This window comes from Streptomyces sp. NPDC048275 (assembly GCF_040652275.1).
Classification (GTDB): Bacteria; Actinomycetota; Actinomycetes; order Streptomycetales; family Streptomycetaceae; genus Streptomyces.
In genome coordinates this window covers 1-57,671 of record NZ_JBEZLR010000049.1, presented here as the reverse complement: position 1 = coordinate 57,671, position 57,671 = coordinate 1, and the positions used below count along the sequence as shown (strand labels likewise).

The 57,671-nt window shown below is 70.6% G+C and carries 48 protein-coding genes (1 of these 48 running past the window's edge); 15 read left to right on the top strand and 33 right to left on the bottom strand.

All coding sequences use genetic code 11. The features are described from left to right. Positions 1-1,095, bottom strand: partial view of a UPF0182 family protein gene (locus AB0D57_RS26555; RefSeq protein ID WP_362077909.1) — the start only. The gene continues 1,887 nt to the left of window position 1, outside the view; only the first 1,095 of its 2,982 coding nucleotides appear in the window; the start codon lies at positions 1,093-1,095; its stop codon lies off the left edge, out of view. A gap of 164 nt (positions 1,096-1,259) precedes the next feature. Here AB0D57_RS26555 and AB0D57_RS26550 point away from each other — a divergent pair, with 164 nt between their 5' ends. Beyond that, a complete protein-coding gene (locus AB0D57_RS26550; RefSeq protein ID WP_362077877.1) occupies positions 1,260-1,802 on the top strand; it encodes a PPA1309 family protein in 543 nt (180 codons plus the stop codon). 41 nt (positions 1,803-1,843) lie between these two features. Here AB0D57_RS26550 and AB0D57_RS26545 read toward each other — a convergent pair whose 3' ends face one another. The 4 genes from AB0D57_RS26545 to AB0D57_RS26530 all read right to left on the bottom strand — a co-directional run bounded on the left by AB0D57_RS26545 (position 1,844) and on the right by AB0D57_RS26530 (position 5,050). Further along, positions 1,844-2,938 (bottom strand): PDZ domain-containing protein, encoded by a 1,095-nt coding sequence (locus tag AB0D57_RS26545; RefSeq protein WP_362077874.1) that lies wholly within the window; start codon positions 2,936-2,938, stop codon positions 1,844-1,846. Positions 2,939-3,022: 84 nt separating this feature from the next. Further along, positions 3,023-3,262, bottom strand: coding sequence for a hypothetical protein (locus AB0D57_RS26540; protein ID WP_362077871.1), 240 nt, complete (start codon positions 3,260-3,262; stop codon positions 3,023-3,025). Between the two features lie 66 nt (positions 3,263-3,328). Continuing rightward, positions 3,329-3,790 (bottom strand): molybdenum cofactor biosynthesis protein MoaE, encoded by a 462-nt coding sequence (locus tag AB0D57_RS26535; RefSeq protein WP_362077868.1) that lies wholly within the window; start codon positions 3,788-3,790, stop codon positions 3,329-3,331. A gap of 144 nt (positions 3,791-3,934) precedes the next feature. Further along, complete coding sequence (locus tag AB0D57_RS26530; protein ID WP_362077865.1) at positions 3,935-5,050, bottom strand: SDR family oxidoreductase; 1,116 nt, start codon at positions 5,048-5,050, stop codon at positions 3,935-3,937. 191 nt (positions 5,051-5,241) lie between these two features. On the opposite strand from AB0D57_RS26530, the gene AB0D57_RS26525 reads away from it, so the two are divergent. Both AB0D57_RS26525 and AB0D57_RS26520 read left to right on the top strand, forming a co-directional pair. Then, positions 5,242-6,693, top strand: coding sequence for a zinc-dependent metalloprotease (locus AB0D57_RS26525; protein ID WP_362077862.1), 1,452 nt, complete (start codon positions 5,242-5,244; stop codon positions 6,691-6,693). Further along, complete coding sequence (locus AB0D57_RS26520) at positions 6,690-7,211, top strand: NUDIX hydrolase (protein WP_362077859.1); 522 nt, start codon at positions 6,690-6,692, stop codon at positions 7,209-7,211. The genes AB0D57_RS26525 and AB0D57_RS26520 overlap by 4 nt, the downstream gene beginning before the upstream one ends. Before the next feature lie 77 nt (positions 7,212-7,288). On the opposite strand, the gene AB0D57_RS26515 is transcribed toward AB0D57_RS26520, so the two are convergent. The 4 genes from AB0D57_RS26515 to AB0D57_RS26500 form a co-directional block, all read right to left on the bottom strand. Continuing rightward, positions 7,289-8,044: an AIM24 family protein gene (locus tag AB0D57_RS26515; protein WP_362077856.1), complete on the bottom strand. Its 756-nt coding sequence runs from the start codon at positions 8,042-8,044 to the stop codon at positions 7,289-7,291. Between the two features lie 16 nt (positions 8,045-8,060). Further along, positions 8,061-8,741 (bottom strand): AIM24 family protein, encoded by a 681-nt coding sequence (locus AB0D57_RS26510; RefSeq protein WP_362077853.1) that lies wholly within the window; start codon positions 8,739-8,741, stop codon positions 8,061-8,063. 11 nt (positions 8,742-8,752) lie between these two features. Beyond that, on the bottom strand, positions 8,753-10,480 hold the full coding sequence (locus AB0D57_RS26505; RefSeq protein WP_362077850.1) for a TerD family protein: 1,728 nt from the start codon (positions 10,478-10,480) through the stop codon (positions 8,753-8,755). A gap of 150 nt (positions 10,481-10,630) precedes the next feature. Then, a complete protein-coding gene (locus tag AB0D57_RS26500) occupies positions 10,631-11,227 on the bottom strand; it encodes a M48 family metallopeptidase (protein ID WP_362077847.1) in 597 nt (198 codons plus the stop codon). A gap of 219 nt (positions 11,228-11,446) precedes the next feature. Between AB0D57_RS26500 and AB0D57_RS26495 the strand changes: the two genes are divergently transcribed. Both AB0D57_RS26495 and AB0D57_RS26490 read left to right on the top strand, forming a co-directional pair. Next, positions 11,447-12,628, top strand: a complete 1,182-nt coding sequence (locus tag AB0D57_RS26495; protein WP_362077844.1) for a ThiF family adenylyltransferase — start codon at positions 11,447-11,449, stop codon at positions 12,626-12,628. Next, complete coding sequence (locus AB0D57_RS26490; RefSeq protein ID WP_362077841.1) at positions 12,621-13,997, top strand: AarF/ABC1/UbiB kinase family protein; 1,377 nt, start codon at positions 12,621-12,623, stop codon at positions 13,995-13,997. Before AB0D57_RS26495 ends, AB0D57_RS26490 begins: the two co-directional genes overlap by 8 nt. Before the next feature lie 13 nt (positions 13,998-14,010). On the opposite strand, the gene AB0D57_RS26485 is transcribed toward AB0D57_RS26490, so the two are convergent. From AB0D57_RS26485 to AB0D57_RS26465, 5 genes are all read right to left on the bottom strand, one after another. After that, positions 14,011-14,196, bottom strand: a complete 186-nt coding sequence (locus AB0D57_RS26485; RefSeq protein WP_362077906.1) for a hypothetical protein — start codon at positions 14,194-14,196, stop codon at positions 14,011-14,013. Between the two features lie 148 nt (positions 14,197-14,344). Then, the gene (locus AB0D57_RS26480) at positions 14,345-14,668 is read right to left on the bottom strand and encodes a hypothetical protein (RefSeq protein ID WP_362077838.1); all 324 of its coding nucleotides are present in this window, start codon (positions 14,666-14,668) and stop codon (positions 14,345-14,347) included. Then, positions 14,665-15,033, bottom strand: coding sequence for a WhiB family transcriptional regulator (locus AB0D57_RS26475; RefSeq protein ID WP_099499760.1), 369 nt, complete (start codon positions 15,031-15,033; stop codon positions 14,665-14,667). Before AB0D57_RS26475 ends, AB0D57_RS26480 begins: the two co-directional genes overlap by 4 nt. Positions 15,034-15,209: 176 nt before the next feature. Next, entirely contained in the window at positions 15,210-15,542 is a 333-nt protein-coding gene (locus AB0D57_RS26470) for a hypothetical protein (protein WP_362077833.1), read from the bottom strand. 163 nt (positions 15,543-15,705) lie between these two features. Next, a complete protein-coding gene (locus AB0D57_RS26465; RefSeq protein WP_362077829.1) occupies positions 15,706-17,901 on the bottom strand; it encodes an ATP-dependent DNA helicase UvrD2 in 2,196 nt (731 codons plus the stop codon). Positions 17,902-18,080: 179 nt separating this feature from the next. Between AB0D57_RS26465 and AB0D57_RS26460 the strand changes: the two genes are divergently transcribed. Next, on the top strand, positions 18,081-18,338 hold the full coding sequence (locus AB0D57_RS26460) for a mycoredoxin (RefSeq protein WP_362077826.1): 258 nt from the start codon (positions 18,081-18,083) through the stop codon (positions 18,336-18,338). Positions 18,339-18,712: 374 nt separating this feature from the next. Then, positions 18,713-19,270, top strand: coding sequence for a GNAT family N-acetyltransferase (locus AB0D57_RS26455; protein WP_362077823.1), 558 nt, complete (start codon positions 18,713-18,715; stop codon positions 19,268-19,270). Between the two features lie 195 nt (positions 19,271-19,465). Here the strand turns inward: AB0D57_RS26455 and nudC are convergent, their stop codons facing one another. The 6 genes from nudC to AB0D57_RS26425 all read right to left on the bottom strand — a co-directional run bounded on the left by nudC (position 19,466) and on the right by AB0D57_RS26425 (position 29,709). Beyond that, entirely contained in the window at positions 19,466-20,413 is a 948-nt protein-coding gene (gene nudC / locus AB0D57_RS26450; RefSeq protein ID WP_362077820.1) for an NAD(+) diphosphatase, read from the bottom strand. 110 nt (positions 20,414-20,523) lie between these two features. Next, a complete protein-coding gene (locus AB0D57_RS26445) occupies positions 20,524-21,936 on the bottom strand; it encodes a dipeptidase (protein WP_362077817.1) in 1,413 nt (470 codons plus the stop codon). Between the two features lie 10 nt (positions 21,937-21,946). Then, positions 21,947-25,567, bottom strand: a complete 3,621-nt coding sequence (locus AB0D57_RS26440; protein ID WP_362077814.1) for an ATP-dependent DNA helicase — start codon at positions 25,565-25,567, stop codon at positions 21,947-21,949. A 159-nt stretch (positions 25,568-25,726) separates the two neighbouring features. Next, positions 25,727-29,095, bottom strand: a complete 3,369-nt coding sequence (locus AB0D57_RS26435; RefSeq protein ID WP_362077811.1) for an ATP-dependent DNA helicase — start codon at positions 29,093-29,095, stop codon at positions 25,727-25,729. After that, complete coding sequence (locus AB0D57_RS26430) at positions 29,092-29,277, bottom strand: hypothetical protein (RefSeq protein ID WP_362077808.1); 186 nt, start codon at positions 29,275-29,277, stop codon at positions 29,092-29,094. The genes AB0D57_RS26435 and AB0D57_RS26430 overlap by 4 nt, the downstream gene beginning before the upstream one ends. A 66-nt stretch (positions 29,278-29,343) precedes the next feature. Next, positions 29,344-29,709: an MGMT family protein gene (locus tag AB0D57_RS26425; protein WP_362077805.1), complete on the bottom strand. Its 366-nt coding sequence runs from the start codon at positions 29,707-29,709 to the stop codon at positions 29,344-29,346. Positions 29,710-29,896: 187 nt separating this feature from the next. Here AB0D57_RS26425 and AB0D57_RS26420 point away from each other — a divergent pair, with 187 nt between their 5' ends. From AB0D57_RS26420 to AB0D57_RS26410, 3 genes are all read left to right on the top strand, one after another. After that, a complete protein-coding gene (locus AB0D57_RS26420; protein ID WP_362077802.1) occupies positions 29,897-32,710 on the top strand; it encodes a lysylphosphatidylglycerol synthase domain-containing protein in 2,814 nt (937 codons plus the stop codon). A 270-nt stretch (positions 32,711-32,980) separates the two neighbouring features. Next, a complete protein-coding gene (locus AB0D57_RS26415) occupies positions 32,981-34,525 on the top strand; it encodes an alpha/beta hydrolase (RefSeq protein ID WP_362077799.1) in 1,545 nt (514 codons plus the stop codon). A 114-nt stretch (positions 34,526-34,639) separates the two neighbouring features. Beyond that, entirely contained in the window at positions 34,640-36,193 is a 1,554-nt protein-coding gene (locus AB0D57_RS26410; protein WP_362077796.1) for an alpha/beta hydrolase, read from the top strand. Positions 36,194-36,264: 71 nt separating this feature from the next. Here the strand turns inward: AB0D57_RS26410 and moeZ are convergent, their stop codons facing one another. The 12 genes from moeZ to AB0D57_RS26350 form a co-directional block, all read right to left on the bottom strand. After that, entirely contained in the window at positions 36,265-37,443 is a 1,179-nt protein-coding gene (gene moeZ, locus AB0D57_RS26405) for an adenylyltransferase/sulfurtransferase MoeZ (RefSeq protein WP_362077793.1), read from the bottom strand. A gap of 63 nt (positions 37,444-37,506) precedes the next feature. Beyond that, a complete protein-coding gene (locus tag AB0D57_RS26400) occupies positions 37,507-38,256 on the bottom strand; it encodes a spherulation-specific family 4 protein (RefSeq protein ID WP_362077790.1) in 750 nt (249 codons plus the stop codon). Continuing rightward, on the bottom strand, positions 38,244-39,203 hold the full coding sequence (locus tag AB0D57_RS26395; RefSeq protein ID WP_362077787.1) for an NAD-dependent epimerase/dehydratase family protein: 960 nt from the start codon (positions 39,201-39,203) through the stop codon (positions 38,244-38,246). Before AB0D57_RS26395 ends, AB0D57_RS26400 begins: the two co-directional genes overlap by 13 nt. A gap of 507 nt (positions 39,204-39,710) precedes the next feature. Then, the gene (locus AB0D57_RS26390) at positions 39,711-40,988 is read right to left on the bottom strand and encodes a hypothetical protein (protein ID WP_362077902.1); all 1,278 of its coding nucleotides are present in this window, start codon (positions 40,986-40,988) and stop codon (positions 39,711-39,713) included. 26 nt (positions 40,989-41,014) lie between these two features. Beyond that, positions 41,015-42,751 (bottom strand): DUF3492 domain-containing protein, encoded by a 1,737-nt coding sequence (locus AB0D57_RS26385; RefSeq protein ID WP_362077784.1) that lies wholly within the window; start codon positions 42,749-42,751, stop codon positions 41,015-41,017. Positions 42,752-42,941: 190 nt separating this feature from the next. Beyond that, positions 42,942-44,663 carry an ABC transporter ATP-binding protein gene (locus AB0D57_RS26380; protein WP_362077781.1) on the bottom strand — a complete coding sequence of 574 codons (1,722 nt, stop codon included), beginning with the start codon at positions 44,661-44,663 and terminating at the stop codon, positions 42,942-42,944. After that, positions 44,660-45,658 (bottom strand): ABC transporter permease, encoded by a 999-nt coding sequence (locus AB0D57_RS26375; protein WP_362077899.1) that lies wholly within the window; start codon positions 45,656-45,658, stop codon positions 44,660-44,662. The genes AB0D57_RS26380 and AB0D57_RS26375 overlap by 4 nt, the downstream gene beginning before the upstream one ends. A gap of 86 nt (positions 45,659-45,744) precedes the next feature. Further along, positions 45,745-46,737 carry an ABC transporter permease gene (locus tag AB0D57_RS26370; RefSeq protein WP_362077778.1) on the bottom strand — a complete coding sequence of 331 codons (993 nt, stop codon included), beginning with the start codon at positions 46,735-46,737 and terminating at the stop codon, positions 45,745-45,747. Between the two features lie 4 nt (positions 46,738-46,741). Then, positions 46,742-48,460, bottom strand: coding sequence for an ABC transporter substrate-binding protein (locus tag AB0D57_RS26365; protein WP_362077775.1), 1,719 nt, complete (start codon positions 48,458-48,460; stop codon positions 46,742-46,744). Between the two features lie 325 nt (positions 48,461-48,785). Next, entirely contained in the window at positions 48,786-48,878 is a 93-nt protein-coding gene (locus AB0D57_RS26360) for an Ms4533A family Cys-rich leader peptide (RefSeq protein WP_362077772.1), read from the bottom strand. Between the two features lie 56 nt (positions 48,879-48,934). Beyond that, positions 48,935-50,599 carry a DUF3152 domain-containing protein gene (locus AB0D57_RS26355; RefSeq protein ID WP_362077769.1) on the bottom strand — a complete coding sequence of 555 codons (1,665 nt, stop codon included), beginning with the start codon at positions 50,597-50,599 and terminating at the stop codon, positions 48,935-48,937. 8 nt (positions 50,600-50,607) lie between these two features. Then, positions 50,608-51,609, bottom strand: coding sequence for an alpha/beta hydrolase (locus tag AB0D57_RS26350; RefSeq protein ID WP_362077766.1), 1,002 nt, complete (start codon positions 51,607-51,609; stop codon positions 50,608-50,610). Between the two features lie 158 nt (positions 51,610-51,767). Here AB0D57_RS26350 and AB0D57_RS26345 point away from each other — a divergent pair, with 158 nt between their 5' ends. The 4 genes from AB0D57_RS26345 to AB0D57_RS26330 all read left to right on the top strand — a co-directional run bounded on the left by AB0D57_RS26345 (position 51,768) and on the right by AB0D57_RS26330 (position 53,727). Then, a complete protein-coding gene (locus AB0D57_RS26345; RefSeq protein ID WP_362077763.1) occupies positions 51,768-51,986 on the top strand; it encodes a hypothetical protein in 219 nt (72 codons plus the stop codon). A gap of 235 nt (positions 51,987-52,221) precedes the next feature. After that, positions 52,222-52,863, top strand: a complete 642-nt coding sequence (locus AB0D57_RS26340; RefSeq protein WP_362077760.1) for a TetR/AcrR family transcriptional regulator — start codon at positions 52,222-52,224, stop codon at positions 52,861-52,863. Between the two features lie 156 nt (positions 52,864-53,019). Further along, on the top strand, positions 53,020-53,247 hold the full coding sequence (locus tag AB0D57_RS26335) for a DUF3107 domain-containing protein (protein ID WP_028801993.1): 228 nt from the start codon (positions 53,020-53,022) through the stop codon (positions 53,245-53,247). Between the two features lie 210 nt (positions 53,248-53,457). Then, complete coding sequence (locus AB0D57_RS26330) at positions 53,458-53,727, top strand: hypothetical protein (RefSeq protein ID WP_362077757.1); 270 nt, start codon at positions 53,458-53,460, stop codon at positions 53,725-53,727. A 155-nt stretch (positions 53,728-53,882) separates the two neighbouring features. On the opposite strand, the gene AB0D57_RS26325 is transcribed toward AB0D57_RS26330, so the two are convergent. Then, positions 53,883-54,632, bottom strand: coding sequence for a ferritin-like fold-containing protein (locus tag AB0D57_RS26325; RefSeq protein ID WP_362077754.1), 750 nt, complete (start codon positions 54,630-54,632; stop codon positions 53,883-53,885). Between the two features lie 472 nt (positions 54,633-55,104). Between AB0D57_RS26325 and AB0D57_RS26320 the strand changes: the two genes are divergently transcribed. Beyond that, positions 55,105-57,501 (top strand): DEAD/DEAH box helicase, encoded by a 2,397-nt coding sequence (locus AB0D57_RS26320; RefSeq protein ID WP_362077751.1) that lies wholly within the window; start codon positions 55,105-55,107, stop codon positions 57,499-57,501. Positions 57,502-57,671: the final 170 nt, after the last annotated feature.

Here is a 57,671-nt window from a genome sequence, read left to right as displayed (position 1 = left end):
GGTGTTGTCCTTGGTGCTGCTCGTGCCCGCATAGTCGGAGACCTGGGTGCCGTCGATGCCGTAGGCCTCGCGGGTCGCCTTCAGGTTCTTCTCGACGTACGGCGCTTCCTTCGCCTGCTCGTTCGGCTGAACCTGGAACTTCTGGACGATCGCCGGGTACAGGCCGCCGATGAGGATCGCGGAGAGCACCATCAGGCCGAAGCCGATGACGGGCAGCTGCCAGGTGCGCCGCCACAGGGTGGCGAAGAACAGCAGGGCGCAGATGACGGCGATGCAGAACAGGATCGTCTTGGCGGGCAGATACGCGTTGGCGTCGACGTACCTCAGACCCGTCCAGTTTCCGGTCGCCTTGAATTCACTGGACTTCACCGCGAGCCCGTACCGGTCGAGCCAGTAGGCGATCGCCTTCAGCGCGACGAAGAGGCCGAGGAGCACGGAGAGGTGACCGGTGGCCGCGGCCGTGGCGCGCGCCCCTGGGCTGGTGATCCGCAGTCCGCCGTAGAGGTAGTGCGTGAGCGCGGCGGCGATCAGCGAGAGCACGGCCGCGGCGAAGCCGAAGCCGAGCAGGAAGCGGTACCAGGGCAGGTCGAAGGTGTAGAAGGAGATGTCGAGGTGGAACTGAGGGTCCTTCTGGTTGAAGGAAACTCCGTTCACCCACATCAGCCACGTACGCCACTGTCCGGACGCCGAGGCGCCGGCGATCAGCCCGACCAGGGAGGTGATGCCGAGCAGCAGCCACTTCTTGTAGGGCGCGATGCCCATGCGGTACCGGTCGAGGCTCTGCTGCTCCATGGACATGGCGCTCAGCGGCGGGCGCAGCCGGTGTGCCAGCCAGATGTTGAAGCCGACCGAGGCCGCCATCAGCAGGCCGAAGACGAAGAAGAGCCCGATCTTGGTCCACAGGGTCGTCGTGAAGACGGACGAGTAGTGAACCGACCGATACCAGAGCCAGTCCGTCCAGAACCCCGCGAACATGACAAAGGCCATGGCCAGTACGGCCAGTACGCCCAGTGTCATGAGCAGTGTCCGGACACGCCGGGACGGTCGGCCCACTCTGATCCGTGGCCCCGTCGGGCCTCCGCCGCGGTCCGGCATCTGGAAAGCCAAGGTGCGCACCTCGAAGTTCGCTGTTGATCCGTCAGGCCCCCGTGAACGCGGACCATCCGTCAGGCCCCGAGATCGTGGGGCCTCACCTATGCAACTTACTCACGCTTTACTCGGTTCCCGGTTCCGGGGACTAACGAGGCAGGATTGTGACCATGTCCAACACTCCCATGGCATCGAGCCCGCTCACCCGGGCCGTACTCGAGATCGACGAGTACGCCTCCGGCCTCGGCTGGGACCAGCCTGCCCGCCTCTTCGCCCTCGTAGACACCGCGCGCCTGCGGGCCCAGGAACCCGGCCTCGCGGCCCAGCTCGGCCTGCAGGACGAGCCCGAGACCACCGGTCTCACCCCGATCGAGCAGGACGAGATCCCTGCCGGAAAGCCGCTGGACGAGTTCCTCGGCACCATCGCCTGGCCGGACGCCGTGGTCGGCTGCGCGCTCACCGTGGAGCGTCTGATGCTGCCGCCGTCCGCGGAGGCCTCCGTCCCGGAGGGCCTGAGTGAGAAGAATCTCGCGAAGTGGGTCGCCGAGCACCCGGACCGCCAGGAGGTGCGCATGACGGTGGGCGTCCTGCGTGACGGGACCCGCGACTCGGCGCTGCGGCTGCGCGAGAAGGACGCGCCGACGGAGGTCCTGACGGGGGCGGGCCTGGTGCCGGGCCTGGCGGAGGCGCTGTCGGCGACGTTCGCGGAGTAGTCCTGCGGAGTGGTCCCAAGGACCACTCGGTGGTGCACCGACTACTTGGTGGTGCACTTCGGCAGGTCGGCCGTCTTGCCGGAACTGATGTCCTTGAGGGCGCTCATCGCGTCGTCGATGGTGTTGACCTTGACGAGCGTGAGCCCCTCGGGGGTGTCCTTGGCGGCGGCCGCGCAGTTGTCCTTGGGCGTCAGGAAGTACTGGGCGCCCTTCTCGCGTGCGCCGACCGTCTTCATCTCGATGCCGCCGATCGGTCCGACGGTTCCCTCGTCGTCGATGGTTCCGGTGCCCGCCACGAACTTGCCGCCGGTGAGGTTGCCCGGGGTGAGCTTGTCCACGATGCCGAGCGCGAACATCAGTCCGGCGCTGGGTCCGCCGACGTCGGCGAGCTTGATGTCGATGCTGAACGGGAACGTGTGGTCGGTGCCGGCCGAGATACCGACGATGGCGCGGGCCTCGCCGCTGTCGGTGGACTTCGCCGTGGTGATCGTGACGTCCTTGGTCTCGGTCGCGGTCTTGTTCGCCTTCTCGGCCGCGGCCTGCTCCTTGGCGGGCACGATCGTGAAGACGACCTTGTCGCCGGGCTTGTGCTTGGTGACGAGCTTCGCGACGTCGTCGGGCGCCTTCACCGTCGTACCGTCGACGGCCTTGATCACATCTCCGGCGTGCAGCCTGCCCTCGGCCGGGGAGTCCTTGAGGACGGTGGAGACGATCACCCAGGACTTCACCGGGATGTCCAGCTCCTCGAGGGCCGCGACCTTGGCGCTCTCCTGGGACTGGCTGAACTCCTCCGCGTTCTCCTGCGTCGACTGCTCCTCGGTCTTGCCGTCGGGGTAGAGCGTGTCGTGCGGGACGACCTTGTTGTCGTGCGCCAGCCACCCGTAGACGGCCTCGACGAGGTTCATCTTGTAGTCGGCACTGGTGACCCGGACGGTGGTCATGTTCAGGTGCCCGGTGGTCGGATACGTCTTGCGCCCGGAAATCTGCAGCACCGGCTCGCCGTCGTGGTCACCCAGCGTGTTCACCGTCGGCCCCGGTGACATCTCCGAGTACGGCACTTTGATGAACACTCCCGCGCACAGGAGCGCGATCAGGATCAGGGTGGAGGCGAGCATCGTCGCGGTGCGGCGTGGCATGCCACGACAGTACGGGACAGTGCTGTCAGAGCACTGTCGGGGCCGTCCGTACGAGGCCTCGGCCCGGTACGGAGCGACGCCGCCTCAGACCGCGTCGGAGGGGGACTTCTCCCTGGCCTCGGACCGCTCCATCGCCTCGCGGAAGCGCGCGTAGCCCTCGAGCTCGATGCCGTCTCCCGCCGCCTTGCGGTTCCGGCCGGCCCAACTGCCCCACAGTCCAGCACCGATCGCGGCCAAAAGCGGAATCAGCAACCAGGCGAGCGACGCCATGCCGACCTCCCAACCCATGAGCGACCGCAACTGACTGATCAGCAGATTAACCATCCACGTCGTTAACGCTCACGCCAGGGGGTCGGTTACGCAACCGGAAGGCAGGCGATCGGTAGGTGATCAGCAGGCGCCGACCCACTCCTCCGTGCCGTCGGAGAACTTCTGGTGCTTCCAGATGGGCACTTCGTGCTTCAGATCGTCGATCAGCTTGCGGCACGCCTCGAAGGCCTCACCGCGGTGCGGACACGACACGGCGACGACGACCGCGAGATCACCCACGGCGAGATCACCGATACGGTGCACGGCAGCCAGCGCCCGTACCGGATACTCGGCGACCACCTTCTCGGCGATCCGCCTCATCTCGGCCTCGGCACTGGGGTGGCACGAATACCCGAGCTTGTCGACATCGGCACCCCCGTCGTGATTGCGCACAGTGCCCACGAACAGCGCGGTCCCTCCGGCGGCGTCGTCACCGACGGCCCGGAAGACCTCGTCCACGGAAAGCGCCTCGTCCCGAATCGCCAGCAACCGAATCGGATCCTGCGCGCCCTGCTCACCGGGATGATCAAAAGTAGGTGCCATACGTCCATCGTGCCCCAGCCCACTGACATCGCGGAACACGGTCAGCATTCCCCTCGGGCGAAGCCGAGAGCTGGGGGGAGGGAAGGTAGGGGCGGCGGGGCGAAAACCTGGACGCCCACCACAACGCACCCGCACCCACCCGCCTCAGATCCGCCGCCGAGCCTTCCGCGCCCGCCGCACAACCGCCGCCGCACCCAGCAGAGCGACCGTCGCCCCCGCGGCCCCCGCCGCCGTCGCGTCCTTCCGCCCGAGCCGCCGCCCCGCCACCGTATGCCGCCCGGCAACCTCCTCGAGCAGCTCCGCGAGAACCTCCTCATTGGTCCACTGCGCCCGCCACCCGGCGTCATGGAGCCGACTCCCGCTCACCACCCAGGGGTACATCGTGTACGCCAGGTCCCCGGCCGGGGACGGGGTGAGCCCGATCCGGTGAAGCCGCGCGGCCGCCCCCAGCGCGACGGCGGACGGCAGCTCCATCCGCCGAATCCCGCTCAGCTCCTCGACCTCCTCCTGTTCCAGCCACCCGTCGCATCCGACAGTCAGCTCTCCGTCCACCTTCTCCAGAACGGCGTACTCCAGAGCACTGCACAGATCCTCGACATGGCAGAACTGCCAAGCCGGGCGCGACCCGGCCACCACAAGCAGCCGCGGCGACTCGAAGTACCTGGTCAGCGCGGTGTCGGTACCGCCTCCGACCAACACCCCCGGCCGTACGACCGTGACATTGAGCCCGGGATGCGCGCGCGGCGCCCGCCGGGCGAGCCGCTCGATCTCGAGCAGGTCCCCGACTCCCGTGGCCTCCGCCGTCGCCCGCAGTTCGGCGTCTTCGGAGAGGGGCAGTTCGTTGTCGGGCAGCGCGCCGTAGACCATCGCGGAGGTGCACAGGACCACACGGTGCACCCCAGCCGCGGCGGCGGCCGTGAGCACGGTCTGCGTCCCCCGGACGTTGTACGCCGTACGCGCCGCCGCGTCCGTCTCCAGATCGAGGTCGAGCGCGAGATGCACCACGACGTCCGCCCCGCGGAGCTTCTCGGCGATCGCCGGGTCCCGGACGTCCAGGATCTGCCACTGGGCGCCCGCGCACTCGCCGCGCCGCTCGTCGATGGCGATGACCTGCTTGATCTCCTCGGACGCGGCAAGCCGCTCGGTGAGCAGCGCGCCCACTCCGGACGCGGCGCCGGTGACCGCGACGACGGGCCCGCGCAGGGCCGGGCTGGTTGAGTGGTTTCGCGCTGCGCGAACCTGTGGATCTGGGGAACTCACCGGGCGTCTCCAGCGGTTGTCTTCAGTAACGGACGCGCGTGACGCGTGCGTACCAGGTGGCATCCATCCTGCCGCAGGCTGAGAGTCGGCGAAGCACCGAGGCCCGATCGGGCTCTGGTGTCTACCCTGGGTGGTGTTGTCGGGCAGTCGCCGCCGGAATGAACCGGCGGCCTTACCAGCCGAGGAATCCCGTGAGTGACACCCCATTCGGATTCGGCCTTCCGCCGGAGGAGCCGGAGAACGGCGACGAGGGCAAGAAGAAGGACCAGCAGAGCGGCGGTGGTCAGGGCCCGGCCAACCCGTTCGGTTTCGGGTTTCCCGGAGCCGGCGGCCCCGGCGCCGACAATCCGCTCGCAGCCATGTTCGGTTCCATGAACCCCAACGACCTGGGCGCCGCGTTCCAGCAGCTGGGCCAGATGCTCTCGTACGAGGGCGGCCCGGTGAACTGGGAAATGGCCAAGCAGATCGCCCGCCAGACGGTCTCCCAGGGCACCTCTGACGGCACCAAGGACGCGAGCGTCGGCCCCGCCGAGCGCACCGCGGTCGAGGAGGCCGTGCGCCTGGCCGATCTGTGGCTGGACGACGCGACGTCCCTGCCGTCCGGCGCCGGCTCCGCCGTGGCCTGGAGCCGCGCGGAGTGGGTCGAGGCGACCCTGCCGGTGTGGAAGGAGCTCGTCGACCCGGTCGCCGAGCGTGTCGGCGCGGCCATGGGTGACGTCCTGCCGGAGGAGATGCAGGCCATGGCGGGCCCGCTCATCGGCATGATGCGCTCCATGGGCGGTGCCATGTTCGGTACGCAGATCGGGCAGGCCGTGGGCGTGCTCGCGGGCGAGGTCGTCGGCTCGACCGACATCGGCCTGCCGCTCGGCCCGGCCGGCAGGGCCGCGCTGCTGCCGCTGAACATCGCGTCGTTCGGCAAGGACCTGGGCGTCCCCCAGGAAGAGGTGCGGCTCTACCTCGCCCTGCGCGAGGCCGCCCACCAGCGCCTCTTCGCCCACGTGCCATGGCTGCGCTCGCATCTCTTCGGTGCGGTCGAGGGCTACGCGCGCGGGATCAAGGTCGACACCGCCAAGCTGGAGGACGTGGTCGGCCAGCTCGACCCGCAGAACCCGGAGCAGTTGCAGGACGCCCTCCAGCAGGGCATGTTCCAGCCGGAGGACACGCCGGAGCAGAAGGCCGCGCTGGCCCGTCTGGAGACGGCGCTCGCGCTCGTCGAGGGCTGGGTGGACGCGGTCGTGCACTCCGCCGCAAAGCCTCGTCTGTCGTCCGCGGACGCGCTCCGCGAGACGCTGCGCCGCCGTCGTGCCACGGGTGGTCCCGCCGAGCAGACCTTCGCCACACTCATCGGCCTCGAGCTGCGCCCGCGCCGGCTGCGGGATGCCTCGCGCCTGTGGGCCTCGCTCACCGACGCGCGCGGTGTCGACGGCCGGGACGGCCTGTGGGCCCACCCGGACATGCTGCCGACGGCGTCCGACCTGGACGACCCGGACGGCTTCGTGCACCGCGAGCAGCTGGACTTCTCCGAGCTCGACAAGATGCTCGGCGAGGCGGCGAGCGGCTCCACCGAGAAGCCGAACCTGAAGAAGGAAGACGCCCCGAAGGACGCCCCCGAGGACGACAGCAAGGGCGACGGCACCAAGTGACCCTCCACGACGACGCGGTCCTCGTACTGAAGAGCTACGAGGACCAGCAAGAGCTGCGCCAGGCATATCTGGACCACCTGGAGGCGCACCCGGACGGCATGTGGAAGTCGTGCCACGCCGGGCACATCACGGCGAGCGCCCTGGTGATCGACCCCGAGCACGACCGGGTGCTGCTCACCCTCCACAAGAAGCTGCGTATGTGGCTCCAGATGGGCGGCCACTGCGAGCCGGGGGACGCCACCCTGGCGGACGCGGCTCTGCGCGAGGCCACGGAGGAGTCCGGCATCGCCGGGCTGACGCTGCTGCCGGGCGGACCCGTGCGGCTCGACAGGCATCCGATTCCGCCGCCGTGCCACTGGCACTTCGACGTCCAGTACGCCGTCGTGGCCGCGCCTGGAGCCGTTCAGGAGATCAGCGACGAGTCACTGGACTTGCGCTGGTTCGACTACGACGAGGTCGCGGACGTGGCCGACGAGTCGGTCGTACGGCTGCTGGAGGGCACTCGCGCCAGGCTGTGAGCGTAAAGCGGTAAGGGGCGGCCGCCCTTGCGGTCGCCCCTTACGTTTGCTCCCTGGACCGTCGGCCGGTCAGTCCGTCAGCTCCAGGCGTTGCCCTGGTTCTGCCCCTGCGCGCCTTGCTGCCCCATGCCGTACTGGGCGCGCACCCCCTGGCCGATCACCGCGTTCTGCGGCGGCAGCAGCTCGCTCGGCTGGACGAGGGCGTAGCCCTGGCCCAGGAAGCTGAGCTCCCAGCCTTCACCGGTGTTGCCGCGACGCCGCCACACTCCGGAGGAATGCGTCTGGGCCTGCATCTGCACGCGCAGGCCGGTGGACCAGGCGACGGTGGCGTCGGCGTCACAGTTGACGTACTTGTCCGGCGTGACCTGCATCATCAGCGGCATCCCCGAGGTCATCAGGGCGACCTTGCCGCGACCGGTGATGTTGAGCTGGTACTTGCCGGAGCCGGAGATGCCGTACTGGCTGTCCACGGCGATGACCTCATGGTGCAGTGAGGAGTCCATCGCCAGGACGTAGCTGCTGTCGACGGTGAGACCGTCCTGGTCCACATCGACCATGTGCACGTGCTGGGCAAGATTCGCGAGGTAGACCGTTCCCTGACCGTGGCAGCGCATCAGGTCGAGGCCCTCACCGGTGTGGGCACGCGCGCGGCGCTGGCCGTTGTTCTGGTATTCGGCGTCGAACTCGACAAGCCCCTGGTAGGCGACCATGGTGCCCTTGCGGGCGAGGATGTCGTCGTGGCCCTCCAGGACGACGCGCAACATCTGCGAGTTCTGCAGGCTGTAGCGCTCCTGGGTCTGCTGCTCGTTGTAGCCGAAAATCGGGCTCTGCATGGTGTCCTGCTCCCCCTCAGCCCCGGATCCGGAGGCGGTCGGTGCTGTCCTCGCTGGGCTGGACGACGACGATGCCCTGCCCGGAGAACGCCATCTGGTACGCCTCGCCGCTGCCGCGCCCGATCAGCGACTGTGCCTTGAAGCTGCGCTTGCCCTTCACCTTGAGGTTCGGGGACCAGGCGACGAGCGCGTCCGGGTCGACGTACGTCTCGTCCTCACCGCCGCCGCAGTCGACGACGATCGGCGTGCCGCGGGAGGTCAGCGCGACCCAGCCCTGCCCGGAGATCTTGGTGTTCCACAGGCCCTGCCCGGCGAACTTGGCGAGCCCCTTGACGCGCTCGACGCCCCAGGTGAGGTGTGCGTCGAAGGCGAGCAGGTTGGTGGCGTTGACGGAGATGGCGTCCCCGTTGAGGTTGATGACGACGACGTTCGCCCCGTAGTCGGCGAGATAGAGCAGGCCGTCGCCCGTGCACTTCATGAGGGGCGCGCCCTCACCGGTCATCCAGTCCTTGGCGATCTGGCGTACGGCGGGCGGGTTGGGCTCGTACTGGACGAACCCTTCGTAGGCGACCATCGAGCCCACGCGCGCGAAGAGGTCGTTTCCGGTCTGCATGGCGACCTTCAGCATGTGGTTGCCGTGGTTCTCCATGCGGGCGGTGACGGGTGCCGGGGCGAAGCCCGCGAGTGGCTGGTTCATGACGGGCTCCCTCAGACCTCGTACGGCTGGACGACGATGAAATTGCCGGGCGCGCCGCGGAACTGGAGGTTCACGCTCTCTCCGGTGTCGCCGGGGTAGGCGTTGCGGCGCATCCGCACCTGGCTGGACACGATCACCTGGGAGGCCGCGGACCACGCGACGACGGCGTTGCAGTCGGCGAACGTCGTCGGCGTCACGGGCAGTACGACGGGGGCGCCATGCGTCTTGACGACGACCGTGCCGGTTCCCTGGAACTGCATCGTGAACAGCGCGCCTCCGGGAATGCCGTGCCCCTCGATCCTGCGCACCTCGTACTGGAGGGTCTCGTCGAAGGCGAGGACGTTCTCGGCGGACACGCAGATGGCGTCGCCCTGGAGTTCGATGGGGTGCAAGTGGGCGGCGCTGTCCGCGAGGAACACCTGGCCGCGGCCCGAGCAGCGCATCAGCTGCATCTCCTGGCCGGTCGCGTTGCCAACGATCCGTCCGGCGAACCCGGCACCCTTGTAGCCGAACTCGACCTTGCCCTGGTAGAGCACCATGCTGCCCTGGCGGGCCAGTACGGGCTGGTCACCGATGCCGAGGTCGACCCGGACGAGCTTCTTGTTCTGCTGGGTCCACCGCTGGCCGGTGGGCGTCTCCTTGAACGCTCCCAGCGCGGCGGTCACACCGGCACCACCCTGCGGGGCGCCCTGGGGAACGGCGTACGGGGAGGGCGCGCCGGGCTGACCGGGCGCCTGGCCCGGGACCTGGCCGTACGGCGGCTGCTGTCCGTAGCCGGGGGGTGCCGTCGGGGCCTGCTGGCCGTATCCGGGCGGCAACGGAGCCGTCTGGCCGGGAGGCTGCTGGCCGTAGCCCGGCGGCGGACCGGGCTGCCCGGGCGGCTGCGCGTACGGCGCGGGACTCGGCGGTGGCACGGTACCGCCCGGCGGGGAGTGCAGGGGCGCGGCGATGGTCGGCGCGGCGTGCACGGGGGGCGCGGCGGGCATGGGGGGCACAGGGGGCGCCGGGACGGGAGGCGGGGTGGTCCCCTGGGGTGGGGCAAAACCCTGCGCGGCGGGCTGCGGTACGGGCGCCGGAGCAGGCGCGGGTGCGGGAGCAGGCGCCGGGGCAGGTGCGGCCGGGGCGGCGAACGCGGGCGGCGCGGTGGCCTGGGCGGGTGGGGCGAAGGACGGTACGGCGCCGTCCTTCGGCTGCTGTGCGGCGGGTTGCTCCTCGGCGACCTCACCGCCGAAGTTCTTCAGCAGCGCGTCGAGTCCGCCGTCGAAGCCCTGCCCCACGGCGGCGAACCGCCAGACGTCCTTCAGGTAGAAGTCGCCCAGCATCACGGCACGCTCCGTGGAGAACTCCGCGCCGTTGAACGAGTACCGGGCCACCTCCTCGCCGCCCGCGACGATACGGAGATAGCCGGGGGCGATCTGCGACATCTGCCCGGCGCCGTCGATGGTCGCCGTGAACGACAGCTTCTGGATCTGCGCCGGGATCCGGTCGAGGGTGACACGGAAGGACTCGGTGTCACCCGCCTGGGCACCGAGGAGTTGGATGGATTCTTCAGGGGTCTTCGGCTGGTTGAAGAAGACGAAGTACTGATCGTCCGAAAGCCGTTCCTCGGCATCCAGACCGAAGCAACTGATGTCGAAGGTCAGTCCGGGGCCGGCGATCTGCACACCTACGTACAGATCGGTGCCCGCGGTGAGGTCACTGATCCTGGCCTTGTGGCCGCGCTGGAATTCCCTGGCCATGCGTACCGACCGTCCCCCATCCCGAGTGCCATTGCGTCGCGCCAGGCTAACGGCAAATTCTGGGCGCGACCGCAGCCGGTACAGACCCGGTACACAATCACCCCTCGACGGGGGCGAACCCCCTCCGCAGGGAGCGCCGCCGCCCGCCCGCTATTCCTCGCGCTCGGTCGGCAGATGGGGCAGCCGGTCGGCGGCGACAACCCCTTCCAGGTAGCCGCGCGCACGCTCCGTACGCGGATACGCCTCCAACAGCCGCCAGAAGCGGGGCCCGTGTCCGGGCACGAGAAGGTGCGCGAGTTCGTGGACGAGGACGTAGTCGACGACGTACTCGGGCATGCCCTGCAACCGGTGCGACAGGCGGATACTGCCCTCGGCGGGGGTGCACGAGCCCCAGCGCGTGTTCTGATTGGTGACCCAACGGACCGAGGTGGGCCGGGCCCGGCCGTCGAAGTACTGGCCCGACAACCGAGCGGCGCGCTCGGTCAGCTCGGCATCGCCGAGCACCCGTTTGCTCTCCTGGGCGGCCAGCTTGTCGAGCATGACGGTCACCCAGCGCTGCTCCTCCGCCTCGGACATCCGGGCGGGGATGAGCACGACGGTGCGATCGCCCTCGCGGTACGCGGAGACCGTTCTGCGCCGTCGCGTGCTCCTGCGGACCTCGATCGCGCTCGCCCCCGAGCCGCTTGGCGGCAGGCTCGTCGTGCTGCGCTGTGGTTTTCCGGCGCGGTGCAGTGGGTCGGCGGGCACGCCCCGACGTTACCCGCTGCACATGGGCGAAGTCCCGTCCCCGGGACGGTTCGGTTCCGATCCGCACTCCGTGCGCTTGATTTATACGATGAACACCACCGCCTGTGGACAACTTTCGGCACCATTCGGCCGGTCCGGGCATGCTGGCATTCGGTCGACGGGACCAGGACGGACCCCGCCGACACACACGGGGATGCTCTACGGGTACGGGGGTCGGTCATGCATCCGATGGTGAAGCCCACGCTGCGGCGCGGCTGGCGGGATCTCAACACCGTGCAGTTCGGGATGGCACCCGCGCACGCGATGGTGCTGGGCCCGGTGGACACGGCGACGGGCAGCTTCCTCGACCTGCTCGACGGCACCCGCGGGCTGCCACACCTGCGCGACGAGGGACGCGGCATGGGTCTGCCCGACGGCCATGTCGACGCGCTGGTGGAGCGGCTGGCCCGGTCCGGTCTGCTGGACGACACGACGGGCGGCGGTCCGGCCGCCGACTCCCTGCGCAAGAAGAAGGCGGTCATGGACCGGCTGCGTCCCGACCTGGCGTCCCTCTCCCTCGTCGCCCCCGCACCGGGAGACGCCATGAAACACCTGGCCGCCCGTCGCTCACTGCACGTGCAGGTGCGAGGCGCGGGCCGGGTGGGAGTCGTCCTGGCCTCGTTGCTGGCGGGCGCAGGCGTGGGCGAGGTCGAGGTGCGCGATGTCGGCCGCGTCGAACCGTGGGACGTGGCGCCGGGCGGACTGCCCGCGGAGTCCATCGGCGAGCGCCGAGAGGAGGCCGCCCGGCGGGCGGTGCGCCGAGCGGCACCGGATCGGCCCCCACGGCCGATCACCGAGACAGACGAACTCGGACTGTCACTGGTGATCCTCGCGCCCCGGGACAGCCTGGCTGTCCACGCCCCCGATCCGGTCACCGCCGAGCCACTGATCACCTCGGGGACACCCCATCTGTACGCGGGAGTCGTGGAGGGGACGGGTGTCGTCGGGCCCCTGGTCCTGCCCGGCGACACCGGCTGCGCGGGCTGCCTGGACCGGGGGCGGGTCGACCGGGATCCGACCTGGCCTCGTCTGGTCGCCCAGTGGCGCTCGGGACCATCGCGCCAGGTGCCGGCGTGCGACCTCGCCCTGGCGACCGGTGTCGCCGGACTGGCCGCCGGGCATGCGCTCGCCTTCCTCGACGGACGGTTGCCCTCCAGCGCCGGGGCGCGATGGGAGACCTCCGTGCCGGGGTTCGACTGGCACGCGAAGCCGGTGTGGTCACACCCCGCATGTCCGTGCGACGCCGCGGACAAAGGTAAGAAAGGGGAACGCGCCCCGGACAACGGGGAGCCGCACGAGACAATGGCGGGGCAACAGTCGTACGCGGCACGGCTGTCTGGGACTTGGAGGGCGCATGTCTGATCTTCCCCGGAAGGCCGTCACCCGGACGGCCAAACTCGCCGCGCTACCGCTCGGCTTCGCCGGGCGAGCGACTTGGGGGCTGGGCAAGCGGATCGGCGGGAAGTCGGCGGAGATCGTGGGCCGCGAGCTGCAGCAGCGCACGGCGGAGCAACTCTTCAAGGTGCTCGGCGAGCTCAAGGGCGGCGCGATGAAATTCGGGCAGGCCCTGTCCGTCTTCGAATCGGCGCTGCCCGAGGAGGTCGCCGGACCGTATCGCGCGGCTCTGACGAAGCTCCAGGACGCGGCGCCGCCGATGCCGACGAGCACGGTGCGCTCCGTGCTTCAGGAGCGGCTCGGCGAGGACTGGTCCCAGCTGTTCCTGGAGTTCGAGGACAAACCGTCCGCGGCGGCCTCGATCGGCCAGGTGCACCGGGCGGTGTGGCACGACGGACGCGAGGTCGCCGTCAAAGTGCAGTACCCCGGGGCGGGCGAGGCCCTGCTCTCCGACCTGACCCAGCTCAGCCGATTCGCCAGACTTCTGGGCCCTCTGATCCCCGGCATGGACATCAAGCCACTCATCACGGAACTGCGCGACCGGGTGTCCGAGGAACTCGACTACGGACTGGAAGCACAGGCCCAGCAAGCGCATGCCGAGGAATTCGCGGGCGACCCTGATGTGCAGGTGCCGGCAGTGGTGCACCAGTGCGACCAGATTCTGGTGACCGAGTGGATCGACGGGATCCCCCTGTCGGAGGTGATCACCGCCGGCACCCAGGAGCAGCGGGACCGTGCGGGTCAACTGCTGGCCCGTTTCCTCTTCTCGGGCCCCGCCCGCACCGGCCTGCTGCACGCCGATCCGCACCCGGGCAACTTCCGGCTCCTGCCGGACGACAAGAGCGGCTGGCGGCTGGGCGTCCTGGACTTCGGCACGGTCGACCGTCTCCCGGGCGGTCTGCCCGCGACGATCGGCTACTCCCTCCGTATGACTCTCGCCGGCGAGGCCGAGGCGGTCTACGAGTTGCTGCGCGAGGAAGGCTTCGTCAAGGAGTCCATAGAGCTCGAACCCGACGCGGTCCTGGACTACCTCCTGCCGATCATCGAACCGGCCCAGGTCGACGAGTTCGCCTTCACCCGCGGCTGGATGCGCAGCCAGGCCGCCCGGGTGGCCGATCCCCGTTCTCCCGCCCATCAGTTGGGCAGGCTGCTCAATCTGCCGCCGTCGTATCTCCTGATACACCGCGTCACCCTGAGCACCATCGGAGTCCTGTGCCAGTTGGGTGCGACGGTCCGTCTGCGCGATGAACTGGAGGAGTGGTTGCCCGGGTTCATGCCGGACGAGGAGCCGACGGAGGAGACGCTGGACGAGGGGGAGTCGGCTGCACAGGCCTGAGTTCGGTCCTCGGCTACCACCACGCCGAGTCCAGGCGCCCTTCGATGGCCCTGAGATTGCTCCGGGCGCAGGTGTCACAGAAGTAGTGGCGGGCGCCGTTCTCCACGGAGCAGGTCCACGTCGGCTGGGGTCCGTCGGCCGGGGTACCGCAGCGAGCGCACACGATGTACCGGGCGTCGGCCGCGTCGGGCCGCCGCATGGAGTTGGTGCTGTCACTGTCCCCGGGAAGACTCGTCACGCGGCGACGATATCGCCGTGATCGGCGGTTCGTCGGCACAACGCACCGCGGGGGTCGGTCCGTTCGGACCGCCCCCCGTGGATGAGTTACTGCCTGCGACTGCCTTCGGCTACTGCATGACCGCCATGGCGAGCGCGCGCCGAGCACGCAGGGAGGCGCGCTCGGCCCGACGCTGCATCCGGCGGGCGGTGGCCAGGCGCACAGCCCGGCGTTCCCGCTCGGCCTCGTGCAGTCGCTCGTGCATATGCGCACGAGCCAGGGCTTCTGGGATGAGTTGCATCTCGCGGGTCCTGTTCTGACGCGAGTCGTTCGCGCCGGTGGTGGTGAAGTCTGGGATGGCGGAGCCTGTGGGCTCGCTGGTGGACGGCTTCATCGGGGCCTGTTTCTTGGGGTCGTGCGTCAGGGGGCGATCGATCGTTCCTGCGGTGTTCATGCCGCAACCGGGTTCTTGCGCGGGCGGCCACGCGGCCGCTTGCGGGCAACGACAACACCCTGGACGAAGAGCTCGCCGCCCCAGACGCCCCAGGGCTCACGCCGCTCCTTGGCGCCGGCGAGGCAGGCCTCGATCAGCGGGCAGGTGCGGCAGAGGGACTTGGCGTACTCGACATCGGCCGGCGACTCGGCGAAGAAGACCTCCGGGTCGTAGGAGCGGCAGGGGACGGGTACGCCGAGGTTCTCGATGGCGTCGTCGAGCGCGGTGAGCGCAGTGAGCGGGGTCAAGGTGGAGTCCTCCGTGAGGCCGGGCGGGGGGATCGTTTCGGAAGGCGGTACGGACGGGGCGTGCGCTTCGAGTTGCACGGTTTCGTCTTCCTCGTCTGGTCGTGCCGGCCGGGTTGGCCGGTTGGCGGCTGGTACCGGGTTCTTTTCTTGTCCCGAGGCCCCTTCGCTCCGCCGTCCCCGGTCGGGGACAAACAGAAGGGCCGCGGATCCCGGGTGGGGTTCCGCGGCCCTGAAGGCGCCGGCCTGATCGAGGATCAGGCTGGATCACTCCAGGGTTCAGGCCCACGGAAGGCCCACATCGTGTGGTGCTTCGTCGTCTGCTTCAGGGATCCGGCACCGGCTGCCGCAAAGGCATAGGCCTGGGCCTCTGCCACTACTGCTGCTTCCAGTGCCTGGATCGGTCGCTCATTGCGCTCACGGACGGGAAGGCCCGCGAGAGACATGGAGGACGCCGGCCGGATGGCAGGAATGCCGGACAGACCGGTGCCCAGGTTCGAGACGCCGAGCATGCACAGGGAGACGACCGAGCGATCGGTCATTTTGACGGTGCTGATGGCGCTGCTGGAGCTGGTGTTGATGCTGATCACTGGAATCGCCTCCTCTCGGCGTCTAAGGGGACCGGGGTGAGCCAGTCCGACGGTTATTAAGTACAGCACGGAACCAGGGCCTCGGAGAAGGCCGCCGTTCCCGTGCTAAGAACCTATGGGGATTGCTGGGGCATGCGCAAACTATTTTCTCGACGAGTTTGGTTCAGTCACCTTCATCGCCGCCTCGAAGCTCTTGACCTGCGCAGATGGCCAGAACATCGGCTCCGAACCGGTTGAGCTTGCGTACTCCGACCCCAGGGATCCGCGCCAACTCGCCCTCGTCGTCCGGCACGGTCTCGGCGATGGCCATGAGCGTCTTGTCGGTGAAGACGCAGAACGCGGGCTGGCCGCTGCGCTGCGCCTGCACCGCCCGCCACTCGCGCAGCCGCTCGTACAGACCCTCGTCCATGTCGGACGGACAGTCCTCACAGCGCATCAGCTTCATCTCACCGGCGTCGGTGAGTGTGCGGCCGCAGACCCGGCAGCGGGCCGGGGTCCGGCTCGCCCGTCGCACGACGGTTCCTCCGCTGCTGCCCACGCCGCGCTCGATGCCTCCTGAACCGGCGCCGCTGCTGCGGACCGCGGTGGCGACCGAGCCGGGGCGCAGCCCGTCGAGGAATCGGCTGGGCCGGCGGTTGGGTCTGCCGCCGGGCGAGCGGGACAGTGCCCAGGAGATGAAGAGGTGTTCTCTTGCGCGGGTGACTCCGACGTAGAGGAGGCGACGCTCCTCCTCGATCTGCTCTTCGGTCTTTGCGTAGGTGATCGGCATCATGCCCTCGGCGACGCCGACCAGGAAGACGACGTCCCACTCCAGTCCCTTGGCCGAGTGCAGGGAGGCGAGGGTGACGCCCTGGACGGTCGGGGCGTGCTGGGCACTCGCGCGCTCGTCGAGCTCCGCCACGAGGTCACTGAGAGTGGCGCCCTGCTTGGCCGCGGCGAAGTCCTGGGCGAGGTGTACGAGGGCAGCCAGCGACTCCCAGCGTTCTCTGACCGCGCCGGAGCCCGCGGGTGGCTCGCTGGTCCAGCCTTCGCCGGACAGCACCGCGCGGACCTGGGAGGGCAGGTCGACGGCGTCGTCGAGGAGCGAGTCGTTGGCTCCGAAGCGGGCGGCGGCGCGTAGGGCGGTACCCGCTTTGCGCACCTCGGGACGGTCGAAGAACCGCTCGGCGCCGCGCAGCTGGTAGGGCACTCCGGCGTCGGCGAGAGCCTGTTCGTAGATCTCGGACTGGGAGTTGGTACGGAAGAGGATCGCGATTTCTCCCGCGGGGATGCCGGAGGCGATGAGGTCACGGATACGGCGGGCGGCGCCCTCGGCCTCGGCGGGCTCGTCCGTGTACTCGGCGTAGCCGGGCTCGGGGCCGGAGGCGCGCTGGGAGATCAGCTCCAGGCGGTGGTCGGCGGCCCGGCCGCGGGCCTGGGCGAGCAGGCCGTTGGCAAGGTGCACCACTTGGGGTGAGGAGCGGTAGTCGCGGACGAGCTTGACCACGGTGGCCGCGGGGTGGCGGGTGCGAAAGTCGAGTAGGTGGTCGGGAGTTGCACCGGTGAACGAATAGATCGTCTGGCTGGCGTCGCCGACGACGCAGAGGCTGTCGCGCTCGCCGAGCCACAGCTCAAGGAGTCGCTGTTGAAGAGGGCTGACGTCCTGGTACTCGTCGACCACGAAGTGCTGGTACTGGGCGCGAACCTGTTCTGCGATGTCGTGCCGGTCCTGGAGGATGGCGACGGTGAGCAGCAGGACGTCCTCGAAGTCGATGACCGCGCGGTCACGCTTCAGGGTCTCGTAGGTGGCGTAGACCTGGGCGATCTCGGCCGGATTACGAGGGGACTCACGGCCGGCCTTGGCTGCGGCGGCCGCGTAGTCGGCGGGGATGGTCTGGGTGACCTTGGACCATTCGATCTCGGCGGTGACGTCCCTCAGCTCGCCCCGGTCGAGGCGGATGCGGCAGGCCGCCGCGGCATCGGCGACGAGCTGGATCTTGCGGTCGACGAGCCGGGGCAGGCTGCCGCCGACTGCTTTCGGCCAGAAGTACTGCAACTGGCGCAGCGCGGCGGAGTGAAAGGTGCGGGCCTGGACGCCGCCGGCGCCGAGCTGACGCAGGCGGCCGCGCATCTCGCCCGCGGCTCGGTTGGTGAAGGTGACGGCGAGCACAGTGGAGGGCTGGAGGATTCCCGCGCGCACCCCGTAGGCGATGCGGTGGGTGATCGCTCGCGTCTTGCCCGTGCCGGCGCCGGCCAGCACGCACACCGGACCGTGCAGGGCGGTGGCCACTGCGCGCTGCTCGGGGTCGAGCCCGTCGAGCACCGCGTCGGCCGTGTCCGGAACCTGCGGGAAAAGGGTGGAGTGCGTTGCTGCTGTCACCCCGCCATGCTGCCAGGTCGCCGGGGACGGATGAGCCGGTTGTCCACAGGGAGGCGCCTGCAGTCGTACTAATGCGGCAGTCGCTCCCCGCCGCCCGCGTGCGGGAATGGCGGCCCCGTCCCGTACGTTCCTCTCTCTGCGACCACGCACCCCCAGGCAGCAAAAGGAGCGCGAGAGACATGCAGGGCACTGTGACGATGTACAGCACCACGTGGTGCGGCTACTGCACGCGGCTGAAGAAGCAGATGGACCGCGAGGGCATCGCGTACAACGAGATCAACATCGAGCAGGACCCGCAGTCCGCGGCGTTCGTGGAGAAGGCGAACGGCGGAAACCAGACCGTTCCGACGGTTCAGGTAGTTCCCGCCAATGGTGGCACTGAGGTCGTGATGACGAACCCGAGCCTTGCCCAGGTGAAGCAGGCACTCGGCGTCTGACCCGGGAGTAGGCGCACGAGGCCCCGCCCAAGGACCACGGGCGCGGGTCTCGTGTCCGTTCGACTGCTCAGCAATACGGCGGCTGGTCGGTCGGTGACGCCGCTGCTCGCGCCGACTGCCACCGCACCGCCAACGTCGCTGCGGCTTCCGTACGGGGCAGCCGTGGGCGAGATTCGGCACGCCGCACTCCCTCGGCGGCGTGCACCTACCTCCTGACGTGGCCTTTGAGGCCGAGTGCCTGTGGTGCGACTGGCAGGCAACGCCCTGCGACCATGGGGATCGGGGCCTCACAGCCTTTGGCGGGTAAGACCCGGGAGTTTCAGCGGGCCGCGAATGCGGCGAGCACATTGCGAGACCGTCCGAGGGGGCACCACATGACGCAGCAAGGGACCATCGCGGTAGAGCGCATGGATGGATCGGCCGCAGTGCAGGCCGAGGACGCGTTCAGGCTGATCTACGCCGAAGCGTTCGCCGAGCCTCCTTACAACGAGACCGAGGACGACGTCGCCGCCGCCTTCCGCCGCTTCCCCGTCCAGGCTCGCAACCGCGCCTTCCGCGCCACCTTGGCCCGTTGCGAGGACGGCGAGCCGGTCGGCATGGCGTACGGCTACCCGCTCGGTCCCGACACGGGCTGGTGGGACGAACTGACCGAGCCGGTGCCCGAGGACATGCGGCGCGAGGACGGGCACCGCACCTTCGGGCTCATGGAACTCGCCGTGCGCGGACCGTGGCGTGGACAGGGCATCGCGCGTCGTCTGCACGAGACGCTGCTCGACGGCATCGGGGCCGAGCGGGTGCTGTTGAACGTCCACCCGGGCACCAAGGCGGCGTCGGCCGCTTACCGGGCGTGGGGATACCGCAAGACCGGCGAGGCGCGGCCGTGGGGGGAGAGCGTGGACCTGCACGACGTGATGCTGCTCGATCTGCGCTGAGAGCAGTCTGCGAAGGGAGCGTTCGGCACCGAAGCGCGTCTCCCCGTGGCTGGCAGGGGCTCACTCTTGCCCGGATACAGCAAGCGCTGCGGGCGGTGACGGGTGGCAGTGACGGGGGCGGTCCCTGACTCGGGTTCAGGGGCCGCCCCTGTTGCGTGATGCGTGTCACTCAGTGAGTTGCGTGGCACGCATCGGTCAGGCTGCCCCTCCCGGGCGCGGCAGGGGCTTGCCGTACCAGAGTTCGATCAGGCGGGCGGCGATGGAGATGCCGTACGGAGGCAGCACCTCGCCGGACTCGAAGGCGGTTCGCAGGTCTTCGCGGGAGAACCAGCGGGCCTCCTGGATCTCCTCGCCGTCGACGTTGATCTCGGACGAGGTGGCACGGGCCATGAAGCCGAGCATGAGGCTGGACGGGAAGGGCCAGGGCTGGCTGGCGATGTACTCGACCTCGCCGACCGTGATGCCCGCCTCCTCGAAGACCTCGCGGCGCACCGACTGCTCGATGGACTCGCCGGGTTCGACGAAGCCGGCGAGCGTGGAGAAGCGTCCTTCGGGCCAGTGCACCTGGCGGCCGAGCAGGATGCGGTCATCGTCGTCCGTCACCGCCATGATCACGGCCGGGTCGGTGCGCGGGTAGTGCTCGGCTCCGCAGGCGGGGCAGCGGCGGATGTGGCCGGCTGCCGCGATCACGGTGCGCTCGCCGCAGCGCGAGCAGAAGCGGTGCAGCCGCTGCCAGTTCTCCAGGGCGACCGCGTGCACCATCAGGCCCGCGTCGCGGGGTGACAGGAGCAGGCCTGCCTCGCGCAGTCCCGCCGGACGCGCGGACTGGTCGATGCGGCCGGGAAGCGTGTCCTTCTGGAGTGCGAAATAGCTCACACCGTCGTCGTCCGTGCCCAGGAAGTAGCGGTGTGCCTCGGTGAGTGGGGCCTCGAAGGACGGGGTCATCACGAGTTCGGTGGTGCCGTCCGGCGTCTCGTCGATGAGCACCTGACCGCCGGAGACCACGAAGGCGCGGGTCGTGGGATGGCTCCAGGCCGCCGCGAGCCAGGCCTCGTCGAGCCGCTGGTGGGCGGCCCGGTCGATGCCGCTCGGGGCGGTGAGCGAGAGGGGACGGTCGGCGGTCGGGTCGGTCCAGGTGGTCACGGGTGCTTCCAACTCCCCCGGTGTAACGGTTTTTTCGGCGGGCGGTTCATCAGCAGGACGTACGGCAGGGCGGGTGCGGAGAGCATTCTCGAGGGTGTGGGTGGGGTTCTTCAGTGTGCCTCGCGCCAGTTCTCGGCCAGGTCGCCCCACAGGTAGGCGCTGGTTTCGACGCCTTTCAGGAGGAGGTCGAGTTCGACCTTCTCGTTGGGGGCGTGCCAGCCGTCGGAGGGAACGGAGATGCCCAGGAAGAGCACGGGGGCGCCGAGGACTTCCTGCAGGTCGGCCGCGGGTCCCGAGCCGCCCTCGCGGGTGAAGCGGATCGGCTGTTCGAAGGCGCGCCCCATGGCTCGTACGACGGACTGCAGGGCGGGGTGGTCCAGCGGTGTCAGGCACGGGCGGGTGGCCGCGCCGAACGTGATCTCGTGCCGGATGCCCGCGGGCAACTGGTCGGCGGCCCAGGCACGTACGGCCTTCTCGACGTGGTCCGGGTCCTGTCCGGCGACCAGCCGGAAGGAGAGTTTCACCCTGGCCGAGGACGGGATGATCGTCTTGCTGCCGGGGCCCTGGTAGCCGCCGCCGATGCCGTTGACCTCGGCGGTCGGGCGGGCCCAGATGCGCTCCAGGGTGGTGTGTCCGGCCTCTCCGTGGGCGGCCGTCGACTTGGCCGTGCGCAGCCAGCGCTCTTCGTCGAAGGGCAGTTCGGCGAAGAGCTCGCGCTCACGGTCGGTGAGTTCGGTGATGCCTTCGTAGAAGCCGGGAACGGCCACGCGTGCGTGCTCGTCGTGCAGGGCGGCGACGAGGCGGGCGGCGGCGGTGGCCGGGTTGGGTACGGCGCCGCCGAAGGAGCCGGAGTGGATGTCCTGGTCGGGGCCGTACAGCTCGATCTCGCACTCGGCGAGGCCGCGCATGCCGGTGCACACGGTGGGGGTGTCCTCGGACCACATGCCGGTGTCGGAGACGATCACCGCGTCGGCGGCGAGCCTGTCGGCATGTGCTTCGACGAGGGCGCGGAAGTGGGGGGAACCGGACTCCTCCTCGCCCTCGATCAGAAGCTTCAGGTGGACGGCCGGGGCGGTGCGTCCGGTGGCGGCGAGGTGGGCGCGGACGCCGAGTGTGTGAAAGAACACCTGGCCCTTGTCGTCGGCGGCACCGCGCGCGTGGAGGCGGTTTCCGCGGATCACGGGCTCGAAGGGCTCGGTGTCCCAGCCGTCCTCGCGTGCGGCGGGCTGTACGTCGTGGTGCCCGTAGACGAGGATCGTGGGGGCCTCGGGATCCTCGGCGGGCCACTCGGCGAAGACGGCGGGGGCGCCCTCGGTCGCCCAGACCTCGGTGGTCGGGAAGCCGGTCTCCTGGAGCTTGGCGGCGAGCCAGTCGGCGCTGCGTGCCACGTCCGCGGCGTGGTCGGGCTGGGCCGATACGGAGGGGATGCGCAGCCACTCCGTGAGGTCGTCGAGGAAGGCCGTGCGGTGGTCCTGGATGTACGCGCGGACGGTGCTGACGGCGTTGTCAACGGGCTTGCTCATGCTTATGAGCCTATCCGCCCACGGAGGCGGGTTCGTCCGGCGGTTCCCCGGAAGCCGCTTCCTGTGGGTCTTCTGAGTCTTCTGGGCTTTCTGGGTGTTCTGGGTGTGCCCTGTGTTCCGGATCTTCCATGAGCAGCCGCTCCAGTGCGGCACGGCCCGGGAGGTGGTCCGGGCGGACGACCTCGCCACTACGGACGTACAGGAACGTGGCCTTGACGGACTCCAGGGGCACGCCGCGCTGCTCGGCCCAGGCGAGGCGGTAGAGCGCGAGCTGGAGGGGGTCGGCGGTACGGGTACGGCCGGTCTTCCAGTCGACGATCTCGTACGTCGGTCCGGTGCCGTCGTCCTCCCGGTAGACGGCGTCGATACGGCCCCGTACGACGCGACCCGCGATGGCGAGTTGGAAGGGGGCCTCGACGCGGTGGGGCGTGCGGTGTGCGTACGGAGTGCGCTCGAAGGCGTCCTTGAGTGCCTCCAGATCGCGCTCGTCGGCGATTTCGGCGTCGTCGCCGGGCAGCTCGTCCGGCCCCAGCATCGGCAGCCGTAGCTCTTCGAAGCGGGACTCCACCCAGGCGTGGAAGCGGGTGCCGCGGCGCGCGGCGGGTTGCGGGGGGCGTGGCATGGGGCGCGCGAGCTCCTGGGCGAAGCCGTCCGGATCGGCGGCCAGGTGCAGCAGCTGCGACACGGTGAGCGAGGGGGGCAGGGGTACGTCGGTGACGCTCGCGCGGGCGCGCAGGAGCTCCCCGGTCAGCGCGTCGAGGTCACGGTCCCAGGAGGCGAGGGTGCGGGCTTCCTCCGGGGTGAGGGGGGCGCTGTCCGTGTCGCTCGCATCGGGGTGCGGCCGGGCCTGCGGGGCAGATGCCTGGTGGGGAATGGTGGGGCGATCGGCCGTCCAGTCCTCCCAGTCGGAGGCGTCGTCCTCGGTGAGCGGGGCGAGGTCGGATTCACCGTAGGCCGGTTCTCCGTAGGCCGGCTCGTCGTCCTCCGGCGGGGGCGGCCACTCCGGATCTTCGTACGAGGACGGGTCGTGGGCGACGGGCGCGCGACGCTCCTCGGCCCTGGGGTGGCTTCCCCCGGCCGCCCAGGGGCGGCTTCCCCCGGCGCCGGGGTGGGCCTCCTCGTGGGACGCGAGTCGTTCCAGGTGGGCGAGTACGGTCTCGGCCGCGGCGCGGCGGCGGGCGAGCGCCGCGTCGTCGAGCGGGAGCGGCCACGCGTGGTCGGCGGCCGCCTCCTGCAGGGCGGGGTTCTCCTCGTCCTCGGCCGGCTCGTCGGCCCAGACCTCGATCTCTCCGTGTCCGGCCGCGCAGTGCTCGTACAGGGCGTGCAGGAAGTCGGAGGGGCCTCGCGGCCGCTTCTGGGACCGTCCCCACCAGTGGCCGGAGCCGAGCAGGAGCGAGCGAGGGCGGGTGAAGGCGACATAGCCGAGCCGGAGTTCCTCGGTGTGCTGGTGGTCCTTCATGGCCTCGTGGAAGGCCTTGATGCCCTTGGCGTCCCAGGTGTCGATGTCGGGGAGTGTGTCGGCGTCGCCGCGCAGCTCGTGCGGCAGGACCTTGCCCTGGGCCGTCCATTTCTCGCGGCCCTGGGCGCTGGGGAAGGTACCGGTGACGAGTCCGGGGACCGCGACGACGTCCCACTCCAGGCCCTTGGACTTGTGCGCGGTGAGCACTTTGACGGTGTTCTCGCCGCCGGGCAGGGCGTTGTCGAGGCCCTTCTCGTACTGCGCGGCGGTGCGCAGGAAGCCGAGGAAGGCCAGCAGGGTCGCCTCGCCGTCGCCCGCGGCGAAGGACGCGGCGACGTCGAGGAAGTTCGACAGGGTCTCGCGGCGACGGGCGGCGAGCGCGTGCGGGGAGGCGGAGAGCTCGACCTCCAGTCCGGTGACGGCGAGCACCCGGTGCAGGACGTCCATCAGCGGGTCGGCGAGCGAGCGGCGCAGGTCACGCAGTTCGGCGGCGAGCCGTGCGAAGCGCACCCGCGCGTCCGGCGAGAAGGGCAGTCCGTCGTCGTCCCCTTCGGCCTCGATGGGCATGTCCAGGAATGTGTCGAGGGCGTCGGCGAGCGATATCACCTCGGACGGGTCGACTCCCTCGACGGCCGCGGCGAGCCGGCGGTCCGGGTCGTCGTCGGCTCCCACGCGCGCGTGGGACACGAGAAGACGGGCTCGCCGCCCCAGGAGGGCCAGGTCGCGAGGGCCGATGCGCCAGCGCGGCCCGGTGAGCAGGCGAACGAGGGAGGCATTGGCGCCCGGGTCCTGAAGGACCTCGCAGACGGCGACGAGGTCGGCGACCTCAGGGAGGTGCAGCAGTCCGGAGAGGCCCACCACCTCGACGGGGATGTCGCGGGCGACGAGCGCGCCCTGGATCTCGGCGAAGTCGGTCGCCGTACGGCACAGTACGGCGATCTCGCCGGGCGCCTTTCCGGTGCGTACGAGATGGGCGATGGAGTCGGCGAGCCAGTCGATCTCCTCGGCGTGGGTGCGCAGCAGCGCGCAGTGAACCACGCCGTCGTGTTCGGCTCCGGGGGCCGGGCGGAGGGCCTCCACGCCCGCGTGCATCGCACGCAGGGGCTCCGCCAGGCCGTTGGCGAGGTCGAGGAGGCGGCCGCCGCTGCGGCGGTTCTCGCTGAGCGCCTGGCGGGTCGCGAGGCGGCCGTCGGGGTGCGCGAAGTGTTCGGGGAAGTCGTCGAGGTTGGCGACGGAGGCGCCACGCCAGCCGTAGATCGCCTGACAGGGGTCGCCGACCGCGGTCACGGGGTGGCCGGTGCCGCCGCCGAAGAGACCGGCGAGCAGGATGCGCTGTGCCACCGACGTGTCCTGGTACTCGTCCAGCATGACCACGCGGAACTCGTCGCGCAGGATCTCTCCGACCTCGGGGCGGGTGCGGGCCAGGGTGGCCGAGAGGGCGATCTGGTCACCGAAGTCGAGAAGGTCGCGCTCGCGTTTGGCCGCGCGGTAGCGACCCACCAGTTCGGTGAGTTCACGCCGGGCGGCGGCTGCCTCGGGAACCTTGCGAAGGTCGGCGTTGGTGAGCTTGGCGCCCTCCAGGGTCCGGAGCAGCTCGGCGTCGTAGGCGCGCAGGTCCTCCGGCCGTACGAGGTGTTCGGCGAGCTCGGAGTCGAGCGTGAGGAGGTCGCCGACCAGGTCGGGGAAGGAGCGGCTCAGCGCCGGGTAGGGGCCCGGCGCCTCGCGCAGCACGCGTGCGGCGAGCTGGTAGCGGGTGGCGTCGGCGAGCAGGCGGGACGTCGGTTCGAGTCCGATGCGCAGTCCGTGGTCGGTCAGCAGACGGCCCGCGAAGGCGTGGTACGTGGAGATGACGGGCTCGCCCGGCGGATGGTCCGGGTCGATCACGTCCGGGTCGGTGACACCGGCCTTGATCAGCGCCTTGCGGACGCGCTCGGCCAGTTCGCCCGCTGCCTTGTTGGTGAACGTCAGACCGAGGACCTGTTCGGGGGCGACCTGTCCGGTGCCGACGAGCCACACCACGCGTGCCGCCATCACCGTGGTCTTGCCCGAACCGGCTCCGGCCACGATCACCTGCGGGGCGGGCGGCGCGGTGATGCAAGCCGTCTGCTCCGGGGTGAAAGGGATGCCGAGGAGCTCCTTGAGCTGCTCGGGATCGGTGATACGGGCGGGCACGTCAGAGAGGCTAGCGGCGCCCACCGACAGCGGGGGCCACATCGACCGTCGGGGCGAGAGAACCGCTGGTCAGCACGTGTGGTGCCGTACGTCACTCGGTGACGCCACCGACGCCACCGACGCCGATCAAGGACGTGCCCCCTCGGCGAGCACGGGCCGTCACTCGACCACGTGGCGTCCCTCGGGCCGCGCGCTGCACGACGCCCGGAACGCGCAGTGCGTGCAGTGCTGCCCGGTGGTCGGCGAGAACCGTTCGTCGAGGACCTTTCCCGCGGCGGTGGCCAGAAGGTCGCCGACCCACTCCCCCTGCAGGGGCTCCTGGGTCTGCACCTTGGGGAGGGTCTCGCCGCCGTTCTTCTTGGCGGCGCCCTGGCGCAGCTGGACGAGTTCGGCGCCGCCCGGTTCGGGGCGTTCGCCGTCGAAGGCGTCGTCGACGGCGCCCTCGCGGACAGCGAGCTGGTAGACGGCGAGCTGCGGGTGGTGCGCCACCTCGGCGGCGCTGGGCGCCTGTTTGCCGGTCTTGAAGTCGACCACGTAGGCGCGGCCCTCGGTGTCCGCCTCGACGCGGTCCATGGAGCCGCGGATGCGCACTTCGTAGGAGCCCGCTTCGAGGGTCACGTCAAAGTCGTGCTCGCTGGCCACCGGCGTACGGCCCGCGCGGGTTCCATTCGAATCGACGTGCCACTTCAGGAAGCGTTCGAGAGCCACGCGCGCGTGCTCCTTCTCCTGGGCCGACTTCCACGGCGCGTCGAAGGCGAGCGCGTTCCACACGGAGTCCAGTCGCTCCATGAGAACGGCGAGGTCGGCGGGGGTGCGTCCGGAGGCGACCTCGTCGGCGAGGACGTGCACCACGTTGCCGAAGCCCTGGGCGGCGGTCGCGGGCGCGTCGGCCTTCACCTCGCGGCCCAGGAACCACTGCAGGGCGCAGGTGTTCGCGAGCTGATCGAGAGCGCTCCCGGAGAGCACGACGGGCTGGTCACGGTCACGCAGCGGGACCTTGCTCGCGGTCGGCTCGTACATGCCCCACCAGCGGTAGGGGTGCGCGGACGGCACAAGGGGGCGGCCGTCCTCGTCGCCGAGCGCGGCGAGCCTGGCCAGGCGTCGGGCCGCGGCCTGCCGGAGGGGGTCCGAGACACGCGGATCGACCGTCGTGGCGCGCAGCTCGGCGACGAGGGCGGCGACGGACAGTGGGCGGCGGGGACGGCCGGTGACGTCCTTGGGTTCCGCTCCGAGTTCGGTGAGGAAGCGGGAAGGCTGGTCGCCGTCGTCGGCGGGCGCCTTCACCGCAGTGACGACGAGGCGTTCACGCGCGCGCGTGGCGGCCACGTAGAACAAGCGTCGCTCCTCGGAGAGGAGCGCTCCGGGGGTGAGGGGTTCGGCGAGGCCGTCGCGCCCGATGCGGTCGGCCTCCAGCAGGGAGCCGCGGCGGCGCAGGTCCGGCCACAGGCCCTCCTGGACGCCCGCGACGACGACGAGACGCCACTCCAGTCCCTTGGAGCGGTGCGCGGTCATGAGGTGTACGGCGTCGGGGCGCAGGGCCCTGCGGGTGAGCGTGTCGGCGGCGATGTCCTGGGCCTCGATCTCCTCCAGGAAGTTGAGGGCGCCGCGGCCGCCGGTGCGCTCCTCGGCCCGGGCCGCGGTCGCGAACAGCGCGCACACGGCGTCGAGGTCACGGTCGGCGTTGCGCCCGGCGGCGCCGCCGCGCCGGGCGGCCCGCTCCAGGCGCTGCGGCCACGGTGTGCCCTCCCACAGGTCCCACAGCGCCTCCTCGGCCGTCCCGCCGCCCGCGAGGCGCTCCCGTGCCTTGCGCAGCAGCCCGCCCAGGCGCTGGGCTCCTCGCGCGTACGCGGGGTCGTGCGCGACGAGCCGCTCCGGCTCGGCCAGCGCGCGGGCGAGCAGCTCGTCGGACGGCGCCGGTAGGTGGTTGCCCGCGGCGCGCTCCTCCTCGCGCAGCGCGCGCCCCAGGCGCCGCAGGTCGGCGGCGTCCATGCTCGCCAGGGGCGAGGCGAGCAGGGTGAGCGCGGTTTCGGTGTCGAGCCAGGGCGCCTGTCGCGCGTCGGCGTCTTCAGGGGCGTCAACGGATACGTCGTCAACAGGTACGCCGTCGGCGGCGCCGGAGTCCGAGTCGGCACCCGACTCCGCCCGCGCTACCGCCTTCAGTGCCGTCAGCAACGGCGTCACCGCCGGTTCGTGCCGCAGCGGCAGATCGTCGCCGTCGATGTCGAGCGGCACGCCGGCCGCGGTCAGCGCGCGCCGGATCGTCGGGATCGTGCGGGAGCCGGCCCGCACCAGGACGGCCATCTCGCCCCAGGGGACGCCGTCCTCCAGGTGGGCGCGGCGCAGGATGTCCGCGATGTTGTCCAGCTCCGTGCCCGCGGTCGGGTACGTGTAGACCTCGACGCGTCCGCCGTCCCGTACCGGCGACAGCTCGCGGTGGGCTCGTACCTTCTCGGCCGGCAGGCGGGTCAGCGGCATGCGCTGGGTGAGCAGGCGGGTGGCGGTCAGCAGGGCGGCGTCCGAGCGGCGGGACGTCCGCAGCACCTCGACCGGTGCCGGGCGTCCGTCCGCGCGTGGGAAGGCGTCGGGGAAGTCCAGGATGCCGTTCACATCGGCGCCCCTGAAGGTGTAGATCGACTGGTCGGGGTCGCCGAAGGCGACAAGGGTGCGGCCGGCGCCGGCGAGGGCTCGCAGCAGACGTACCTGGGCGGGGTCGGTGTCCTGGTACTCGTCCACGTAGACGGCGTCGTACTGCGCGGCGAGGCGCTCGGCGGCGTCGGGGCGCCCGGCGAGCAGCACCGCGCGGTGGACGAGTTCCGCGTAGTCGAGGACTCCTTGCAGGTCGAGAACGTCGAGGTACTCGGCGAGGAAGGCGGCGGCCGCGCCCCAGTCGGGACGGCCGCTGCGCCGGGCGAAGGCGGCCAGGGCGTCGGGGCCGAGGCCCAGTTCGCGGCTGCGCGCCAGTACCGCGCGGACCTCGTCGGCGAAGCCGCGCGTGGTCAGGCAGGCGCGCAGCTCGTCCGGCCAGCGCACATGGGCGAGGCCGAGCCGCTCCAGGTCGGGCTGGCCCGCGAGCAGCTCGCGCACCGCCACGTCCTGTTCGGGTCCGGACAGCAGCCGCAGTGGCTCCACGAACAGCTCGCTGTCCTGGTGGGCGCGGACCAGGGCGTAACAGAACGAATGGAAGGTGGTCGCCCGGGGCGTGCGGGCGGCTCCTATGCGCAGCGCCATGCGGTCGCGCAGCTCGACGGCCGCCTTGCGGCTGAACGTCAGCACCAGGATCCGCTCGGGGTCGCCGCCTCGCGCGATCCGGGCCGCCACGGACTCGACGAGCGTGGTCGTCTTGCCGGTGCCGGGACCGGCGAGAACGAGCAGCGGACCCTTGCCATGGTCAACCACCGCGCGCTGTTCTGCGTCCAGACGAGGGGGATCCATCCGGTCCGGGGCGGTACGCACCAGTCGGTACGCGCCACGGGCCCCCTGCCGCACCTGGGGGTGCGACAGGCGCCTGGTGGAAGAAGAGGAGTTCACGTGGTTCGCCGGTCCTGGAGGTCGTGCTGGTGGGCGGAGCGCCGCGGGTGGCGGGCGGTGGCCGCGGGGTGAGGGGCATGCGCGTCGTCGACGGTACGCCGGTGAGCACTGCGGAAGGAGGGCTTCCCCTTCTTCCCGCACACCACGTGCGTCCCCTGGTCCTCGAACGTACGGCATGTCACGCACGTGCCGTCTTTCCCCCTTACGGGCCACAGGTTTCCCCTCCGCCCGTCCGGTGCCGGAAGCTGTCAGGTGTGACCTTCCGCGCGTTCGTCGCCGTCCCATCGCGCCCGTCTCATGTCGATGCGCGGCAGATGTCCCTCGGAGGTTCTGCTCGCCTCCTTCAGGGGTGTGCTCTCGTCGCGGTAGTGGTCCAGCGCCTCGAGTTCGTGGCCCGGGAGCAGCACTCCGTCCGCGCGGACGACCCGCCACCACGGGACCGCTCCTCCGTAGAGGGCCATCACCCGGCCCACCTGGCGCGGCCCGCCCTCCTCCAGCCACTCGGCGACGTCCCCGTACGTCATCACGCGTCCCGGCGGGATCAGCTCGGCGACCTCAAGGGTCCGTTCCGCGTACTCCGGCAGGGCGTCCGCCGGAAGGCTCTCCTCGCTCATCCGCCCCATCCTGCCCCACGCCACCGACAGTGTGAGGCGTCGGCGACTGTGCGTATACCTCGCCCCGGAGGCACGCTTGGGGCAGACTGTGCGCCCCCGCATTTGCACCCTGATGCCCCCGTGTGTCGGTGGGGCATGCCACCATCGTGCGGGCGGTGAACTGGTGATACGAGACCAAGAAGAGACGATGAGGCAGCAGGGCGCGCACCCCGAAGACGCGGAGAGCACCTCCGCGGCCTCGTCGCGCCCGGACGCCGGCGACGCCGCCCCGAAGAACGCGGACCGGGCGGCGAACGAGCCCACCCCGAAGGGGCACGAGAAGCGCTCCCCCGAGGTGCACGAAAACGACAAGCAGCAGGTCAAGCCGGACGGCGACTGCGGCGACGAGATCCACAACGGCGAGCTCCACAACGACGAGGTCGAGGGCGACGAACCGCTCCTGCCCGCGCGCGTGCACCGTCCGTCCGATCTGATGCGGCTCCTGGTCGGCTTCCTCGCGATCGTCGTGCTGCTCGCCGTCGCCGCCTTCGCGCACGGCACCACCTCGGGACTCGAACAGGACATCACCAAGGGCACCGGCCAGGCACCCGATCTGCTGATCAAGATCGCGGGTCTGGCGTCGAGCATCGCGATCCTCCTGGTACCGGTCGCCTTCGCGATCGAACGGTTGATCAAGCGTGACGGGCTGCGCATCGCCGACGGCGTCCTCGCCGCGGTCCTCGCACACGGAGTGACACTCGCCACCGACCTGTGGGTCGCGAAGGCCGCCCCGGACTCCATCCAGGAGGCGCTCACCCAACCCTCGCCGGGTGACATCCACGCCCTCACCGACCCGGTACACGGCTATCTGGCACCGGTCATCGCGTACATGACGGCCGTCGGCATGTCCCGCAGACCGCGCTGGCGTGCGGTTTTGTGGGTGGTGCTGCTCCTCGACGCCTTCTCGATGCTGGTCACCGGCTATACGACGCCGTTCTCGATCATCCTGACAGTGCTGATCGGCTGGAGCGTCGCCTATGGAACGCTGTACGCGGTCGGCTCGCCGAACGTGCGGCCCACCGGGCGGACGCTGATGGCGGGCCTGCGGCACGTCGGCTTCCACCCCGTCAGCGCGGCCCGCGAGGAGACGACGGAGGCGGCGGACAACGGCGACCGCGGCCGACGCTACTTCGTCACCCTGGAGGACGGTCCGCCGCTGGACGTGACGGTGGTCGACCGCGAGCAGCAGGCGCAGGGGTTCTTTTACCGCGTGTGGCGCAATCTGACGCTGCGCGGCCTTGCCACCCGCCGCAGTCTCCAGTCGTTGCGCCAGGCCCTGGAGCAGGAGGCGCTCCTCGCGTACGCGGCCATCGCGGCCGGGGCCAACGCACCGAAGCTGATCGCGACCTCCGAACTGGGCCCGGACGCCGTGATGCTCGTCTACGAGCACAGCGGCGGGCGCACCCTGGATTCGCTGCCCGGCGAGCTCATCACCGATGACCTCCTGCGCGACACCTGGCATCAGGTGCAGGCGCTGCAGTCGCGGCGTATCGCGCATCGCAGGCTCGCCGGTGACGCGATTTTGGTGGATCGTTCCGGCACGGTGATCCTCACCGATCTGCGGGGCGGCGAGATCGCGGCCGGCGATCTGCTGCTGCGCATGGACATCGCCCAGTTGCTGACCACGCTCGGACTGCGCGTCGGCGCCGAGCGCGCGGTGGCCTCCGCGGTCGGTGTCCTCGGCCCGGACACGATCGCCGACTGCCTGCCGCTGCTGCAGCCGATCGCGCTGACGCGCTCCACGCGCGCGACGCTGCGAAAACTTGCCCGGGAGCGCGCGCAGCGCGAGCGTGAAGCGGTCCTGGAGGCCTCTCGGCAGGACAGACTGGTCCGCGCGGAGCAGGCCCAACAGGCGGAGGCCGTGGCGGAGAAGCCCGGCAAGAAGGCCGTTCGCGCGGAGCAGCGGGCCGAGAAGCGGGCGATCGACGAGGCACTGGACGAGGCGCGCGAGGAGGATCTGCTCACCCAGATCCGCCACCAGGTGTTGCTGATCCGCCCACAGGCACCGGTCGAACCGGCCCGCCTGGAGCGTGTCCGGCCGCGCACGCTGATCAGTTTCATCGCCGGTGCGATCGGCGCGTACTTCCTGCTGTCGCAGCTCACCCACATCGAGTTCGCGACCCTCTTCGACGATGCCGAGTGGGGCTGGGTCGCCGCGGCCGTGTTGTTCTCGGCGCTGAGCTACTTCGCGGCAGCGATGAGCTTGCTCGGCTTCGTGCCCGAGCGGGTGCCGTTCATGCGGGCCGTGGGGGCGCAGGTCGCCGGTTCGTTCGTGAAGATCGTGGCTCCCGCCGCGGTCGGCGGTGTCGCCCTCAACACGCGCTTCCTTCAGCGCGCCGGGGTGCGGCCGGGGCTCGCGGTGGCGAGTGTCGGCGCATCGCAGCTGTTCGGGCTGGGATGCCACATCCTGATGCTGTTGTCCTTCGGCTATCTGACGGGCACCGAGAAGACGCCGTCCCTGTCGCCGTCCCGCACGGTCATCGCGGGGCTGCTGACGGTCGCCGTGCTGGTTCTCGTGGTGACGTCGGTGCCGTTCCTGCGCAAATTCGTGTCCACGCGCGTGAGGTCGCTGTTCGCGGGCGTCGTACCGCGCATGCTCGACGTTCTCCAGCGGCCGCAGAAGCTGATCACCGGCATCGGCGGCATGCTGCTGCTGACCGCCTGCTTCGTGATGTGCCTGGACGCGTCGATCCGTGCGTTCGGCAACGAGGAGACCACCACGCTCAGCCTCGCGAGCGTCGCTGTCGTCTTCCTCGCCGGCAACGCGCTCGGCTCGGCGGCCCCGACCCCCGGCGGCGTCGGCGCGGTCGAGGCGACCCTCACGGTCGGTCTGATCGCCGTCGGGCTCCCCAAGGAGGTCGCCGCGCCGGCGGTGCTGCTGTACCGGCTGCTGACGCTGTGGCTGCCCGTACTCCCTGGCTGGCTGTTCTTCAACCACCTGACACGCAAGGGCGCGCTCTAGACCTCCGTGCGGGACATCCCGCACGAGCTGCGGGACCTCCGTCCGGGAAACCCGCACGAGCCGCGGGACCTCCGTCCGGGATACCCGCACGAGCCGCGGGACCTCCGTCCGGGACGTCCCGCACCAGCGCCCGCCGGAGCTCCGTCCGGGAAACCCGCACGGGCCCGTCGGACGTCCGTGCGGGACATCCCGCACGAGCCCCCGGCGCGCCCTCACCCGCACGGCTCGCGCCCCGAGCGCCCCGCCCCGCACGACCGCAGGATGGGGATCATGCCGAACCCGCCTCAGCTGCGCGCCGCTGCCCTGACCGTCACCGCCGTCCTGTTGTCCTCCGTGCTGACGGGCTGCAGCGACGACTCCCAGCCCGAGGACCTGACGGACCAGAAGCTGAGCTGGAAGGACTGCCCGGCACCGTCCGAGTCCGAGGGCGGCGGCGATGCCCCCTCACCCCTGCCGGGCGGTACGCCGTGGCAGTGCGCCACGTTGAAGGCCCCCCTCGACTGGGCCGAGCCCGAGGGCGACACGATCGGGATCGCGCTGATCCGCGCGAGATCGAGCGGCGACCAGAGCAAGCGCATCGGCTCCCTCGTCTTCAACTTCGGCGGACCCGGCGGATCGGGCGTCGCCACGCTGCCCGCCTTCAGCGAGGACTACACGAAGCTGCGTACCCGCTACGACCTGGTGAGCTTCGACCCGCGCGGGGTCGGCCGCAGCGCGGGCGTGGAGTGCCTGGACGACGCCCAACTCGACGCGTACTTCCAGGAGGACGCCACCCCCGACGACGCCGCCGAGCGGACGGCTCTCCTGGACAACACCAAGACGTTCAACGCGTCCTGCGAGAAGAACTCCGGCAGGACCATCCCGCATGTGCGCACCACCGACGCGGCCCGCGACATGGACCTGATGCGCCAGGTCCTCGGCGACGACAAGCTGCACTACTTCGGCATCTCGTACGGCACCGAACTGGGCGGTGTCTACGCCCACTTGTTCCCCAAGAAGGTGGGACGCGCCGTCTTCGACGCGGTCGTAGACCCGACGCAGACCCCGGAGCAGGGCTCGCTCGGACAGGCCAAGGGGTTCCAGCGCGCGCTCGACAACTTCGCCGACGACTGCACCTCGAAGACCGACCCCTGCCCGGTCGGCGACACGCCGCAGGACGTCAAGGACCGCATCGCCAAACTTCTGAAGGACCTCGACAGCAAGCCGATTCCCGGTGTCTTCCCCCGCGAGCTCACCCAGACCGCCGCGACCAACGGCATCGCGCAGGCGCTGTACTCCAAGGACTTCTGGGAGTACCTGACGGAAGGGCTGGAACAGGCGTACGACGGTGACGGCAACGGGCTGATGCGCCTGTCGGACTTGTTGAACGGGCGTAACGAGAACGGCCAGTACAGCAACATCGCCGCCGCGAACGCCTCCATCAACTGCGCGGACGACAAACCGCGTTACACCACCGCCGACGTGGAGACGAAGCTTCCGCAATTCCGGGCCGCCTCAACGCTGTTCGGCGACTATCTGGCCTGGAGCATGCTCAGCTGCACCGACTGGGCCGTACCGGGCGCCGCGAACCACCCGAACGTCAGCGCCGCCGGAGCGGCCCCGATCCTCGTGGTCGGCAACACCGGCGATCCGGCCACGCCGTACGAGGGCGCGAGGAAGATGGTGGACGCGCTGGGCAAGGGCGTCGGCGTCGAGCTGACGTACAAAGGCCAGGGACACGGCGCCTACGACAGCGGGAACAAGTGCGTGCGCAACGCGGTCGACGGCTATCTACTGGACGGGACCGTACCGCCGACCGGGACTGTCTGCTCCTAAAAAGTGCAGGTCAAAGGGTTATCCACAGGCCACGACGGCCTCCGCCGCGGACGCCTACTATGGCCTGCAGGTGATCCGCTGCTTCCGGCGGATCATGGGCGAGGGGGAAAGCTCATGACACGTTTCGCACGGTGGACGGCAGCAGCCGCCGCCGCGTTGCTGGTGGCCGGCTGCAGTGGCGGCTCCTCGGGGGACGGCAGGGACGACGGAAAGAACAGCGATACGCCGTCGGCCGCCGCCTCTTCTTCCGACGCGGCCTCGGGGCTGCCCGCCTCGCTCACCTCGCAGCGACTCGACTGGGGCCGCTGCAAGGGCACGTCGGGCTCCCCCGTCCCGGGCAGCGGCTGGCAGTGCGCCACGCTCAAGGTGCCGCTGGACTACGCCCAGCCGGATGGTGAGACGATCGGCCTCGCGCTGATCCGCTCCAAGGCGACCGGTGACCAGAGCAAGCGCATCGGTTCGCTCCTGTTCAACTTCGGCGGCCCCGGCAGCTCCGGCGTCTCCACCATGCCCGCGTACGAAAGCGTCGTCGGCCCCCTCCATGAGCGCTACGACCTGGTGAGCTGGGACCCGCGCGGCGTCGCCGCCAGCGAGGGCGTGCGCTGCCGCAGCGACAAGGCGATCCAGGCCGCCGAGGCGGTGGACGCCACACCGGACGACGCGGCCGAGGAGGCGGCGTACTTCAAGGACGCGGCAGCCTTCGGCGAGGGCTGTGAGAAGGCCGCCGGAAAGCTGATGTCGCACGTCGCGACGACCGACACGGCTCGCGACATGGACCTGATGCGCCAAGTCCTCGGCGACCGGAAGACGCACTACTTCGGCATCTCGTACGGCACCGAGCTCGGTGGCGTGTACGCCCACTTGTTCCCCAAGAACGTCGGACGTCTGGTGCTGGACGCCGTCGTCGACCCGAGCGCCGACACCGTGGGCCACGCCAAGAATCAGACCCTGGGCTTCCAGCGCGCCCTCGACGGCTACCTCGAGTCGACCGGGCAGGACCCGAAGCAGGGCTCCCAGAAGATCGTGGACCTGCTGAACCGGATCGACGCGAAGCCGCTGCCAGCAACCGGCGGACGCGAGCTCACCGAGACGCTCGCGCTCACCGGCATCGTCCTGCCGCTCTACAGCGAGCAGAGCTGGCCGAGCCTGACCAGCGCCCTCAAGGCGGCCGAGGACGGCGACGGTTCGGAGCTGCTGGATCTCGCCGACGGCTACAACGACCGTGACTTCTCGGGACACTACGGCACGACGACACACTCGCAACGGGTCATATCGTGCTTGGACGACAAGCAGCGGCCGACGCCCGAGGAGACGAAGAAGCTGCTGCCCGAGTTCGAGAAGATCTCGCCCGTATTCGGCGACTTCCTGGGCTGGGACACGGCAGGCTGGTGCCACAACTGGCCGGTGGCCGGTCAGTACGACACCCCGGAGGTCAGCGCGCCCGGAGCCGAACCTGTCCTGGTCGTCGGCAACACCGGAGACCCGGCGACGCCGTACGAGGGCGCCCGCAGGATGGCCGACGAACTGGGCAAGGACGTCGGAGTGGAGCTCACCTGGAAGGGCGAGGGCCATGGGGCGTACGGGAGTGGGAGCGACTGCGTCGACTCCACGGTGGACAGCTATCTGCTGGACGGGACGGTGCCCACGGACGGCAAGGTCTGTTCATGACGATGGCGGGGGTCTCGCGCAACCACGGTTCGCGAAACCCCCGCCATCCACAGAGCGGAGCGAGCTGCTGCTCAGTACACCGGCTTGTCCGGCTCGATCTGGTTGACCCAGCCGATCACGCCGCCGCCGACGTGCACGGCGTCCGAGAAGCCCGCGGACTTCAGGACCGCGAGGACTTCCGCACTGCGGACACCCGTCTTGCAGTGCAGGACGATCTTCTTGTCCTGCGGGAGCGACTCCAGGGCGGTGCCCATGAGGAACTCGTTCTTCGGGATCAGCTTGGCGCCGGGGATCGAGACGATCTCGTACTCGTTGATCTCACGAACGTCGATGATCTCGATGTTCTCGCCGTCGTCGATCCACTCCTTGAGCTGCTTGGGAGTGATCGTCGAGCCGGCCGCCGCCTCCTGGGCCTCCTCGGAGACGACGCCGCAGAAGGCCTCGTAGTCGATGAGCTCGGTGACGGTCGGGTTCTCGCCGCACACCGCGCAGTTCGGGTCCTTGCGGACCTTGACCTGGCGGTACTGCATCTCCAGGGCGTCGTAGATCATCAGACGGCCGACGAGCGGTTCGCCGATGCCCGCGAGAAGCTTGATCGCCTCGTTGACCTGGATGGAGCCGATGGACGCGCACAGCACGCCCAGGACGCCGCCCTCGGCGCAGGACGGGACCATGCCCGGCGGCGGGGGCTCCGGGTAGAGGCAGCGGTAGCAGGGACCGTGCTCGGACCAGAAGACGGAGGCCTGGCCGTCGAAGCGGTAGATCGAGCCCCAGACGTACGGCTTGTTCAGCAGCACGGCCGCGTCGTTGACCAGGTAGCGGGTCGCGAAGTTGTCCGTGCCGTCGACGATCAGGTCGTACTGGCTGAAGATGTCCATCACGTTCTCGGCCTCGAGCCGCTCTTCGTGAAGGATCACGTTCACGTACGGGTTGATGCCCAGCACGGAGTCGCGGGCCGACTCGGCCTTGGAGCGGCCGATGTCCGCCTGGCTGTGGATGATCTGGCGCTGCAGGTTCGACTCGTCGACCTCGTCGAACTCCACGATGCCGAGCGTGCCCACGCCGGCGGCGGCCAGGTACATCAGCGCCGGCGATCCGAGGCCGCCTGCGCCCACACAGAGCACCTTGGCGTTCTTCAGCCGCTTCTGCCCGTCCATGCCCACGTCGGGGATGATCAGGTGGCGGGAGTACCTGCGGACCTCGTCTACGGTGAGCTCGGCAGCCGGCTCGACCAGGGGTGGCAGCGACACGGGGACTCCGTTGGTCGGTCAATCACTACAGTTGTTCTCCCCGTAACACTGCCACGCCCTTCTTCATTCCGAGACACCCGTTCCGATCCGCGAGACGATTTCGTCCCAGTAGCCGGGCATCGTCTCCCAGGGGTCGGCCCGGCCGCCGCGGTCCGTGCGGTCGGTGAAGTAGATCGTCGAAGCTCCCTGCCAGCGGGCGATGCGCAGCGCCTCGTCGAGATGGCCGCGGGGCACGCCGTGCACGAAGTGGCAGAAGCGCTCGGGCGGATAGTCGGCGGTCCACTCGGCGACCTGCGACCAGCGGTAGTCACTCCAGGAGCCGGAGAAGGTCACCAGCTGGTCGGCGTTCTCGGCATAGCCGGGGTACGGGTGGGTGCGGTGGCCGAAGACGATGTGCGCGTCATCGTGGAGCGCGCGGAGTGTGGTAGCCGTGCGGCGGACCTCGGGGAGCGCGGCGCGCTCGGTGGGACAGCGGTCGAGGAGGAACCCGCCGACCCGGTACCACTCGAGATACCGGTGCGCGTCGGAGAGCAGTTCCCCGAAGGCGCGCGCGCCGTGTGCCGCGTCCAGGTGCCCGAGGAGGCGCACGCCCGCGTTGTGCAGGCGGCCCGCGGCTTCCAGGCAGTGCGGGTCGGGGCGCGTGCCGGGGCCGCCCGCCACGTTCAGGACGACCCAGTGCAAGGGGGTGCCGGGGCGGGTGAGTTCGCCCCATTCCACTGGAGCGACGAGAGGGTGTGCGTAGCCGGGGATACCGAAGCCGAGGCCTAAGCCGGTGCTCGCGGTGCCCGTTGGGGCGCTGGTCAGATGCGGCATGCCGCCTCCATCCAGATGTCGGCGAGGGATTCCTCGAGGTTGATCCGGGGCCGCCAGCCGAGCCGGTCGCGTGCGGTGCGCACATCGGCCTGCTGCCAGCTGCCGCAGCCGTCCGGGTAGGGGTACGCGACCGGGGCCGCGTGGTCCGGTTCGCTGCGGGGGTGGCCGATGGATGCCCTCAGCGGCCCGGGAGGTCCGTCGAGTTCGTGCAGGGCGCCGCCGTAGCCCGCCACACGGGCGAGGACGGCGGCGGCGTCACGGAGACGTACGGCACGGCCCGAGCCGATGTTGATGACGCCCTGCGCGGCGGAGAGCGAGGCGGCGTGGACGGCGCGGGCTACATCGCGTACGTCGATGAAGTCGCGCTGGACGCCGAGTCCGCCGAGCTTGAGCTCGCCATCGCCGGACTGCATGGCGCGCCGCATGGCCTCGGCGAGGCGGCCGAGCGGGGATCCGGCCGGTGTGCCGGGCCCCGTGGGTGAGAAGACGCGCAGTACGACGGCGTCCAGGCCGGAGCCGAGGACCAGCTCGGTGGCGGCGAGTTTGCTGACGCCGTACGGGCCGCCCGGGCGCGGTACCGCGTCCTCGGCCGTGGACGAACCCGGCTGGCTGGGCCCGTACTCGGCGCCGCAGCCGATCTGCACCATGCGTGCGCCGCAGCCGCTGCGGCGCAGAGCCTCGCAGACGGTGGCGACGGCGACGGTGTTGTGCCGGGTCAGTTCGCGGGCGCCGCCGCGGGTGGCGCCGGCGCAGTTGATGACGACCCCGGGGTGCACCGCGTCCAGGAAGCGGGTGAGCGCGCCGGGGCTGCCTGAGGCGAGGTCGAAGCGTACGTCGGCGTCGTCGCCCCGACCGAGCGCGGTGAGCTGCACGGCCGGGTCGGCTAGCAGTCGGTCGGCGACGAAGCGGCCGAGGTATCCGTTGGCTCCGATCAGCAGGACCCTCATAGGGCGGCTCCCGGGGCGGACTCTCCGGTTCGGGAGGTGATCATCTGGCGTTCTCCTTCGGGGTGATGCCGTGGGTCGGGAAGAGGGCCCGCGGTGTCGGCCCCGCGGGAGAAGTGCGCCCGGTGCGAGGGCTGGACCCTCGGGCGCGGGTCACGGCGCACAGCGGTGGGGGGACACCGTGGGCCGGGTCTTGGGTGGGGCTCGCGGCGTCCGGACCGGAACGCCGGGAGCTGGGGAGCGGCGCGGCTTTCGGGCCGGAATGCCAGGGGCCGCGGAGCGGCTCGGCGTTCGGGCCGAAGCGCTGCGGGCCGGGGAGCGGCGTGTAGTTCCCGCGGGAGCGCGGTGGGCCGGGCCGCGGGTCCCTGTCCTTGCTCACGCGGTCCGGGCCGGGGCACAGGGGGCCAAGGGGAGGCTCGGCGTTCTGGTGGGAACGGCGCGGGGCGGGGAGCGGGTCGGCGTTCGGTGCGGGGCCTTGCGGGGGACGCGGGCCGGCGTCCGGGGCGGTACTCATGGCGCCCCGTCTGGTGTCGCGTGGGCCGAGGCCCGGGTCAGTTTGCGGGTCGCGTGGATCAGGAGGACGGCAGCCGCCGCGCCGCACGCCAGAGCGGGGACGGCGCCCGGCCCCCAGGTGCCGACGACGGTGTCGACCGGCATGGCCAGGAACGAGCAACCGGGGAGGCGGCCCGCGAAGACCACGGCCAACGCGGTCGCCTCGGCCGCGCCCGCGGCGCCGAGGACGATGGCGGGCGCATACATGAAGCCACGCACCGTCAGCAGGCGTGCGAGCAGGAGCAGCGCGCCGAGGGCGCCTGCTCCGGCGTACCCGGCGGGCTCGCCCAGCGCTGCCCCGCTCAGTGCGAGCAGCGTGCCGAGCGCACACACGAACAGGCCGAACACCCCCAGGAGCAGCGGCTGCACGGAGGCGGCGAAGTCCTCCAGGCCGCGGCTGGCGGTCAGCTTGCGGTGGGCGCGTACGGCGAAGAGGTGGGCGCACCAGGCCGCGGGGGCGCAGGCCAGGGCGAGGGCAAGCGTGGGTGCGGTGGCCAGGGGCCAGGGGCCGTCGGGACCGCCTGCGATACCGGCGCTCAGCAGCCCGTCGCCGAGCACGGCGTACGCGATCAGCCAGCAGGTCCACGCGCGCGTGCCGCTCGTCGTGCGGTGGGTGGCGCTCAGGGGGCCGCGGCGGAGGGCGAAGCGCAGGCCGAGCGCGACGGCGAGAGTGCCCACCACGGCGACCGCGAGGCGCGGTTGCCCTTCGGTGAGCCGTAGCCCGACCACGGCTGCCGCGCACAGGGCGCCCGGCAGCAGGGCGAGCGCGGCCCAGTCGGCGCGCGCGCCGGGGCGCTCCGGGGGTGCGGGCAGCGACGCCGGTTCCCCGTCGCGCGCCACGCGCGCGTACATCTCCTCGGCGAGCGAGAAAACGTCCCGGTGCCGGAATCGGGCGGCGGTCCGATCGGTCACCCCGTGCGCCTCCAGGCCCGCCGCGATCTCCAACGAGTCGACGGCACGCTCGCAGAGCTCGCGATGCCGGTGCATCAGGGCCTTCACAGGGTCCACGGCCCCTCGACGGGTGATGGGCTTACGCGTGGCGCTCGGGAGGTCACGTGCGCCGGTCGCGTGGTCGTACGCTGCGCCGGCGCCCATCGGGCGCCCGGACTCTTCGGCAGCCCCTTCCGTGCGTACGTCCGTCCCCCCGTCCCCCACAGCCCACTCCGGGGACCGTCGGTCCCAGGCCCCCGGGCTCCCCGGCGTCTGGGGCCGGTCCAGTTCGTCCAGCCCGCCCAGTCCTCCTGCGGCTCCGCCCGGTTCGCTCATCGCGCGCCCTCCCCCGCAGTCAACGGAACCGTCGCGCGCACCGGCGCACCAGCCGCCCAGAGCGGCTGCCTCGCTGCCATGACGCGGGCCTCGGTCCAGCAGCCGGGTACGTGGGCCTCCGCCGGTACGCCGAAAGGCAGCGGCTCCCCCTCGTCGTCCACGACGACCCGCCTGACCGGTGAATGCGAGACGATATCCAGGTAAATGCCGTGAAATGCTTCGATGTTCTGCTCGACCGTGAACAGCTCGAGGGCACGCGCACGTGCCGCCGCGCCCAGGCGTGCGCGCCGCTCTGGGTCGCGCAGCAGCGCCACGCACGCCTCGGCGAGCGCCCGCGGATTACGCGGCGGCACCACCAGGCCCGTACCCCCGATGACTTCGACGACCGCGCCCACATCCGTGGACACGGTGGCGCGCCCGCAGAACATGGCCTCGACCAGGCTGATCGGGAAGCCTTCGACAACGCTCGACAGGACTACCACCGCGCCGGACGCGTACGCCTCCGCGAGGCTCGGGACCTCCGGGCCGCCGATCTCCTCGAACGACACCGGGTTGTCGCCGACCGCGTGCACGCCCTCCGCCTCGTCGGGGAAGAGCTGCGCGGCCAGCGCCTTGCAGTGGGTGAGATACAGCGCGCCGTCCGGTCCTTCGGCGGGCGCCCCGACGATCCGCAGCCGGGTCTTCGGCTCCTCCTTGCGGATCTCGGCGAAGGAGTGCAGCAGCGAGATCAGGTCCTTGGCCGGTTCGATGCGGCCGACCCAGACCAGCGTGTCCGGGTCCGCGCACCCGGGACTCTCCGCGCTCTCGCCCACTTCCGCGAAGCGGTACGCCTCCATGCCGGGGTAGACGGTGCGCAGTTTGGCGCGGTCGGCGCCACAACGCTCCTGCCAGCGGCGGGCGTGGGTGTTACCGGGTGTGATGATCGCTGCCCGCCGGTAGACCTCGGCGGCCAGACGGCCGTGAAACGCGGCGACCAGCGCCCGCACCGCCGGGGACTCATCGACGGACGCGGAGGCCAGATAGTGCGCCCGCAACTGCACGCCGTACTCCGTGACAAGCAGCGGCACCCCGGCGAAGTGCTGGGCGAGGAGGCCGGGCAGGGCCGCGGAGCCGCCAGCCGCGGCGTGACAGAGGTCGACCGAGCCGAGCCCGTCGTCCTCGTACCAGTCCAGCGAGAGGGGGCGCAGCGCGCGCTCGATGTGGGCGGCGACGGCGAGCAGATCGGGTACGCGCGCGGCACGCGCGGCGCGGAGTGCGCCGGGCGCGCGGCAGGCGCGCTCCACGGTGCGCACGGCGTCCTCGGAGCGCAGCGCCCCGACCAGTCCGCCCTCGTCGCGGGCGAGTTCAGCGAGCCCGTACAGTGCACTGCCGAAACGGTCCGCCTCAACACCGCGGGAAGCCCCGGAACCACCCGCGACACCCAAGCCGTCGGAGCCCCCCGGCTCCGAGCAGACCGCCGCCACCAACTCCCCGAAGCATTCGGCGAACCGCCGCCGCGCCCGGCGCCCGTACACCACGCCGTCGCCGTCGGCCGTCCACAGTGGAGCCGTCAGCACCCGGCTGACCTGCGGCGGCAGCTGGATCCAGCCCTCGTCCTCCTGCCGCTCGCTGCGACTGAGCGCGTAGATGTCGAACTCATGCTGCCCAAGCCCGCGCACGAGCCGGTCGCACCAGAGCCTGGCGTCACCGCTCACATACGGATAGCCACCCTCCGTAAGCAGTCCGATGCGCACGAGTGCACCCCCGATCTCCCATATGGGGAGCCACCGTTGACCCGGCGGCTCGCAGCGGGACGAACGTATGCGGACATGACGGTGGCGCGACGGACGGTTGTCCATCACGCCACCAAAAGGGGTGAACGGTCGTAACTTTCCCGCGCAGGGCGCGTTCGGTCGCGCTAGGAGATCATGCAAGGGCGTTTCGTCAGGCGGCGGCCAGCTGTCTCCGGGCGGTGCGCCGTTTCGCCGCTACCACTGGATCGAGCGCCGGTACGGCGGCCAGCAGCTGCTTCGTGTACGGATCCCGCGGCGACTCGTACACCTCGTCGGCGGGCCCGTACTCGACGATGCGACCGCGCCGCATCACCGCGACCCGGTCGCTGACCTGGCGCACGACCGCGAGATCGTGCGCCACGAACACGAGCGCGAGCCCGAGTTCCCGCTGCAACTCGGCGAGCAGGGCGACCACCTGGGCCTGCGTGGTGACATCGAGAGCGGAGACCGGTTCGTCGCAGACGATGACGCGCGGGTCGGCGGCGAGCGCCCGCGCGATCCCGACGCGCTGGCGCTGTCCGCCGCTGAACTCGTGCGGGTAGCGGTCGTAGTGCGCCGCTTCGAGCCCCACGCGCTCCAGCAGTTCCCGTACCCGCCCTCGAATGCGCCCCTCGTCCAGCTCCCCGCGTGCCCGCAGCGGATCGGCGATGGACTCGCCGACGCTGCGCCGCGGGTTGAGGGAGGAGACAGGGTCCTGGAAGACCATCTGGACGGAAGGACTGACGCCGGTCTGCGTACGACCCTCGTACCGGACCGACCCGGCCGTCGGCTCCAGCAGCCCGACCAGCATCCGTCCCAGCGTGGTCTTCCCGCTGCCGCTCTCCCCCACGACCCCGAGCGTCTCCCCGCGCCGAACCGTGAGCGACACCTCGTCCACGGCCGTGAACCGCCGCTTCCCGCGCCCGAATTCGCGCCGCAGACCCACCGCGTCGAGGATGACCCCGTCGGACGAAACGACCTCGGCCGTCGGACCGCCCTCGTCCGGCGGAACGCCCCCGCCCGACCCAGCCCCGTCCGCCGCGCCACCACCCAAGACACCACCACCCGACACACGCCGCGCGTCCACCCGAGGCACCGCGCCCAACAACTCCTGCGTGTACGTCTCCCGCGGCGCACCGAGGACGGTGGCCACCGGGCCGTGCTCGACCACCCGCCCGTGCCGCATGACCAGCACCTCGTCGACACTCTCGGCGGCCACACCCACGTCATGCGTGACCAGCAACAGCCCCATCCCCGTCTCCTCCCGCAGCGTGTGCAGCAGGTCGAGGATCTGGGCCTGGACGGTCACGTCGAGGGCCGTGGTCGGCTCGTCGGCGATCAGCAGGTCGGGGTGACAGGCCAGCGCCATGGCGATCAGGGCGCGCTGGCGCATACCGCCGCTGAACTCGTGCGGACGTGAGCGGGCGCGGCGGGTGGCGTCCGGGATGCCGACGCGGTCGAGCACCTCGACGGCACGCGCGCGTGCGGCGCGCCGGGACGCCTTCACATGCACCCTGTACACCTCGGCGATCTGGTCGCCGACCGCGTAGTACGGGTCGAGCGACGACAGCGGGTCCTGGAAGACCATCGCGGCCTTCCCGCCGCGCAGCCGCCGCAGTTCGTCGTCGGAAGCCTCCTGCACGTCCACTCCGGCCACCCGCACCGCACCGCCGACGCGCGCTCCGGTGCCCCGGTGCAGCGCCAGCAGGGCGGACGCCACCGTGGACTTGCCGGAGCCGGACTCACCGACCAGGCCCAGCGCGGCGCCCTTCTCCAGCCGGAAGGAGAGCCGGTCGACTGCGCGCAGGTCCCCGAACTCGACCGAGAGGTCGGTCACTTCGACGAGGCTCGTGGCCAAGCCGTCCACCGGACTTACGAGACTCGCGACGCTCACGACAACACCACCCGTCGGTCGGCCACCGCGTACAGCACGTCCGCGACGGCGTTGGCCAGGACCACGAAGAAACCGGTGACCAGCACCATTCCGACGACCACCGGCAGGTCGACGACATTGACCGCGTGCACGAGTTCACGCCCGAGGCCCGGCAGGCCGAACAGCGTCTCGGAGAGCACGGCACCGCCGATCGCCGACCCGAAGTCGTTGGCGGTCAGCGCGATGACCGGCGCGAAGGCCCCGCGCACGGCGTGCCGCCCGATGATCGACCGCTCCTTCACGCCGTACGCGCGGAAGGTGCGCACATGGTCCTCGGCGAGCGTCTCCAGCATCGAGGCCCTGGTCAGGCGGGCGTATTTGGCGGACTCGATCAGGGCCAGCGACAACCACGGCAGCAGCAGGTTCCACGCCCACTGCTCGGGGTCCTCGGTGAAGGGCACGTACTGCGGGAAGGGCAGCCATTGCAACTGCCCGCAGATGACGATCATCAGCACCAGGCCGATGACGAAGACGGGCGTGGCCGTGCCGGCGAGGGTGATGCCGGTGAGCACCCGCTCGGTGACCCGGCCACGCCGCCACGCGGACAGCACTCCGGTGCCGACGCCGATGATCAGCCACAGCACCATCGCGCCGAGCACCAGCGAGAAGGTGACCGGCAGCTTCGCCCCGATCAGCTGGGTGACCTGCTGATCGCTCTGGTAGGACAGCCCGAGGCAGGGCGCCCCGCAGTGATCCACGGACGTACCCGTCGAGTAGTCCTGGCCGACGAAGATGCCTTGCAGGAAGTGCCAGTAGCGCAGGTACAACGGATCACCGAGCTGCAACTGCTCGGAGACCTGCTGCACTTGGGCGGGCGAGCAGCGCGGGCCGCAGGTGATCTGGGCGACGTTGCCGGGAGCGACGTAGAAGACGAGATAGATGATCACGGAGATCGCGAGCAGGGTGACGACGGCGCCGACCAGCCGCCGTACGACGAATCCCGCGAAACCGCTCAGCCCGGACAGGCCCCTCAACGCGGCCAGGCTCCTCAGCCAGGACAGGCCTCTCGACAGGGACGGGCCAATCAGTCCAGTCAGGCTGCTCACGCCTTGGCCTCCCGCTTACGTCCGGTGCCGATGCGCAGCCGTGAGGCCGCGCGCGGGTCGAGCGCCGTGCGCACGCCGTCGCCCAGCACGGTCAGCGCGAGCACGGTGACGAACAGCGCCCCGGCCGGCAGCAGCAGATACTGCGGTGCGGCCTGGTACCAGACGTCGGCCGCGGTCAGCATCTGCCCCCACGAGGAGGTCGGCGGCTTCACACCGACACCCAGGAAGCTGAGCGCCGCCTCGACGGTGATGTTCACGGGGACGAGGAGGGCCGCGTACGTGATGACGGGCGCGGCGAGCGCGGGCAGCAGTTCGCGGCGGGCGACCCGCCAGGAACCCCAGCCGCTGAGCCGGGCAGCGGCCACGTAGTCGAGCTCCTTGAGCATCAGCGTATGCGCGCGCACGATCTTCGCGGTCGAGCCCCAGGCCACCAGCCCGATGATGAGCGCGACCAGCACGGGCCGCGGAAAGCTGCTGGGCACGATGGCGAGCAGCGCGAGAGACATGATCATCAACGGCATCGCGATGATGATGTCCGTGGCACGACTCAACAGTTGATCAACCCATTGATTGCCGAGGCCGGCCGCGACACCGACCACCACGCCGATGAGAATCTGCACCAGCGTCGCCGCGAACGCGACGCCGAGGGAGACCCGGGCGCCGTGGACGAGCCGCGCGAAGAGATCCCGCCCGGTCTGCGGTTCGACGCCGAGCCAGTGGTCGCCGCTGATGCCGCCGAGCGAGCCGACGGGCACGCCTCCGCGCGCGGAGTCGATCAGCGAAGGGTGGTAGGTGGTCGGGTCCTGGCCCTCGATCGCCGTGAGCAGCGGTGCGGCGAGCGCGACCAGGACGAGCAGCGCGACGACGGCCGCCGCGACGAGGGCGGCGCGCTGCGTACGCAGTCGCCGCCAGAACTGTCGGCCCCCGGAGGTCACCGGAACGGACGTTCCCGTCCCGATGACCTCCGCGGCCGCAAGGGCCTCGCTCATGGGGCTACTTCACCGCGACCTGGGAGATGTCCAGCACGCCGGTCCAGTCGCTGATCACGATGTTCTTGACGGCGCTGCCGTACAGGCGCTTGTAGACGGGGTGGAACAGCGGCACGGTCAGGGCCTGCTCGCCGATCTTCTTGTCCAGTGCACCCCAGCGCTCGGCGGCCTCGTCAAGATCGGTCAACTTGTTGATCGCGTCAATCTCATCGTTGACCGACTTGTCATTGAGGAGGCCGGTGTTGAAGTTGGCGCCGTCCTTGACGATCTGACGGCCGTCGAAGATCGGAGCGAGGAAGGGACCGCCGGAGGGCCAGTCGGCACCCCAGTGGGCGAGGAAGAAGCCGGGCTCGGTCTTCACACTGTGGATCTTGTCGCTGTAGTCGTTCTCCTCGAGCCCCTGCAGCTTGACGGTGATTCCGGCCTTCTTCAGCGCGTCCTGGATCGCGGTGGCGATCTCCGGGCTGGTCTCGAAGTCCTTGCTGTTGGAGTGGGTGAGCGTGAGGGTGAGCCCGTCCTCGTAACCGGCCTCCTTCAGCAGCGCCTTCGCCTTCTCCGGGTCGCCGGACTCGCCCGCCGGGAAGTGGTCGTACGGCGTGTAGCCGAAGGACTTCTGGTTCGGCAGATAGGTGGTCGCGGCCTCGGCCAGCGAGGACCCGCCCGCCGCGTTGATCACCGACGAACGGTCGATGGCGTACGAGATCGCCTGCCGCACCTTCGGGTCGTCGAACGGCTTCACCTTCGGGTTGAAGGCGAGGTAGTTGGTGTAGCCGAAGTGCCCGGTGCCGACGCGCGCGGCCAGCTCCTTGTCACCCGTCACCTTGGCGAGCTCGGCCGGGCCGAGGTTGGTGTCCGTGGTGACGGCGGTGGCGTCCGCCCCTTGAGACGAGGACAGCCGCTGGTTGATCACGGACGAGTCCAGACCCGACCGTACGTCGATCGTGTCCGGGTAGGCCTTGCGCTCGGCGTCGACCGACGCGGACCAGTACGTGTTGCGTTCCAGGGTGAGCCGCTCGCCGTCGTTCTCGTTCTTGACGACCTTGTACGGACCCGAGGAGATCGGGTGCTCCTCGTACTTCGTACCGGTGTCCTTGGCCTCCGGGACGGGCGCGAACTGCGTCTGCGTGGCCAGGTAGGGGAACTCGCCCTCGGGCTTGTTGAGGTGGAAGACGATGGTCAGGTCGTCCGGCGTCTCGATCGAGTCGAGGCCCTTCTTGTCCTTGTACGGGCCCTGGTAGTCGGCGCCACCGATCAGCCAGTCCCTCAAGTAGGGGGCTCCGCCGGAGAGTTCGGCGGCAAAGGAACGCTCGATGCCGTACTTGATGTCGGCGGAGGTGATCGGCGTCCCGTCCTCGTACTTGAGGCCCTTCTTCAGGGTGTACGTCCATACGGTCGCGTTCTCGCTCGGGCGGCCGGTGTCCGTGGCGAGGTCCGGGACCACCTCGGCGCCGGCGGCCCCGCTCTCGCGGTTGCGCGTGGTGAGCGTACGGAAGACCAGGGAGGGGACGTTGCCGCCGCCGGAGGTGTAGAGGCGCGCCGGGTCGAAGTCGCTCTGCGGGTTGGAGTTCAGGACCGTCAGCGTGCCCCCCTTCTGCGGCTTGGAGTCGCCACTGGCGCCCTTGGCATCATTGTCCTTCGGACCGCAGGCGGCCGCACCCGCTGCCACGACCAGGGTGACGGATGCCGCGGCCACGCGGCGCGCTATGGCGGACGGTTGACGCATCGGAAGACGACCTCTCGAAAGGCTCGAATGGCGAGACGGATTGACACGGGGTGAGACGGAGGAGAGCAGAGTTCACCCAAGGCGTCAGGCGTCGGCATCCGACCGGAGAGACCGGAGGGAACCGGCGAACCGGCAACCCGGCGAAACCGGAAGACCGGAGGAACCGGAGGAACCGGAGGAACCGGAGGAACCGGAGAGACCGGAGAGACCGGAGAAAGACCCGCGCGCATCGGCTGCAAGGCACCGAAGCGCGCGGAAACGTGGAAACCCGGAAACCAGAAAACCGGAACCCCGAAAACGGCGACGCACTCGCCAAGGGCGGACGTCAGCGACAGTAAATGTCGGCCACGCAGAACGCGGTCACGCCGATGAGCGCGAGCTCAATGGCGGCGCGTGCGGAGGCGTGGCGAGGCGACATGCCGAAAAATATGAACGAACTTTCGGCGCATGTCAACGCGACCTGAGTGGCCGCTGTCAACTTCCGGGGTACGGCCAAGGATTGGCCAGGCAGTGGATCCCGTCGTGGTCGAGGAACTTGCTCTGCTGCTGCATGACGGGGGCGAGTTCGCCGTCCTTGTCACACGTCTCATGGCCGTATCCGAGCCGGTGGCCGACCTCATGGTTGATCAGCATCTGCCGGTAGGCATGGATTTTGTCACCGTAGGTCTCGGAGCCCTGCGCCCAGCGATACGCATTGATCATGACGCGTTCGGTGGAGGCCGAGTCGCACGACACGTTGTCCACGGTGGTGTCCAGACTCGACTTGGCACACCAGTCGGCGGTGGTGCCGGGGCTGGCCAGCGTGATCACGAAGTCGGGTTTGCCGGAGTGGATCCGCTCGAACGTGCGGGCGCCGCCGTGGGCCCAACTCCGGTTGTCGTTCAGCGTCTTCTGCACGGCCTGCGCAAAGAGTTCGGCATCGAGCCCGAGCCCCCGCTCCACGTCCACCCGGTAGGTGTATTTCTGCCCCTTTCCGGGCGCCTTGTCGAGCCCGGCGACCGCGTCGAACTTCCCCGAGCCCTTGAGCGTGGCACCGAGCTTGTACCTCTCGCCCATCTTCTCGTCGTACGTCAGCGTCGCCGCGCTCGGTGTCGCACTCGCCGTGTCGGACGGCGTCACCCGGTTGTCGCCGCGCGAGGCGGAGTCCCGGGCGTCCCGGTCACCGCCGGCGGCGGACTGCGTGTTGGCGGAGGTGTCGTCCCGCCCGGCGACCTGTCCGGCCACGACGACAGCGAGCACGGTGGTGACGGCGGCCGCGGCGATTCCGGTGAACGCCCGCCCCTTGCCGGACTTGCCCTTCCCCGGCTCCTCGACCTGCGGAAGCGGTTCCTGTTCCTCGACGGGCTCCGGGTCCCAGTCTGTGACGGTGGCGTAGGGGTCGGCGTGGTGCGCTGCGCTGCGCCGGGGCGCGAAGAGATCGACGTCGTCGCTCTCTTCGAAGGCGTCGATGTAGGCCTGTCGGGGCCCCTGCCCCGGCCCGGCCTCCTGCCGCTGCCGGGGAATGCGGGGGCCAGGAGCTCCGGAAGACCCAGGAGGTCCAGCCGGTCCGGGATAACCGAGGGGCGCGCTCCGGGGCGCCCCTTGCGCCCCGGCTTGAGGCAAGTCGTACGCGGCGTCCGACGGACGCGCTCCGCCTCTCAAATCGCCCCAGCCACCGCCGGATTCACGCTGCTCGGGGTGTCCGCCACGCGCTTGGGGGACACCGTGCGCCGGCGTGCCGTCGGGCAGCCGCGGCACGCCACGGGCAGGCGTCCCGTCCGCCATCCGCGGGATGCCATGAGCCGGGGTCCCGTCCGGAAAGCGCGGAACACCGTGTGCCGGAGTCCCGTCCGCGAAACGCGGAACACCGTGCGCGGGCGTGCCGTCCGGAAGGCGCGGGACACCGTGTGCCGGAGTCCCGTCCGCCGCCCTCGGTACTCCCCGGGGCGCACTCCCGCCCATCGGAGGCCGGGGAGGCTGCGGCCCCAAGGCGCCCCGCCGAGCGGCACCCTGCGACGAACCGGGCCCCGAACCCGTACCCACACCCGTCCCCGAACCCGGCCCCATGCCGGGCGCCGGAACCACCGGCATCTCCCCCGTCCTCCCCGCGCCCCCCGTATCGCTCTTCCCCGCCCGTCCCCGGCGACTGTGACGTCCCACGCCGCGCCTCAGCTCCCCGCGCCGGTGGCGGTCGAGGAATTCGTCGAGGAGGTCAACTCACCCGTGTCCGCGAAGAGTTCACGGAACGCCGTGACCACCGCCTCCGGGTACTCCATCATCGCGACATGCCCCGCGTCCGGCAGGGTCAGCAGCCGCGAATCGCGGAAGGCGCGCGCCGCCCGCTGGGCCATGCGGTAACCGACAAGCTGGTCGCGGCCACCGTAGACAAGGAGGGTCGGCGCGAGCACCCGCTCGGCCTGTCGCCACAACCCGTGCTGACCGCCCAGCGTGTACGCGTCCACCAGCCCGCGCGTCGAACGCGCCATGGCGTCCCAGAAGTACGGGAGGGCGAGCCGTCGCTCCATTTCCTCGACCGCGTTCCGGAAGCCCTCGGGCGTCACCATGCCCGGATCCCCGTAACAGAGCGCCATGACCCCGCGGACGCGCTGCTCGGCGCTCCAGCCCTTGGTGAACTTGGTGAACATCCCCGCCACTCCGGGCACGGCGAGCAGCGCCGTGGGCCATGCGCCGCGCTGCGCCCGGATCTCCGGGAGCGCGGGGGACACCAGCGTGAGGGTGCGGACGAGATCGGGCCGTACGGCCGCGACGCGCGTCGTGACCGCCCCGCCCAGAGAGTTCCCGAAGAGGTGTACGGGACCGCGCTCGGCCGCGTCGAGATAACGGATGACCGCGCGCGCGTGCCCGGTGACGGAGTAGTTGCCGTCGTCCGGCGGCGGCGAGTCCCCGAAGCCCGGCAGATCGAGGGCCTCGCTGGCCACCAGATCGTCGAGCAGCGGCATCAGCGCCGACCAGTTCTGCGAGGAACCGCCGAGACCGTGCACATACAAGGCGGGCGGCAGCCCCGCGCGGGCGGGCGGTCTCGACCGTACGGTCAGCGTGATCCCGGGCAGACCCACCGATCGCAGCCGCTCCCCCGCCGCGACTCGAACGGTTCCGACCCTCGGCGTGACGGTGGCGGCCAGCGCGGGGGGAAGCTCGGTCGAAGACATGCAGCAATGTTACGAGACGATCACGTAGTGGCTCATGTGTTCGCCATCACAGATCGCGAGCGGATCGCATAGCGCCTCGATCGGGTGTCTCCTAGGCTTCGAACGAGGGCACTCGTAGGCACACAGGAGCGCACTCGCACCGCTCGGGAAGAGGAATCATGACAGTCGACCCCACGGACCCCGAGACCTTCGCCGAAGATGACGAGGCCCCCGACCTCGACCCGGAGGCCCCCGAGGCGGACGCGGCCGAGCAGCACGCCGATCTGACGCCGCAGGACGAAGACCTGCTGAGCGTCGGCGACCCCGACAACGCCAACGAGGCGGACCTCGCCGAACAGGCGAGGGTCGTAGAACTCAACGAGGACGACTACCGGTAAGGACAATTGACGCTTACCGATCACGCAGACAACCGCCGGCGCGGACAATCGCCGGTGACGCCGCCAGGGTGACCGGGCGCTGCCGCGCCCGTCTCGTCCCTGTTCGGCATCGTCTGCGCCGCTATCGCCACCGTCCGGTACGTGAAATTCTGCGCTCGCACCGCGCACACGACGGTTACCGAAAAGTACGATGGCGACGCGGCGCACACCGCAAGTGGACAATCTTGGAGGCGGCGTGACAGCCATCGAGCAGACAGAGGCAGCGCGCCCGCGGGGCACGCGCCTGCCGCGCCGGGCCCGACGCAACCAGCTCCTCGGCGCCGCCCAGGAAGTATTCGTTGCGCAGGGGTACCACTCGGCCGCCATGGACGACATCGCCGAGCGCGCGGGCGTCAGCAAGCCGGTTCTCTACCAGCACTTCCCGGGCAAGCTCGACCTGTATCTCGCTCTGCTGGACCAGCACTGCGAGTCGCTCCTGCAGTCCGTGCGGACGGCGCTCGCGTCCACCACGGACAACAGCTTGCGCGTCCGCGCGACGATGGACGCCTACTTCGCGTACGTCGAGGACGACGGCGGCGCCTTCCGGCTGGTCTTCGAGTCCGACCTGACGAACGAGCCCGCGGTCCGCGAGCGCGTGGACAGGGTCACGCACCAGTGCGCGGAGGCGATCTGCGACGTCATCGCGGAGGACACCGGTCTCTCGCGCGCCGAGTCGATGCTCCTCGCGTCCGGCCTGGGCGGTCTGGCCCAAGTGGTGGCCCGCTCCTGGTTGCACAGTGACCGCAGCGTCCCCCGCGACGAGGCGGTCCAGCTGCTGACCTCGCTGGCCTGGCGGGGCATCGCGGGCTTCCCGCTGCACGGTACCGATCACCACTGATCACCACGGACGGCGTCCGTACCGCGCGTTTGTTCCCGCGCGCTGTTCGCTCCTGGCGTTCTTGAGCGGAGCGTGTACGTCCCCTCACCGGGCTAATGTGTGCAGCGTACGGCGCGTACGAACGCGCACATCACTGACCGTCGGAGGGACAAAGCCGTGGAGGTCAAGATCGGCGTGCAGCACGCGCCCCGCGAGATCGTTCTGGAGAGCGGTCAGACCCCGGAAGAGGTCGAGCGCGCGGTGTCCGAGGCTCTGGCCGGCAAGTCGCAGCTGCTGAGCCTCGTGGACGACCACGGCCGCAAGGTCTTGGTTCCGGCCGACCGCCTCGCGTATGTGGAGCTCGGCGAGCCCACCCAGCGCAAGGTGGGATTCAGCGCGCTGTAGTCAGGCGAGCGGATACGCGAAGGGGGCCGGTGGCAGTGCCACCGGCCCCCTTCGCGTATCCGCTTCCGAAACCGCTTCCGCGCTTGGCCGGATATCGGCACCGGACACAGATGGAGCACAGATCCCCCACACAGGAGGATTGCATTCCGCACGTCAGGGGTAAGACCGGCTACGACCGATTTGCACCGGCCGTGCGGGAGGGACCCCACCATGTTCTTGGAAGCGCTCGGCGCCGCGATGCTCGGTCTCGCCCTGGCATGGGTGGCGGCATCCCGCCTGCCGCACCGCCTGCCGACCCGCAGCCTGGTCCTGTCGACCGGCGTCGCCGGAGCCCTGTTCGGGGCCTTCCTGACGCACACGTCGCTGGGCTCCGGCTACTTCCTGGTGATCCTCATCGGCGCGGCGATCGTCTCCGTAGCGCTGCTGTCGCTGCTGCTGCGCCCCGCGGAGAGATTTCGCCGCCGCTCAGCGACGGCGTGACCCCTTCCGAAAGCACCCCTTCCGAAAGCACCCCTTCGGAAAGCACCCCTTCGGAAAGCACCCCTTCCGAAGGCACCCGATCCGCAAGCACCCCATCCACAAGCGGCGCGGCCAGTCTTCGTAGGCGACGAAATCAGCAGCCGTAGACGTCCCGGTCAGGCGGCCAGGCCCAGCGCGGCCATCCGCTTCGTGTGCGCCTCGGTGATCCGCGAGAACATCCGGCCGACCTCCGCGAGGTCGAAGCCGTCCGCGACGCCGCCCACGAGCATCGTCGACAGGGCGTCACGGTCCGCGACCACCCGCTGCGACTGGGACAGCGCCTCACCCATCAGCCGCCGCGCCCACAGCGCGAGCCGGCCGCCCACGCGGGGGTCGGCGTCGATCGCGGCGCGCACCTTCTCGATGGCGAAGCCGGCGTGCCCGGTGTCGTCGAGAACGGCGAGGACCAGCCCGCGCGTGTCGGCGTCGAGCCGCGCGGCAACCTCCCGGTAGAAGTCACTGGCGATGGAGTCGCCGACGTACGCCTTGACGAGCCCTTCCAGCCAGTCCGAGGGGGCCGTCTGCTTGTGGAAGCCGTCGAGCGCCGCGACAAAGGGCTCCATCGCCTGCGTCGGCTCCGCACCGATCGCCGCGAGCCGGTCCCGCAGCCGCTCGAAGTGGTGGAACTCGGCCGACGCCATCTTCGCCAGCTCCGCCTTGTCACTGAGTGTCGGCGCCAGCTTGGCGTCCTCCGCGAGCCGTTCGAACGCCGCCAGCTCGCCGTACGCAAGCGCTCCGAGCAGGTCCACGACCGCGGCACGGTACTGGGGGTCGGCGGAGGCCGTGTCCCAGTCCTGGGCTGCTACTCCGGTGGGCGCGGGAGTGGCCTCGGCGGGTGTGTCTGCGGCGTTGTCAGGCGTCGTCATGAAGCGCACAATAGCTCGCTCACCGCAACACGGAAGTCCCTGGTCAATCAGTGTGACGACCATGACGTGACCAAATCGGCCATCGCATATGCGCGATTCCGGGGTATGGTGGTAATGCGCCCGGCGAGTATTCGACGGGCCGCACGAATGAGGATGCCCGGTCGGTGGCCCGATCGGCTCCGACCCGACAGCCCTCCTCGTCCGTACGGCACATTGCGTACGACGTCCGGAGGGACCCTCAGCGGCACGAGAGCTCGAGCGTCGGCAGTGGTCCCATGCCACCCGGCCCGCCCGTCAAGAGCGGCCGACGTCCCCGGCACGGTCCCCAGACACGACCCCCGCGCTCGCCTCGCACCGCGTACACAGAAGAGGCAGCACCCTGACTACGACTTTCCGAGAGCTCGGGATCCTTCCCGAGACGGCCGAGGCCCTTGAAGCCGTCGGCATCATCAATCCCTTCCCCATCCAGGAGATGACGCTCCCCGTCGCCCTTTCGGGCACCGACGTCATCGGCCAGGCCAAGACCGGCACCGGCAAGACGCTGGGCTTCGGCCTCCCGCTCCTCGAGCGCGTCACCGTCCCCGCGGACGTCGAGGCGGGCCGGGCCCAGCCCGAGCAGCTCACCGACGCCCCGCAGGCCCTCGTCGTCGTCCCGACGCGCGAGCTGTGCACCCAGGTGACGAACGACCTGCTGACCGCGGGCAAGGTCCGCAACGTACGCGTTCTCGCCATCTACGGCGGCCGGGCGTACGAGCCCCAGGTCGAGGCCCTCAAGAAGGGCGTCGACGTCATCGTCGGCACTCCCGGGCGGCTGCTGGACCTCGCGGGCCAGAAGAAGCTCAACCTCAAGCACATCAAGGCGCTCGTCCTCGACGAGGCCGACGAGATGCTCGACCTGGGCTTCCTGCCCGACGTCGAGAAGATCATGAACATGCTGCCGGCCCGCCGTCAGACGATGCTGTTCTCCGCGACCATGCCGGGCGCCGTCATCGGTCTCGCACGCCGCTACATGTCGCAGCCCACGCACATCCGCGCCACCGCGCCGGACGACGAGGGCGCGACGGTCGCGAACACCTCGCAGCACATCTACCGCGCCCACAATATGGACAAGCCCGAGCTGGTCGCACGCATACTGCAGGCCGACGGCCGGGGACTGGCCATGGTCTTCTGCCGTACGAAGCGCACGGCGGCCGACCTCGCCGACCAGCTCCAGCAGCGCGGCTTCGCCTCCGGCGCGGTCCACGGCGACCTCGGCCAGGGCGCCCGCGAGCAGGCGCTGCGCGCCTTCCGCAACGGCAAGGTCGACGTCCTCGTCTGCACCGACGTGGCCGCCCGCGGCATCGACGTCGAAGGCGTCACGCACGTCATCAACTACCAGTCCCCCGAGGACGAGAAGACGTACCTGCACCGCATCGGCCGTACGGGCCGCGCAGGCGCCAAGGGCATCGCGATCACGCTCGTCGACTGGGACGACATCCCGCGCTGGCAGCTGATCAACAAGGCGTTGGAGCTCAACTTCAACGACCCGCCGGAGACGTACTCCACCTCCCCGCACCTCTTCGAGGAGCTGAGCATCCCGGCCGGCACCAAGGGTGTCCTGCCGCGTTCCGAGCGCACCCGCGCCGGGCTCGCGGCCGAGGCGGTCGAGGACCTCGGCGAGACCGGCGGCCGTGGTGGTCCGCGCGGTCGCGGTGGCCGTTCCTCGGCGCCGGCCGCCGAGCGCGAGCGTGAGCGTCCGGCGCGCACTCCGCGTCGCCGTCGCCGTACGCGCAACGGCGCACCGCTGGAGGAGACGTCCGCGACGTCGGCTCCCGCGACGTCGGCTCCGGAGGCAACGACGGAGCCCGCGTCCGGAGAGGCCACCGAGCCCCGCACTCCGCGCCGTCGTCGCCGTACGCGCGTCGGGGCGTCTTCGGAGCCCGTGGCGGCCGCAGTGGTCGAGCCGTCGGCGACCGAGGCCGCCGAGAGCGCCGTCGCCACGGCCGAGGGCACGGATGCTGCAGAGGCGGCAGAGACGGTGGAGGCGGCTGCGAAGCCGCGCCGCCGCCGTACCCGCAAGACGGCGGAGGCCACGGTCGAGACCGTGACCGCCGTCGCCGAGGCTGTCGTCGAGGACGTCACGGAGGCGCCGGCTCCGCCGCAGCCGCGCCGCCGGACGCGCAAGGCCGCCGAGCCCGCCGAGGCCGCCGAGGCCGTGGTCGACACGGCCGAAGCAGTCACCGAGGTCACCGAGACCAAGCCGCGCCGCACCCGCAAGGCCGCGGTGGCCACAGTGGCCACGGTCGAGGCGACACCGGAAGCGACGGAGACCAAGCCCCGCCGCACCCGCGCCAAGGCCACCACCGCTGCCGCCGAAGCAGCCGCGGACACCGCCGAAGCCACCGAGGCCAAGCCCCGCCGCCGTACCCGCAAGGCCACCACCGCGACCGTCGACGCCGAAATCCCGGCCCAGACAGCCGCCGAGGAAGCCGACGCCAAGCCGCGCCGCCGGACGCGCAAGGCCGCCGAGCCCGCCGAGGCCGCCGAGGCCGTGGTCGACACGGCCGAAGCAGTCACCGAGGTCACCGAGACCAAGCCGCGCCGCACCCGCAAGGCCGCGGTGGCCACAGTGGCCACGGTTGAGGCGACACCGGAAGCGACGGAGACCAAGCCCCGCCGCACCCGCGCCAAGGCCACCACCGCTGCCGCCGAAGCAGCCGCGGACACCGCCGAAGCCACCGAGGCCAAGCCCCGCCGCCGTACCCGCAAGGCCACCACCGCGACCGTCGACGCCGAAATCCCGGCCCAGACAGCCGCCGAGGAAGCCGACGCCAAGCCGCGCCGCCGGACGCGCAAGGCCGCGGCTGCCGCGGAGCCCGCGGAAAGCTGACCCTCAGCCCGATGGCCCGGTCCCACCTTGTGTGGGGCCGGGCCATCGGCGTTCTCGGGCGCCCTCCGCCGAGGTCTAGGGCCTGTCCGGCGGATCAAGTCGCAGGAAATCGGCGGCGCCCTATAAACGCTGGTGAGCGGGGTCTGGTGCGTCCAACTGCAAGGCGGAGG

Bases quoted from the DNA above. Each gene is read 5' to 3' on its own strand.
- AB0D57_RS26505 (WP_362077850.1), bottom strand. From the start codon at position 10,480: ATGGCCAGGGAATTCCAGCGCGGCCACAAGGCCAGGATCAGTGACCTC.
- AB0D57_RS26535 (WP_362077868.1), bottom strand. From the start codon at position 3,790: ATGGCACCTACTTTTGATCATCCCGGTGAGCAGGGCGCGCAGGATCCG.
- AB0D57_RS26400 (WP_362077790.1), bottom strand. From the start codon at position 38,256: ATGCCGCATCTGACCAGCGCCCCAACGGGCACCGCGAGCACCGGCTTA.
- AB0D57_RS26410 (WP_362077796.1), top strand. From the start codon at position 34,640: ATGACACGTTTCGCACGGTGGACGGCAGCAGCCGCCGCCGCGTTGCTG.
- AB0D57_RS26445 (WP_362077817.1), bottom strand. From the start codon at position 21,936: ATGAGCAAGCCCGTTGACAACGCCGTCAGCACCGTCCGCGCGTACATC.
- AB0D57_RS26460 (WP_362077826.1), top strand. From the start codon at position 18,081: ATGCAGGGCACTGTGACGATGTACAGCACCACGTGGTGCGGCTACTGC.
- AB0D57_RS26490 (WP_362077841.1), top strand. From the start codon at position 12,621: ATGTCTGATCTTCCCCGGAAGGCCGTCACCCGGACGGCCAAACTCGCC.
- AB0D57_RS26350 (WP_362077766.1), bottom strand. From the start codon at position 51,609: ATGTCTTCGACCGAGCTTCCCCCCGCGCTGGCCGCCACCGTCACGCCG.
- AB0D57_RS26370 (WP_362077778.1), bottom strand. From the start codon at position 46,737: ATGAGCGAGGCCCTTGCGGCCGCGGAGGTCATCGGGACGGGAACGTCC.
- AB0D57_RS26550 (WP_362077877.1), top strand. From the start codon at position 1,260: ATGTCCAACACTCCCATGGCATCGAGCCCGCTCACCCGGGCCGTACTC.
- AB0D57_RS26365 (WP_362077775.1), bottom strand. From the start codon at position 48,460: ATGCGTCAACCGTCCGCCATAGCGCGCCGCGTGGCCGCGGCATCCGTC.
- AB0D57_RS26495 (WP_362077844.1), top strand. From the start codon at position 11,447: ATGCATCCGATGGTGAAGCCCACGCTGCGGCGCGGCTGGCGGGATCTC.
- AB0D57_RS26420 (WP_362077802.1), top strand. From the start codon at position 29,897: ATGAGGCAGCAGGGCGCGCACCCCGAAGACGCGGAGAGCACCTCCGCG.
- AB0D57_RS26325 (WP_362077754.1), bottom strand. From the start codon at position 54,632: ATGACGACGCCTGACAACGCCGCAGACACACCCGCCGAGGCCACTCCC.
- AB0D57_RS26480 (WP_362077838.1), bottom strand. From the start codon at position 14,668: ATGAACACCGCAGGAACGATCGATCGCCCCCTGACGCACGACCCCAAG.
- AB0D57_RS26510 (WP_362077853.1), bottom strand. From the start codon at position 8,741: ATGAACCAGCCACTCGCGGGCTTCGCCCCGGCACCCGTCACCGCCCGC.
- AB0D57_RS26330 (WP_362077757.1), top strand. From the start codon at position 53,458: ATGTTCTTGGAAGCGCTCGGCGCCGCGATGCTCGGTCTCGCCCTGGCA.
- AB0D57_RS26345 (WP_362077763.1), top strand. From the start codon at position 51,768: ATGACAGTCGACCCCACGGACCCCGAGACCTTCGCCGAAGATGACGAG.
- AB0D57_RS26545 (WP_362077874.1), bottom strand. From the start codon at position 2,938: ATGCCACGCCGCACCGCGACGATGCTCGCCTCCACCCTGATCCTGATC.
- AB0D57_RS26485 (WP_362077906.1), bottom strand. From the start codon at position 14,196: ATGCGGCGGCCCGACGCGGCCGACGCCCGGTACATCGTGTGCGCTCGC.
- AB0D57_RS26320 (WP_362077751.1), top strand. From the start codon at position 55,105: ATGACGCTCCCCGTCGCCCTTTCGGGCACCGACGTCATCGGCCAGGCC.
- AB0D57_RS26415 (WP_362077799.1), top strand. From the start codon at position 32,981: ATGCCGAACCCGCCTCAGCTGCGCGCCGCTGCCCTGACCGTCACCGCC.
- AB0D57_RS26515 (WP_362077856.1), bottom strand. From the start codon at position 8,044: ATGCAGAGCCCGATTTTCGGCTACAACGAGCAGCAGACCCAGGAGCGC.
- AB0D57_RS26425 (WP_362077805.1), bottom strand. From the start codon at position 29,709: ATGAGCGAGGAGAGCCTTCCGGCGGACGCCCTGCCGGAGTACGCGGAA.
- AB0D57_RS26540 (WP_362077871.1), bottom strand. From the start codon at position 3,262: ATGGTTAATCTGCTGATCAGTCAGTTGCGGTCGCTCATGGGTTGGGAG.
- AB0D57_RS26395 (WP_362077787.1), bottom strand. From the start codon at position 39,203: ATGAGGGTCCTGCTGATCGGAGCCAACGGATACCTCGGCCGCTTCGTC.
- AB0D57_RS26360 (WP_362077772.1), bottom strand. From the start codon at position 48,878: ATGTCGCCTCGCCACGCCTCCGCACGCGCCGCCATTGAGCTCGCGCTC.
- AB0D57_RS26455 (WP_362077823.1), top strand. From the start codon at position 18,713: ATGACGCAGCAAGGGACCATCGCGGTAGAGCGCATGGATGGATCGGCC.